53 protein-coding genes, 1 tRNA gene and 1 pseudogene (1 of these 55 cut by a window edge) are annotated in these 55402 nt (G+C 75.7%); 35 read left to right on the forward strand and 20 right to left on the reverse strand.

Annotated elements, in window-relative coordinates:
• The 11 genes and pseudogenes from ABWU78_RS01070 to ABWU78_RS01120 all read left to right on the forward strand — a co-directional run.
• Positions 1 to 706: segregation and condensation protein A (locus ABWU78_RS01070; protein ID WP_439157296.1), on the forward strand; the 706-nt coding region annotated here is incomplete at its 5' end.
• A pseudogene (gene scpB / locus ABWU78_RS01075) lies at positions 703 to 1311 on the forward strand (SMC-Scp complex subunit ScpB); the annotation flags it as partial. The gene ABWU78_RS01070 and the pseudogene scpB, both read left to right, overlap by 4 nt.
• 164 nt (positions 1312 to 1475) lie before the next feature.
• Positions 1476 to 2510: a pseudouridine synthase gene (locus ABWU78_RS01080; RefSeq protein WP_439157297.1), complete on the forward strand. Its 1035-nt coding sequence runs from the start codon at positions 1476 to 1478 to the stop codon at positions 2508 to 2510.
• A gap of 75 nt (positions 2511 to 2585) precedes the next feature.
• Entirely contained in the window at positions 2586 to 2948 is a 363-nt protein-coding gene (aroH, locus tag ABWU78_RS01085; protein ID WP_087472142.1) for a chorismate mutase, read from the forward strand.
• Positions 2945 to 3715 carry a (d)CMP kinase gene (gene cmk / locus ABWU78_RS01090; protein ID WP_439157298.1) on the forward strand — a complete coding sequence of 257 codons (771 nt, stop codon included), beginning with the start codon at positions 2945 to 2947 and terminating at the stop codon, positions 3713 to 3715. Before aroH ends, cmk begins: the two co-directional genes overlap by 4 nt.
• Positions 3712 to 4416 carry a lysophospholipid acyltransferase family protein gene (locus tag ABWU78_RS01095; RefSeq protein WP_439157299.1) on the forward strand — a complete coding sequence of 235 codons (705 nt, stop codon included), beginning with the start codon at positions 3712 to 3714 and terminating at the stop codon, positions 4414 to 4416. The genes cmk and ABWU78_RS01095 overlap by 4 nt, the downstream gene beginning before the upstream one ends.
• Before the next feature lie 56 nt (positions 4417 to 4472).
• On the forward strand, positions 4473 to 5381 hold the full coding sequence (locus tag ABWU78_RS01100; protein ID WP_439157300.1) for an EamA family transporter: 909 nt from the start codon (positions 4473 to 4475) through the stop codon (positions 5379 to 5381).
• A 76-nt stretch (positions 5382 to 5457) separates the two neighbouring features.
• The gene (locus tag ABWU78_RS01105; protein ID WP_439157301.1) at positions 5458 to 5829 is read left to right on the forward strand and encodes an iron chaperone; all 372 of its coding nucleotides are present in this window, start codon (positions 5458 to 5460) and stop codon (positions 5827 to 5829) included.
• A gap of 83 nt (positions 5830 to 5912) precedes the next feature.
• A complete protein-coding gene (gene der, locus ABWU78_RS01110) occupies positions 5913 to 7448 on the forward strand; it encodes a ribosome biogenesis GTPase Der (protein ID WP_353709220.1) in 1536 nt (511 codons plus the stop codon).
• Complete coding sequence (locus ABWU78_RS01115; RefSeq protein ID WP_439157302.1) at positions 7445 to 8545, forward strand: hypothetical protein; 1101 nt, start codon at positions 7445 to 7447, stop codon at positions 8543 to 8545. Before der ends, ABWU78_RS01115 begins: the two co-directional genes overlap by 4 nt.
• A gap of 120 nt (positions 8546 to 8665) precedes the next feature.
• Positions 8666 to 9214: a hypothetical protein gene (locus ABWU78_RS01120; RefSeq protein ID WP_439157303.1), complete on the forward strand. Its 549-nt coding sequence runs from the start codon at positions 8666 to 8668 to the stop codon at positions 9212 to 9214.
• Between the two features lie 74 nt (positions 9215 to 9288).
• On the opposite strand, the gene ABWU78_RS01125 is transcribed toward ABWU78_RS01120, so the two are convergent.
• The 4 genes from ABWU78_RS01125 to ABWU78_RS01140 all read right to left on the reverse strand — a co-directional run bounded on the left by ABWU78_RS01125 (position 9289) and on the right by ABWU78_RS01140 (position 15392).
• Positions 9289 to 10857, reverse strand: coding sequence for a GDSL-type esterase/lipase family protein (locus tag ABWU78_RS01125; RefSeq protein ID WP_439157304.1), 1569 nt, complete (start codon positions 10855 to 10857; stop codon positions 9289 to 9291).
• Between the two features lie 135 nt (positions 10858 to 10992).
• Positions 10993 to 12843 (reverse strand): amidase family protein, encoded by a 1851-nt coding sequence (locus tag ABWU78_RS01130; protein WP_439157305.1) that lies wholly within the window; start codon positions 12841 to 12843, stop codon positions 10993 to 10995.
• 86 nt (positions 12844 to 12929) lie between these two features.
• Entirely contained in the window at positions 12930 to 13676 is a 747-nt protein-coding gene (locus ABWU78_RS01135; RefSeq protein WP_439157306.1) for a cohesin domain-containing protein, read from the reverse strand.
• Positions 13677 to 13874: 198 nt separating this feature from the next.
• A complete protein-coding gene (locus ABWU78_RS01140; protein ID WP_439157413.1) occupies positions 13875 to 15392 on the reverse strand; it encodes an MFS transporter in 1518 nt (505 codons plus the stop codon).
• Positions 15393 to 15583: 191 nt separating this feature from the next.
• On the opposite strand from ABWU78_RS01140, the gene ABWU78_RS01145 reads away from it, so the two are divergent.
• From ABWU78_RS01145 to ABWU78_RS01195, 11 genes are all read left to right on the forward strand, one after another.
• Positions 15584 to 16420, forward strand: a complete 837-nt coding sequence (locus tag ABWU78_RS01145) for an alpha/beta fold hydrolase (RefSeq protein WP_253049619.1) — start codon at positions 15584 to 15586, stop codon at positions 16418 to 16420.
• Between the two features lie 224 nt (positions 16421 to 16644).
• On the forward strand, positions 16645 to 17427 hold the full coding sequence (locus ABWU78_RS01150; protein WP_439157307.1) for a DUF899 family protein: 783 nt from the start codon (positions 16645 to 16647) through the stop codon (positions 17425 to 17427).
• A 143-nt stretch (positions 17428 to 17570) separates the two neighbouring features.
• Positions 17571 to 18215, forward strand: coding sequence for a GntR family transcriptional regulator (locus ABWU78_RS01155; RefSeq protein WP_290444584.1), 645 nt, complete (start codon positions 17571 to 17573; stop codon positions 18213 to 18215).
• A gap of 14 nt (positions 18216 to 18229) precedes the next feature.
• Positions 18230 to 19588: an MFS transporter gene (locus tag ABWU78_RS01160; RefSeq protein ID WP_439157308.1), complete on the forward strand. Its 1359-nt coding sequence runs from the start codon at positions 18230 to 18232 to the stop codon at positions 19586 to 19588.
• Between the two features lie 69 nt (positions 19589 to 19657).
• Positions 19658 to 19731 (forward strand) — tRNA-Pro (locus ABWU78_RS01165).
• An 85-nt stretch (positions 19732 to 19816) separates the two neighbouring features.
• Positions 19817 to 20446, forward strand: coding sequence for an ATP-binding protein (locus tag ABWU78_RS01170; protein WP_439157309.1), 630 nt, complete (start codon positions 19817 to 19819; stop codon positions 20444 to 20446).
• Positions 20447 to 20556: 110 nt separating this feature from the next.
• Positions 20557 to 21180: a TetR/AcrR family transcriptional regulator gene (locus tag ABWU78_RS01175; protein WP_439157310.1), complete on the forward strand. Its 624-nt coding sequence runs from the start codon at positions 20557 to 20559 to the stop codon at positions 21178 to 21180.
• Positions 21177 to 21770 (forward strand): hypothetical protein, encoded by a 594-nt coding sequence (locus ABWU78_RS01180; RefSeq protein WP_439157311.1) that lies wholly within the window; start codon positions 21177 to 21179, stop codon positions 21768 to 21770. Before ABWU78_RS01175 ends, ABWU78_RS01180 begins: the two co-directional genes overlap by 4 nt.
• Before the next feature lie 58 nt (positions 21771 to 21828).
• Positions 21829 to 22548 (forward strand): histidine phosphatase family protein, encoded by a 720-nt coding sequence (locus ABWU78_RS01185; RefSeq protein ID WP_439157312.1) that lies wholly within the window; start codon positions 21829 to 21831, stop codon positions 22546 to 22548.
• A 55-nt stretch (positions 22549 to 22603) separates the two neighbouring features.
• Complete coding sequence (locus tag ABWU78_RS01190) at positions 22604 to 23152, forward strand: DUF3090 domain-containing protein (RefSeq protein ID WP_439157313.1); 549 nt, start codon at positions 22604 to 22606, stop codon at positions 23150 to 23152.
• A gap of 41 nt (positions 23153 to 23193) precedes the next feature.
• Entirely contained in the window at positions 23194 to 23991 is a 798-nt protein-coding gene (locus ABWU78_RS01195; protein WP_439157414.1) for an SCO1664 family protein, read from the forward strand.
• A 33-nt stretch (positions 23992 to 24024) separates the two neighbouring features.
• Here ABWU78_RS01195 and ABWU78_RS01200 read toward each other — a convergent pair whose 3' ends face one another.
• Positions 24025 to 24789, reverse strand: coding sequence for an SDR family oxidoreductase (locus tag ABWU78_RS01200; RefSeq protein ID WP_439157314.1), 765 nt, complete (start codon positions 24787 to 24789; stop codon positions 24025 to 24027).
• Positions 24790 to 24890: 101 nt separating this feature from the next.
• Here ABWU78_RS01200 and ABWU78_RS01205 point away from each other — a divergent pair, with 101 nt between their 5' ends.
• Positions 24891 to 25748, forward strand: a complete 858-nt coding sequence (locus tag ABWU78_RS01205) for a helix-turn-helix transcriptional regulator (protein WP_439157315.1) — start codon at positions 24891 to 24893, stop codon at positions 25746 to 25748.
• A gap of 64 nt (positions 25749 to 25812) precedes the next feature.
• Here ABWU78_RS01205 and ABWU78_RS01210 read toward each other — a convergent pair whose 3' ends face one another.
• The gene (locus ABWU78_RS01210; RefSeq protein ID WP_353709233.1) at positions 25813 to 26832 is read right to left on the reverse strand and encodes a helix-turn-helix transcriptional regulator; all 1020 of its coding nucleotides are present in this window, start codon (positions 26830 to 26832) and stop codon (positions 25813 to 25815) included.
• A gap of 137 nt (positions 26833 to 26969) precedes the next feature.
• Between ABWU78_RS01210 and ABWU78_RS01215 the strand changes: the two genes are divergently transcribed.
• Entirely contained in the window at positions 26970 to 27386 is a 417-nt protein-coding gene (locus ABWU78_RS01215) for a VOC family protein (protein WP_253049561.1), read from the forward strand.
• 112 nt (positions 27387 to 27498) lie between these two features.
• On the opposite strand, the gene ABWU78_RS01220 is transcribed toward ABWU78_RS01215, so the two are convergent.
• From ABWU78_RS01220 to ABWU78_RS01230, 3 genes are read right to left on the reverse strand one after another with little or no spacing between them, the layout of a single operon-like run.
• The gene (locus ABWU78_RS01220; protein WP_439157316.1) at positions 27499 to 28314 is read right to left on the reverse strand and encodes a MerR family transcriptional regulator; all 816 of its coding nucleotides are present in this window, start codon (positions 28312 to 28314) and stop codon (positions 27499 to 27501) included.
• Between the two features lie 20 nt (positions 28315 to 28334).
• Positions 28335 to 28841 (reverse strand): VOC family protein, encoded by a 507-nt coding sequence (locus tag ABWU78_RS01225; protein WP_253049556.1) that lies wholly within the window; start codon positions 28839 to 28841, stop codon positions 28335 to 28337.
• A 33-nt stretch (positions 28842 to 28874) separates the two neighbouring features.
• Positions 28875 to 29471: a GNAT family N-acetyltransferase gene (locus ABWU78_RS01230; protein ID WP_439157317.1), complete on the reverse strand. Its 597-nt coding sequence runs from the start codon at positions 29469 to 29471 to the stop codon at positions 28875 to 28877.
• A gap of 133 nt (positions 29472 to 29604) precedes the next feature.
• On the opposite strand from ABWU78_RS01230, the gene ABWU78_RS01235 reads away from it, so the two are divergent.
• From ABWU78_RS01235 to ABWU78_RS01250, 4 genes are read left to right on the forward strand one after another with little or no spacing between them, the layout of a single operon-like run.
• The gene (locus ABWU78_RS01235) at positions 29605 to 30363 is read left to right on the forward strand and encodes an SDR family oxidoreductase (protein WP_439157318.1); all 759 of its coding nucleotides are present in this window, start codon (positions 29605 to 29607) and stop codon (positions 30361 to 30363) included.
• Between the two features lie 57 nt (positions 30364 to 30420).
• Positions 30421 to 31299, forward strand: coding sequence for an RNA polymerase sigma-70 factor (locus tag ABWU78_RS01240; RefSeq protein WP_353709236.1), 879 nt, complete (start codon positions 30421 to 30423; stop codon positions 31297 to 31299).
• A gap of 7 nt (positions 31300 to 31306) precedes the next feature.
• Positions 31307 to 31717 carry a hypothetical protein gene (locus tag ABWU78_RS01245; protein ID WP_439157319.1) on the forward strand — a complete coding sequence of 137 codons (411 nt, stop codon included), beginning with the start codon at positions 31307 to 31309 and terminating at the stop codon, positions 31715 to 31717.
• Positions 31718 to 31742: 25 nt separating this feature from the next.
• The gene (locus ABWU78_RS01250) at positions 31743 to 32282 is read left to right on the forward strand and encodes a hypothetical protein (RefSeq protein ID WP_353709238.1); all 540 of its coding nucleotides are present in this window, start codon (positions 31743 to 31745) and stop codon (positions 32280 to 32282) included.
• A gap of 7 nt (positions 32283 to 32289) precedes the next feature.
• Here the strand turns inward: ABWU78_RS01250 and ABWU78_RS01255 are convergent, their stop codons facing one another.
• Positions 32290 to 33081: a hypothetical protein gene (locus ABWU78_RS01255; protein WP_439157320.1), complete on the reverse strand. Its 792-nt coding sequence runs from the start codon at positions 33079 to 33081 to the stop codon at positions 32290 to 32292.
• Positions 33082 to 33171: 90 nt separating this feature from the next.
• The gene (locus ABWU78_RS01260; RefSeq protein WP_439157321.1) at positions 33172 to 34785 is read right to left on the reverse strand and encodes an ABC-F family ATP-binding cassette domain-containing protein; all 1614 of its coding nucleotides are present in this window, start codon (positions 34783 to 34785) and stop codon (positions 33172 to 33174) included.
• A gap of 440 nt (positions 34786 to 35225) precedes the next feature.
• On the opposite strand from ABWU78_RS01260, the gene ABWU78_RS01265 reads away from it, so the two are divergent.
• Positions 35226 to 35726, forward strand: coding sequence for a hypothetical protein (locus ABWU78_RS01265; protein ID WP_439157322.1), 501 nt, complete (start codon positions 35226 to 35228; stop codon positions 35724 to 35726).
• A 13-nt stretch (positions 35727 to 35739) separates the two neighbouring features.
• On the opposite strand, the gene ABWU78_RS01270 is transcribed toward ABWU78_RS01265, so the two are convergent.
• The 3 genes from ABWU78_RS01270 to ABWU78_RS01280 are packed head-to-tail and all read right to left on the reverse strand — an operon-like array spanning position 35740 to position 38831.
• Positions 35740 to 35958, reverse strand: a complete 219-nt coding sequence (locus ABWU78_RS01270; protein WP_439157323.1) for a DUF4440 domain-containing protein — start codon at positions 35956 to 35958, stop codon at positions 35740 to 35742.
• A 57-nt stretch (positions 35959 to 36015) separates the two neighbouring features.
• Positions 36016 to 37791: a siderophore-interacting protein gene (locus ABWU78_RS01275; protein WP_439157324.1), complete on the reverse strand. Its 1776-nt coding sequence runs from the start codon at positions 37789 to 37791 to the stop codon at positions 36016 to 36018.
• Positions 37791 to 38831 carry an ABC transporter substrate-binding protein gene (locus ABWU78_RS01280; protein WP_439157325.1) on the reverse strand — a complete coding sequence of 347 codons (1041 nt, stop codon included), beginning with the start codon at positions 38829 to 38831 and terminating at the stop codon, positions 37791 to 37793. The genes ABWU78_RS01275 and ABWU78_RS01280 overlap by 1 nt, the downstream gene beginning before the upstream one ends.
• Before the next feature lie 172 nt (positions 38832 to 39003).
• On the opposite strand from ABWU78_RS01280, the gene ABWU78_RS01285 reads away from it, so the two are divergent.
• Entirely contained in the window at positions 39004 to 39789 is a 786-nt protein-coding gene (locus tag ABWU78_RS01285; RefSeq protein ID WP_439157326.1) for a helix-turn-helix domain-containing protein, read from the forward strand.
• Positions 39790 to 39807: 18 nt separating this feature from the next.
• On the opposite strand, the gene ABWU78_RS01290 is transcribed toward ABWU78_RS01285, so the two are convergent.
• Complete coding sequence (locus ABWU78_RS01290; protein ID WP_439157327.1) at positions 39808 to 40380, reverse strand: dihydrofolate reductase family protein; 573 nt, start codon at positions 40378 to 40380, stop codon at positions 39808 to 39810.
• A 139-nt stretch (positions 40381 to 40519) separates the two neighbouring features.
• On the opposite strand from ABWU78_RS01290, the gene ABWU78_RS01295 reads away from it, so the two are divergent.
• On the forward strand, positions 40520 to 41230 hold the full coding sequence (locus tag ABWU78_RS01295; RefSeq protein WP_439157328.1) for a nucleoside/nucleotide kinase family protein: 711 nt from the start codon (positions 40520 to 40522) through the stop codon (positions 41228 to 41230).
• On the opposite strand, the gene ABWU78_RS01300 is transcribed toward ABWU78_RS01295, so the two are convergent.
• The 5 genes from ABWU78_RS01300 to ABWU78_RS01320 form a co-directional block, all read right to left on the reverse strand.
• Positions 41206 to 42345: an endonuclease/exonuclease/phosphatase family protein gene (locus ABWU78_RS01300; RefSeq protein WP_439157329.1), complete on the reverse strand. Its 1140-nt coding sequence runs from the start codon at positions 42343 to 42345 to the stop codon at positions 41206 to 41208. The genes ABWU78_RS01295 and ABWU78_RS01300 overlap by 25 nt on opposite strands.
• A 196-nt stretch (positions 42346 to 42541) precedes the next feature.
• Positions 42542 to 43015: an HNH endonuclease gene (locus ABWU78_RS01305; protein WP_154798684.1), complete on the reverse strand. Its 474-nt coding sequence runs from the start codon at positions 43013 to 43015 to the stop codon at positions 42542 to 42544.
• 302 nt (positions 43016 to 43317) lie between these two features.
• Positions 43318 to 44631: a low temperature requirement protein A gene (locus ABWU78_RS01310; protein WP_439157330.1), complete on the reverse strand. Its 1314-nt coding sequence runs from the start codon at positions 44629 to 44631 to the stop codon at positions 43318 to 43320.
• Positions 44628 to 46163: an ATP-binding protein gene (locus ABWU78_RS01315; protein ID WP_353709249.1), complete on the reverse strand. Its 1536-nt coding sequence runs from the start codon at positions 46161 to 46163 to the stop codon at positions 44628 to 44630. The genes ABWU78_RS01310 and ABWU78_RS01315 overlap by 4 nt, the downstream gene beginning before the upstream one ends.
• 49 nt (positions 46164 to 46212) lie before the next feature.
• A complete protein-coding gene (locus ABWU78_RS01320) occupies positions 46213 to 47889 on the reverse strand; it encodes an FAD-dependent oxidoreductase (RefSeq protein ID WP_439157331.1) in 1677 nt (558 codons plus the stop codon).
• A 184-nt stretch (positions 47890 to 48073) separates the two neighbouring features.
• Here ABWU78_RS01320 and ABWU78_RS01325 point away from each other — a divergent pair, with 184 nt between their 5' ends.
• The 4 genes in view from ABWU78_RS01325 to ABWU78_RS01340 are tightly spaced (at most 1 nt apart) and all read left to right on the forward strand, a layout consistent with a single transcriptional unit that may run on beyond the window.
• Positions 48074 to 49642: a pyridoxal phosphate-dependent decarboxylase family protein gene (locus tag ABWU78_RS01325; RefSeq protein ID WP_439157332.1), complete on the forward strand. Its 1569-nt coding sequence runs from the start codon at positions 48074 to 48076 to the stop codon at positions 49640 to 49642.
• Positions 49639 to 51204, forward strand: coding sequence for a lysine N(6)-hydroxylase/L-ornithine N(5)-oxygenase family protein (locus ABWU78_RS01330; protein WP_439157333.1), 1566 nt, complete (start codon positions 49639 to 49641; stop codon positions 51202 to 51204). The genes ABWU78_RS01325 and ABWU78_RS01330 overlap by 4 nt, the downstream gene beginning before the upstream one ends.
• The gene (locus ABWU78_RS01335) at positions 51201 to 53735 is read left to right on the forward strand and encodes a GNAT family N-acetyltransferase (RefSeq protein WP_439157334.1); all 2535 of its coding nucleotides are present in this window, start codon (positions 51201 to 51203) and stop codon (positions 53733 to 53735) included. Before ABWU78_RS01330 ends, ABWU78_RS01335 begins: the two co-directional genes overlap by 4 nt.
• A gap of 1 nt (position 53736) precedes the next feature.
• Positions 53737 to 55402: the 5' portion of a penicillin acylase family protein gene (locus ABWU78_RS01340; RefSeq protein ID WP_439157335.1), read on the forward strand. The gene runs 653 nt beyond the window's last position; the window shows 1666 of its 2319 coding nt (coding positions 1–1666); its start codon is at positions 53737 to 53739; the stop codon falls past the right edge of the window.

Here is a 55402-nt window from a genome sequence, read left to right on the forward strand (position 1 = left end):
CGAGGACCACCCCGGGTGGGACCTCGGGACCGCGAGCGAGTTCCTCGTCGTCGCCGCGACGCTGCTCGACCTCAAGGCCGCGCGCCTGCTGCCCACGGGCAGCGTCGAGGACGACGAGGACCTCGCCCTCCTCGAGGCGCGCGACCTCCTGTTCGCCCGGCTCCTGCAGTACCGCGCGTACAAGGACGTCTCGGGCGTCCTCGCGGAGCGGTTCGAGAGCGCGGGTCGGCGCTTCCCGCGCGTCGTGCAGCTCGAGCCGCACCTCGCCGCGCTCCTGCCCGAGCTCGTGTGGACCATGGGGCCCGAGCAGCTCGCCGCGCTCGCGGCCCGCGCGCTCGCGCCCAAGGCGCCGCCGCCCGGCGTCTCGCTCGACCACCTGCACGCACCCGCGGTGAGCGTGCGCGAGCAGGCGGGCATCGTCGTGGACCGCGTGCGCAGCCACGGCACGACGACGTTCCGGGCCCTGGTCGCGGACGCGGGGGAGACGGCCGTCGTGGTGGCCCGCTTCCTCGCGCTGCTCGAGCTGTTCCGCCAGGCGCTCGTCGCGTTCGACCAGGTTACGCCGCTCGGCGAGCTCACCGTGCGGTGGTCGGGCGACGACGCTCCGGAGCCTGCCCTCGTCGACGTGGGCAGCGAGTTCGACGAGGGGGACGACCCCGAGCCGGTCGGCGCCCCCGCACCCACCGACCAGGAGGTCCCCGCGTGACGCAGCCCGACGGCGCCCCCGCTCTCGACGAGGTCCTCGCGCCCGCCGTGCACGACCTCCCGGGTGGCCTGCCCGCCGCCCTGGAGGCCGTGCTCATGGTCGCGGACGAGCCGATCCCGGTCGTCGAGCTCGCCGCGGCGCTCGCGGTCCCCGTCGACGAGGTGCTGAGCACGCTGCACGACCTCGCCGCCGAGTACCGCGGCGACGACGGCGCCCGGCCGCGCGGGTTCGAGCTGCGCGAGGCGGGCGGCGGCTGGCGCGTGTACTCCGCGCCCGCGCACGCGGAGGTCGTGGGCCGGTTCGTGCAGGGCGGCCAGACGGCGCGGCTCACGCAGGCGGCGTTGGAGACTCTGGCCGTGATCGCGTACCGTCAACCGGTCAGCCGCGGCCAGGTGTCGGCGGTGCGAGGGGTCAACGTGGACGGCGTGGTGCGCACTCTCGTGGCGCGCGGGCTCGTGGCCGAGGTCGGCCAGGACCCGCACACCGGCGCCGGCCTGTTCGGCACCACGGGCTACTTCCTCGAGCGCATGGGCTTCACGTCGCTCGACGAGCTGCCCCCGCTCGCGCCGCACCTGCCGGACATGGACGACCTCGAGGGCCTGGACGGGCTCGCCGACCTGCGTGGCAGCGCGCGGGCGGGCGCGGTCGCGTCCTCGTCGGGCCTCTCCGACGGCGCGGCTGACGACGGGGACGACGCACCGGCGTCGGCCCCGACGCTGCACGACGTGGCGCTCGACGCCGCGCAGGACACGACGGACGAAGGACACGCATGAGCTCGAAGGACGGGCGCCAGCCCGGTGACGGGGGGCGCGGGCGCGCTCCGCGCGACGGGGACGGCGACGCGCGGCGGGGCGGCCCGCGACGCGGCGACGCCGGACGCTCGGGCGGTGCCCCGCGAGGGGCGGGCTCCGGGTCGGCGGGCACGTCCACGGGCCGTGGCGCGAGCGCCCGCCGCGGTGGCCAGGGCGCGGGTCGCGGCGCGGCGCCGTCGCGCGGGGGACAGCAGCCCGGGCGGCAGCAGCCCGGGCGGCCGCGCCGTGGGCAGCGGCCTGCGGCGCCGCAGCGGGACGTGCACGTCGAGGACGGCGTGCGCCTGCAGAAGGTGCTCGCCTCGGCGGGGCTCGGCTCGCGCCGCGCGTGCGAGGAGCTCATCTCCCAGGGGCGGGTGGAGGTCGACGGCGTCCGCGTCACCGAGCTGGGCGTGCGGATCGACCCGGCGCGCGCCGTCGTGCACGTGGACGGGATGCGGCTCCAGCTCGACTCGTCGCGCGTGACGCTCGCCCTCAACAAGCCGCGCGGCGTCGTGTCGACCATGCACGACCCGGAGGGCCGACCCTCGATCGCGGAGCTCGTCGCGGACCGTCCCGAGCGGCTCTTCCACGTCGGGCGGCTCGACGCCGACAGCGAGGGCCTGCTCCTGCTGACGAACGACGGCGAGCTCGCGAACCACCTCGCCCACCCGTCGCACGAGGTCGCCAAGACGTACCTCGTCACGGTGCGCGGCAAGGTGCCGGGCAACGTCGCCAACAAGTTCCTGCACGGCATCGAGCTCGAGGACGGCGTCGTGCGCGCGGACGCGTACCGCGTCGTCGACCAGGTCGCGGACCAGACGATGATCGAGGTCGTGCTGCACTCGGGGCGCAACCGCGTCGTGCGGCGCATGTTCGAGGAGGTCGGCTTCCCCGTGACGCGCCTCGTGCGCACACGCATCGGACCCGTCGCGCTCGGCAACCTGCGTCCGGGGACGACGCGCGTCCTCGGCCGCACCGAGCTCGGCAGCCTCATGGCGGGCGTCGGGCTCTAGCGCCCGGACCACGCCCGTACGACCACCCGACGGACCGCCGTGAGGCGGGCCGTCCCGCGAGAAGGAGCACCACCCATGCCGGTCCGGGCGATCCGGGGCGCGACCCAGCTCGACGTGGACGAGCGCGAGCACCTCTTCGAGCGCACGCGCGAGCTCGTCCAGGAGGTGCTCGACGCGAACGCCGTCGACACCGACGCGCTGATCTCCATCCTCTTCACCTGCACGCCCGACCTCGTCGCCGACTTCCCGGCCGCCGCGGCGCGCGAGATGGGGCTCGGCGACGTGCCGCTCATGTGCGCGACGGAGATCGCCGTGCCGGGCGCGCTGCCGCGCGTCGTGCGGCTCATGGCGCACGCCGACCTCGACGTCGAGCGGTCCGCCGTCCAGCACGTGTACCTGCACGGCGCCACGTCGCTGCGCAAGGACCTGGCCCAGTGAGCGCGGGGGAGGCGGGCGCCTCGGGCATCGGGGGCACCGGGGGCGCCGCGCTGACGATCGCCGTCGACGGTCCCTCCGGGTCGGGCAAGTCGAGCGTGTCCAAGGGCGTCGCGCGCCGGCTCGGGCTCGCGTACCTCGACACCGGCGCGATGTACCGCGCCGCGACCTGGTGGTGCCTGCACCGGGGCGAGGACCTCACCGACCAGGCGGCGGTCGCGCACGCGGTGCGCGTCATGCCGCTCGTCATGGGGCTGGACCCGGCCGGGCCGACGGTGCACGTCGACGGGACCGACGTGGGCGAGGCCATCCGCTCCACGGAGATCTCGACGGCCGTGAGCGCGGTGGCGACCAACCTCGACGTCCGCGCGGAGCTGCGGCGCCTGCAGCGCGCGGTGATCGAGGCCGAGCGCACGCCGTCCGGGTTCGCCGGGGGGCGCGGGGTCGTGGCCGAGGGCCGGGACATCACGACGGTCGTCGCGCCCGACGCGGACGCGCGCGTCCTGCTCACCGCGAGCGAGGAGGCGCGCCTGGCGCGCCGCTCCCTCGACGTGCACGGGACGGCGGACGCCGCCGCGGTCGAGGCGACCAAGGACCAGGTGCTGCGTCGGGACCGGGACGACGCGACCGTCTCGCAGTTCCAGGTCGCGGCCGACGGGGTCGTGACGGTCGACTCGTCGGAGCTGGACCTGGAGCAGACGATCGACGCCGTGCTTGCCGTCGTCGAGCAGGTCACCGGGCGGGTGGTCGGCCCGCGCCAGGGCTCGTGAGCGCGGGCTCGCCCGGCGTGCGGGTGCCCTCGCCCGCGGGGCCGGCCTGGTCGCGCTGGGTCGGACGCTTCCTGGCCCGCGTGGTCTGGTCGACCCGGGTCCTGGGAGCGGAGAACGTGCCGACCGAGGGACCGGTCGTGCTCGCGGCGAACCACACGGGGGTGGTCGACGGGCCGATCGTGCTGGGGGTCGCGCCGCGCCCGCTGCACGTGCTCGTGAAGGAGGAGATGTTCGTCGGTCCGGTGGGGTGGGTCCTGCGGGCCGCGGGCCAGATCCCCGTCGACCGCAGCGGCGGCCGGCGCGCGCTGGCGACCGGGCTGGGCGTGCTGCGCGGGGGCGGGGCCGTCGGCGTGTTCCCGGAGGGCAACCGTGGGCGCGGCGACGCGACGTCCGCGCGTGCGGGCGTCGCGTGGCTCGCGCTCAACGGGGGCGCGCGCGTCGTCCCCGTCGCCGTGCTCGGCACGCGCCGCACGGGCGAGGGCGTCAACCGGATCCCGGGCCTGCGTCGCCGCCTCGTCGTCCGGTTCGGCGAGCCGTTCGCCGTCGAGCGGGCGCCCGGCGTGAGCGGCAAGCAGGCGCTCGAGGACGCGAACGAGCGCATCCGCACCGCCCTCGCGGAGCTCGTCGCGGACACCGTCGCCCGCACCGGCGTGGCGCTGCCCACGGACGACCCGAACCGGGAGCGGCGGGCGACGCCGTGACCGCGTCGCCGCAGGGGCGCCTCGACGGGCCGGCGGGGCCTACGACGGCGCACGTCGTGGGTGATCGGCCGGGCACGGGCATCCTCGTCGGCCTCGCGTCCGCGCTCGCGTTCGGCGCGAGCGGCCCGTTCGTCAAGCCGCTGCTCGAGGCCGGGTGGACGCCGGGCGCGGCCGTCTTCGCGCGGGCGCTGTGCTCGGCGCTCGTCCTCGCCCCGGTCGCGGCGGTCGCGCTGCGGGGCAGCCACCGGCTGCTGCGCGAGGAGTGGCGCCTCGTCCTCGGGTTCGGCCTCGTCGCGGTCGCCGGCACGCAGCTCTGCTACTTCGCGGCCGTCGCGCGCATGCCGGTCGGCATCGCGCTGCTCGTCGAGTACCTCGCACCCGTGCTGCTCGTGGGCCTCGCGTGGCTGCGCACGCGGCACGTCCCGCCGCGGCTCACGCTCGCGGGCTGCGTCGTCGCGGTCGCCGGGCTCGTGCTCGTCGTCGACCCCGCGGGTGCGCGCCCCGACCTCGTCGGGGTCCTCTTCGCCCTCGGCGCGGCCGTGGGCCTCGGCGCCTACTTCGTCCTCTCCGCGCGTCCCACCCGGCTGCCGGCCGTCGCGCTCGCCGCGTCGGGGCTGGGCGTCGGGGCGCTCGCACTCGGCGCCGCCGGCCTCGTCGGCGTGCTGCCCTTCGCCGCGCCGTTCGTCGACGTCGCGCTCCTCGGCGCGTCGACCCCCTGGTACGTGCCGCTCGCGGTCGTCGTCCTCGTGGCGACGGCGTTCGCCTACGTCTCCGGCGTGGCCGCGACCGTGCGCATGGGGGAGCGCCTCGCGTCGTTCGTCGGGCTGTCCGAGGTGCTGTTCGCCGTCGTCATCGCGTGGCTGCTCCTCGGCGAGGTGCCGACGCTCGTGCAGGCGGCGGGCGGAGTCCTCGTCGTCGCGGGCGTGGTGCTCGTGCGCCTCGCGGGGTCGCCCGTCGCGCGGTAGGTTCGCGCGTAGCCGGTCGTGCGGCGCGCCGCCGCGAGGCCGCGGACGCGAGCCAGCACACGGAGGGGGAGTGCCGATGACCGACGCTCCGGGCAAGCCCACGACCGTGGACGAGTACCTCGCGACGCTGGCACCGCCGGCGCGGGACGTCGTCGCCCACCTGCGCGCCGTCGTGCACGACACCGTGCCCGGCCTCGGGGAGCGCATCAGCTACGGCATCCCGACGTTCACGCTCGACGACCGCTACGTCGTCTACCTCGCGGGGTGGGCGCACCACGTCTCGCTGTACCCCGTCCCGGAGGTCGACGACGCGCTCGCGCGCCGCATCGTGCGCTACCAGGACGGCAAGGGCACGCTGCGGTTCCCGCTCGCGGAGCCCGTGCCCGACGACGTCGTGCGGGCCGTCGTCGAGCGCCTGGCCGCGCGCCGCGACGGCTCCGCGGGCTGACGCGGGCCGCTCGGAGAGGACGCGCGCGCCGCGCCGGGGCGGGCGGTTCGGAGCCCGGCCCGCGGCCTGGGAGAATGGATGCCATGACCACACCCGACCCCGCCCAGCCCGGCACGCCCGGACAGATCGACGCCGCCGGGCAGGCCGAGGAGCCCCTGGCGCCCGCGGACCTCGCGGACTCGGCGGACGACGCGGCGCGCGAGCGCGCGCTGCGCGCCGGCCTCGAGGACTACGAGCTCGAGGACACCGACCTCGTCCTCCTGGACGCGGACGGCGAGGTGATCGAGGGCTACGAGCCCGAGGCGCCGCTGCCCGTGCTCGCCGTGGTCGGCCGGCCGAACGTCGGCAAGTCGACGCTCGTCAACCGCATCATCGGGCGCCGCGAGGCCGTCGTCGAGGACAAGCCCGGCGTCACGCGCGACCGCGTCAGCTACCCCGCCGAGTGGGCGGGGCGGCGTTTCACGCTCGTCGACACCGGCGGGTGGGAGGTCGACGTCGCGGGCATCGAGTCCAAGGTCGCCGAGCAGGCGGAGGTCGCGATCTCGCTCGCCGACGCCGTGCTGTTCGTCGTGGACGCCACGGTCGGCGCCACCGCGACCGACGAGCGCGTGGTCCGCCTGCTGCGCGAGTCCGGCAAGCCGGTCGTGCTGTGCGCCAACAAGGTCGACGGACAGTCGGGCGAGGCGGACGCGGCCTACCTCTGGAGCCTCGGCCTCGGCGAGCCCTACCCCGTGTCCGCCCTCCACGGGCGCGGGACCGGGGACCTGCTCGACGCCGCGATGGCCGCGCTGCCGACCGAGTCCGCCCACGGCGAGGTGCGTCCGACCGGGCCGCGCCGCGTCGCGCTCGTCGGGCGGCCGAACGTCGGCAAGTCGTCGCTGCTCAACAAGATCGCCGGCGCCGACCGCGTCGTCGTCGACGAGACCGCGGGGACGACCCGCGACCCCGTCGACGAGCTCGTGACGATCAAGGACGTCCCGTACGTCCTCGTCGACACCGCGGGCATCCGCCGCCGCGTGCACCAGACGAAGGGGGCCGACTTCTACGCGTCGCTGCGCACGCAGGCCGCGATCGAGAAGGCGGAGCTGGCCGTCGTGCTGGTGGACGCGTCCGTCCCGCTCACCGAGCAGGACACGCGCGTCATCTCCCAGGTCGTCGACGCCGGGCGCGCCCTCGTCATCGCCTACAACAAGTGGGACCTCATGGACGAGGACCGTCGTCCCTTCCTCGAGCGCGAGATCGAGAAGGACCTGGTCCAGGTGCAGTGGGCGCCGCGCGTCAACGTCTCCGCGCGCACCGGCTGGCACACCGACCGGCTCGTCCCCGCGATCCAGCGCTCGCTCGACTCGTGGGACACGCGCATCCCGACCGGGCGCCTCAACGCGTTCCTCGGCGAGCTCGTCGCCGCCCACCCGCACCCGCTGCGCGGCGGCAAGCAGCCCCGCATCCTCTTCGCGACCCAGGCCTCCACGCGCCCGCCGCGCTTCGTCATCTTCGCGACCGGCTTCCTCGAGGCCGGGTACCGGCGCTTCATCGAGCGCCGCCTGCGCGAGACGTTCGGGTTCGAGGGCACGCCCATCGAGATCAGCGTCCGCGTGCGGGAGAAGCGCAAGCGGTGAGCGACGGCGCGGCACGCGTCCCCGCCGGGGTCACCCGGCGGAGGCGTGCGCTGCGCCTCGGCGTCGCGCGCGACACCGCCGCGACGCGCCACCTCGTGACGTTCCTCGTCGTGACCGTCGCGACCGTGCTCGTCACGCGGTTCCTGCTCGCCGCCTCCGGGTACCCGCAGGTCGGCGGGGGAGACCTGCACGTCGCGCACGTGCTCTGGGGCGGGCTCGGGATGGCGCTCGCGGTCGTCGTGCTGCTGTCGTTCGTCGGGCCCGCGCTGCGCTCGCTCGGTGCGGTCGTCGGCGGCGTCGGGTTCGGGCTGTTCGTCGACGAGATCGGCAAGTTCGTCACCGCGGACAACGACTACTTCTACCAGCCGACGGCGGCGCTGATCTATGCGACCGTCGTGGTCCTCGTGCTCGTGGTCGAGGCGCTGCACGGGCGGCGCCGCCATCATCCGGCGGAGTACCTGGCCGTCGCGACCGATCGCGCGGTCGCGGGCGTCGCGGGCGGGTTCACCGACGACGCGCGGGAGGAGGCGCGGGCGCTCGCGGCGCGGGGCCGGGGCGAGCCCGCCGCGGCGGAGGTGTCCGCGCTCGTCGAGGCGGTGCCGCGCGACGACGTCGACGTGCCCGACCCCGTGCGCGCGCTCGTCCGCCGTGCGTCCGCGTGGTTCGCGGCTGCCCTGGGGCGGCCCTGGGCGGCCGCCGTGGTCGTGGTCCTCGTGCTGGGGACCGCGCTCGGGTCGCTGCTCGCCGGCGTCCGCGTGCTCACCGGCGGGATCGACGTGCCGACGTGGGTGGGCGCGGGGATCGTCGTCGGGGTCGCGGGGACGGTCGCGTGCGTCGTGGCGGGCGTCGTCGTGGCCCGCGGCGGGAGTCCGGAGGACCACCGCGCGGGCGCGGTCTGGGTGCGCCGTGGCGTGCTCGTGTCGCTGCTGCTCACCCAGCTCCTCGTGTTCCGCGCGCTCCAGTGGGTCGGCGTCGCGGGCCTGGTCGTCGACCTGCTGGTCCTCTCCGCTCTCGGCGCCGCCCTGGGCGGCGACGACGAGCGCCGTCGGGCACGGTCCCGGACCACCCCGAGGGCCGGACGTGCTGCCGCGAGATAGCGGCGTGCCGCCGAGAGAGCGACGCCCGGCCGCTCGGGCCCCGGGTCGAGCGCCGTACATCGCTATCTCGGGGGGCGTCGGACGGCGAGCCTGCGGCCCGCCGCCCTAGGATCGGTGACCATGTCCGACCTCCCGCTCGCTCCGAGCCACGACGCCTTCCCGAACCACGTCTTCGACGCGTTCGGCGTGCCGCCGGCACTGCTCGACGAACGCATCGGCGGCTCCGTCATGGTCGTGGCCAAGCAGCCGACGGACGGGCCGCTCACGCTCCTCACCGCGGGCGTCTCCCGGCTGCCGGTCGACGCCGGGCCTCCCGTCGAGCTGGCGGTCGAGGTGCCCGAGGGCCAGGAGGGCGCCGCGCTCGTCGCCCTGCGGATCGTGTGCGACGACATCGCGGTCAACCGCCGCACCCCGCCGTTCGAGACGCCGTGGCGCAACGGGGACCCGTTCCTGACCGGGACGCAGATCTCCGCGATCATGGCGACGGGCTCGCGGTGGGGAGCCGCGCTGGACGACGTGGTCGACCCCGCGGGGAACGTGGTCGGCCACGTCCGCACGCTGCGGCTGCTCACCGACGCGGAGGCGGAGACCGCCTCGCGCGTCGGGTGGTCGGGGCTCGTCGAGGAGGCCGGGTCGATCGACGCCCTCCTCGACGTCACGCGCCCCTGACGTCACGAGGAGCGTCGGCCGGGCGCCGCCGCCGGTGGCGCAGGCGCTCGTCGGACGTGAAGCCCGCGCGCCCGTCAGCAGGCCGGCGCGGCGTGCTCGACCCGCTCGACCCGCTCGGCGCCGCCGCCTCCCGCCGTGCGCGCCGTGACCGTCACGACGCCGGCGCTCGGCGCGGTCCGCACGGCGAACGACTGGTACGCGCTCGACCCGGGCGCGACGCCGGTGAACGACCTCGACCCGTAGGCGGTCTCCACGTCGACGTCGAGCGCGACGTCGTCCGTGTTGGCGACGCGGACCGCGACGTACGGCGTCCCGGCGAGGCAGCGCAGGCGCACGTCCGTCGCGACCGACGGCCGGTCGCCGACGAGGAGGTCGAGCGGGACCGAGTCGGCGATGGCCTGCTGCCCGGCGACGTTGGCGTGGACGCCGTCGCCGGTGTCGTAGGGCGGGTAGATCGAGTCGGGGTTCGCCGGGTCCCGCAGGACCGCGTCGAAGTCGAGGACGCCGTCGCACGTGCCGCTGCAGTCGCCGCCCGCCCGCACGACGTCGTTGACGGCGCGGCGGTACTGGTTCTGCAGCGCGGTGTACCCGGGGCGCGGGGTGACGGGGGTGACGAAGACCTTGATGCCCTCGGCGCGCAGCCGCTCGAAGATCTGCTCGTAGCTGGCCAGGATCGTCGCGTCCGTGCAGCCGTTCGCCAGGTCGTTGGTGCCGTAGTAGAAGATCAGGCCGGTCACCCCGTGCAAGGCGAGCACGTCGCGCTCGAGGCGCGAGACGCCGTCGTTCCCGCCGCCCCCGCACGCGGGCGAGGAGGTCGTGCCGCTGATCCCCTCGTTGACGATCGCGACCTGCCGCGACGGCGGCAGCTCGGCCGCGACGCGCCGCGCGAGGTCGTCGGTCCAACGTCGGTCCTGGCCGAACGCGTCGCAGCCCGGCCCGCAGTTCTCGCTGCCCACGCCGTCGACGACGGAGCTCCCGTAGGCGACGATCGTGCCCGCGACGTCCGCGTCGTACACGTCGACCGCGCTGACGAAGTAGGTCCACGGCAGGTTCTCGGTGAACGACGCGCCGGAGACCTCGGCGTTGCGGTTCCCCGACCCGATCGGCGCCCCGTAGTTGTTGCGGCCCGCGCGGTCGTGCAGGCTCGTCACGGTCGGCCGGGCGAGGTAGAAGGTCACGGCGACCTCGTCGAGGTCGTCGGTGGCGATGCTCGTCGGGTCGCTCCAGACCTCCCCGCCCACGGGGATCGTGACGCTCTCGGCCCCGCCGAAGGTGAGCACGCGGTCGGTGCCCGCGACGATCGCCGGTCCTCCGGCGCTCAGGGCGAGCGACGTCTGGTCGATGACGACCGGCCCGACCCCGAACTGGTTCTGCAGCCGGATCCGCACGGCGTCCCCGCCCTGGCTCAGGCGGGTGACCATCCGCATCGACTGGTTCGCGAAGTTCTTGGTGGAGACGCGCTGCTGGGACTGGGCCCAGCTCGTGAACCAGCCGGCGTCGTCGGGCGCGGGCACGTCGGTGGCGGACGCCGTCCCGAGGCCGGTCAGGAGGAGCCCGACGGTGGTCAGGGCGGCGAGCAGCGTGCGCAGCCTGCGCCGCAGAGGACGCGCGGTGCGGGTAGCTGGGGTGTGAGCGAGTGGCATCCGGGCGTCCCTCGGCGTTGAGGTTGATAGCGGTGTCAGGAGGAACCTAGCACTCTTCGACCGGTCCGACGCGAGGGCGGCGGCCGGACCCGCGAGGGGACCGGCCGCCGTCGGGCAGGAGGGCAGTACCCGGGCTCAGCCGAGCGGACCGTAGAGCGCCGGCGACGTGCGCGCGTGCGTCGCCTGCTCGAGCGCGAACGCCAGGCCGAGGAGCGGGCCCTCCTCGAAGTCGCGGCCCAGGAGCTCGAGGTTGACGCCGCCGCCCGTGACGGTCGCGTCGGCCTCGGTCGCCTGTCCGATGGGCACCGTCACGGCGGGAAGGCCCGTGTTGGGGCTGAGCCGCAGGTTGGTGCCGATGGTCCCGTACGGGTTCGCGCTGGGGTAGACGAGCGCGTCGAGGTCGGCGTCGTCGAGCATGGCGGTGACGAGCTGCTTGCCCTCGGCGAGGACCTTCGTGTGCGTGCCCGCGGGCCCGGCCCACGCCTGGTACGTCTCCGGGGTGACGGCGTCGCGCGACACGTAGGTGCTGCGCCGCGACGGGACGTACCGCCCGGACTCGACGATGCCCGCCAGCGACCGCGCCGTGACGTCGGGCGAGAGGTGGTGCGCGACGTACTCCTCCAGGTCGTGCTTGAACTCGTTCGTCGAGCCCGAGCCCTCGCTGAGCACGCTCGCGAACCCGTTCGGGAGGACCGGCGACCAGGTCGTGGGCGGCGTCACCTCGACGACGGTGGCGCCGAGCGACTCCAGCGTGGCTCGCGTCTGCGCCCAGAGGCGCAGGGTCGTGGCGTTGCTCCCCAGCATGGACGGGACGTACCCGATGCGGGCGCCGTCGAGCGCGTCCGCGTCCAGGTACTGCGTGTACGAGGCGGGGACCGCTCCCTCCTGGCGCGAGGTCACGGGGTCCGCCGGGTCGACGCCCACGACCGCGTCGAGCGCGACGGCCGCGTCGAGGACGCTGCGCGCCATGGGGCCGCCCGTGTCCTGGCTCAGTGCGAGCGGGATGATGCCGTCGCGGCTCGCGAGCCCGACCGTCGGCCGCACGCCCACGAGCTGGTTGTACGACGACGGCACCCGGATCGAGCCGCCCGTGTCCGTGCCGAACCCGATCCCGGCGAGGTTGGCGGCGATCGCCGCGCCCGTGCCGCCGCTCGACCCGCCGGCCGTGCGGCTCGTGACGTACGGGCTCGCGACGAGCGTGCTCGTCCCCGCGTCCTGGTACGAGGAGAACTCGGACACGAAGCCGAACGCGAACTCGTCGAGGCTCGCCTTGGCCAGGACGACGGCCCCGTCGGCGCGCAGCCCGTCGACCATCGTCGCGTCGGTCGCGGTCCGGTTGCCGTCCCAGCAGCCGCAGCCGCCCGTCGTCGGCATGTCCTTCGTGTCGTAGTTGTCCTTGAGCGCGACGGGCACGCCGAGCAGCAGGCTCGTCATGCCGTCCGCGGCGCGGGCCGCGTCCGCGCGCGCGGCGGCCTCGAGCGCCACGTCGCTCGTCGTGATGATCGAGTGCAGGGGCCGCCCGCCCGCGCCCGTGTCGACGAGCGTCGCGTCGTAGGCCGCGATGCGGTCCAGGTACTCCTGGGTGATCGCGACGGACGACGTGACCCCCGCGTTCATCGCGGCCTGCATGTCGAGCACCGAGGCCTCGACGAGCTCGAACGGCCCGTCGTCGTAGATCATCCGCTGGGACACGGCGGCGAGGTCCGCGACGGTGATCGTGCCGTCACGGTCCGTGTCGGCGGCTGCGGCGTCGGCCCACGCGGCGTCGTCGGTCGTCGCGCCGAGCGCCGCGGCGACGACGGCGAGGTCGTCCGAGGTGACCTGGTCGTCGCCCGTGAGGTCGAGCTCCGTCCAGTACGGGGCGAGGAGCGGGGTCGCGGCGGGAGCCGCGGTCGCGACGGGAGCCGCGGCGACGGCGAGCACGAGCCCTGTCGCCGTGAGCGCGGCGAGCCCGCCCGCCGCGGCGCGTCGGTGGATGGTGGGCACGGGCTGCTCCTTCGAGGTGTGACGGACCCGGGGCGCGGGCGCGGCGGTCGGGCGGGTGCTCGTCAGGTCGGGGGTCGTCTCGAGAGTCATCGCGAGGCCACCGCCCGACGGCGTGCCCAGAGGATCCCGACGCCCGCCGCGACGGCGAGCAGGGCTGCCCCCACGAACCACGCGACGCTCGCGCCCGTCGAGGCGAGCGAGCCCGATCCGACCGAGGTCGACGGCGAGTCGGACGCGCCGTCGGCCCCGGGAGCCGCCGAGCCGTCACCGGTCGGAGACGGAGAGGTCGTGCCGTCCGTCGGGTCGTCCGTGGGCGGTGTCGTCACGACGGTCGTGACGGTCGTCGAGGCGGCCGCGGCGTCCGTCAGCGACGCCGTCGTGGCGTCGGCGCCGACGAGGGTGGCCTTGGGGACGGCGAACCGGGCGTCCCCGTCGGCCACGGCGGTGAACGTGAGCGTCGCGAGCGTGACGTCGCCCGCGAGTCCGGGGGACGTGCCGAGCCGCGTGTGCGTGACGGAGACGGTCCCGGCCGCGTCGTCGACGACGTCGGAGAACCCGCCGTCGGGCGTGACCGCGGAGTCCTCGACGAGCTCGACGAGGTCCGGGTCGTAGGAGACCGCCAGGTCGTACGCGTAGAGGTCGACGGCACCGGCCGCAGCGACGGTCACCGTGATCGGGGCGCCGACCTCGACGCTCGACGGTGCGTCGAGGGTCACGTCGGAGACCGACGGCGCGGCGTGAGCCGGGGCGGTGAGAGCGGTCGCGGCGACCGCCAGGCCGCCGACGAGCGCGGCGCGCCGGCCGAGCCGTCGGCGTGAAGGGGAGCGGGTCATGGGGGAGCTGGTCCTTCCTCGGCGCGCGCCGGACTGCGCGCACGACCGCGGTGGTGGTGGAGCCCCCTGCCGGGACCGATGCTCACAAGTCGCTGTTACCCGGGAGTTTCGCGGCGGTTAGCGCGAGCGACGAGGGGAGTCTCGGTCCGGTCACGGACCGTGCGCAGCAACCCGACCTGCGGTGCAGGTCGTCGGGCGTCAGCCGAGGGCCGGGGGCGCGTCCTCGCGCACCTCGGGATCGGGGATCCGTCGCATGCGCAGCGCGGCGACCACGCCGAGCAGTCCCGCGACGAGCGGCACGAGGAGCGCGACCTGGAGCGCGCGGGCCCGGACGTCGTCGTTGATGCGCAGGATCTCGTCCTGCACCTCGGGCGGCTCGTCGGCGAGCAGCTCGACGAGCTGGGCGTCGCTCATGATCTCGGCGTCGTCCTCGAGCACCGCGGCGACCTGCTGCTTGTCGTCCGGGGGCAGGACGGTGCTCGACTCGGCCTGTGCCGTGAACCCGGCGGCGAGCGACGCGAGCATCACCGCACCGGCGACGGCGAGACCGAGCGAGAGCCCGAACGACCCCGCCGCCGAGCTGACGCCCGCGGCCTCGCTCGCGCGCTCCTCGGGGACGGGGGAGAGCGTGTACGCGTTGAGCTGCGACACGAGCAGCCCGAGCCCGGCGCCTGCGACGACGAGGGGCAGCGCCAGCCACCAGCCCGACGTCGCGCGCGGCACCACGAGGACGGCCGCCGCGATCCCGAGGACGAGCAGCGCGAACCCGGCCAGCACGCGCGTGGCCGGGCGGCGTCGGCCGGGACGCTTGCCCGCGACGAGCGCGGCGGCGAACATCGTCAGCGACAGCGGGGCGAGCGAGAGGCCCGCCAGGAGCGCGTCGTAGCCGAGCGCCATCTGGAGGAAGATCGGCAGCGCGATCATCGCGCCACCGAGCGCGACCTGTTGCAAGAGCTGCTGGGAGACGCCGACGCGGAACGCGGAGGAGCGGAACAGGCCCGGGTCGACGAGCGTCGTCCGCCCCGCCCGCGCGCGCCGCACGAGCCAGGCCGCCAGCCCCACGAGGCCCGCGGCACCGACGACCACGAACGCCCCGACCGCCTCGCCGCCCTCCTGCCAGACGAGGACGCCGAGGACGATGCCGCCCATCCCGACGACCGACAGGACGGTCCCCACGACGTCGACCGTGCGGTCCCCGGTGTACGGGACGTCGCGCACCAGCCGCACCCCCAGGAGCACCACCACGATGACCACGGCCTCGAGACCGAAGGCCACGCGCCACGACAGGGTCGTCGTGATGACGCCGCCCAGCAGCGGCCCGACGGCCGCCGCGATCGACGCCGCGGCCCCCACGAGCGCGTAGGCGGACTTGCGCGCGGCGCCGTCGAAGTTCCCGTGCACGAGCGACTGCATGGCCGGGAGCAGCAGCGCGGCGCCCAGGCCGCCGACGACCGACCAGAAGACCACGACGGCCACGAGGCTCTGGGCCATGGTCATCGCGACGGCGCCCGCCCCGTACGCGAGCAGCCCGACGACGTACGCGCGGCGGCGCCCGACGAGGTCGCCGACCTTGCTGCCCACGAGGATGAACGACGCGGAGACGAGCGCCTCGAGCGCGATCGCCGTCTGCACCCCGCTCACGGTCGTGTCCAGGTCGCGGACCACGGCCGAGATCGACACGTTCATGAACGACGTGTCGACGACCAGGACGAACATCGCCGCGGCGAGGAGCAGCGCGAGACGCCGGGCGGCCGCGGTCGGCCGGCCGGCGGTGTTCTCGGTGCTCTGCTCCACGTCGACCCCCGTCCGCCGTCCATGCTCACCGGCCGCGCCCGGCGCACGCCTCACCCGCCGCGGGTGCTCCCGCTGCCCGGGCGCCGCGGCGTCCGCTCTGCCACCATCGGCCTATGGCTGCTGACGGGTGGCGCTCGCGCCACGTCGAGGTGGAGGGGCACGACGTGTTCGTGCGGATCGGTCCGGACGTGCCGGGCGCCGTCCCGATCGTCCACGTGCACGGGTTCGCCGTCTCGGGCACGTACCTGCTCCCGACCGCGGAGCGCCTCGCGCACCGGGCGACCGCCGTCGTGCCGGACCTGCCCGGCTACGGGCGCAGCGAGCGCTGGGGTCACACCCTCGGGATCCCGTCGCTCGCGTGGGCGCTGCTCTCGCTGCTCGACGCGCTCGAGCTCGAGCGGGTGATCCTCGTCGGCAACTCCATGGGCGGCCCGATCAGCCTGGAGGTCGCGCACTCCGCACCGGAGCGCGTCGCGGGGATCGTCCTCGCCTCGCCCGCCGGCGGCGTGCACAACCAGCCGTTCGCCCGCGCGCTCACCCAGCTCGCCCGGGACGCCGGCCGGGAGAGCCCGCGGATGGCGCGCATCGCCGTGCCCGACTACGCGCGCTTCGGTGCCGTCAACGCGCTGCACCTGTTCTCCGAGCTCGTCCGGTTCCCGTCGCTCGAACGCGTGATCCGCGTCCCGGTCCCCACCCTCGCGGTGATCGGCACGCGCGACCCGCTCATGCCGCCGCCTCGGCGCGTGCACGAGGTCGGCACGCTCGCGCCCCCGCACGTGACGATCGTGGCGATCGACGGCGCCGCCCACGCCATGAACTTCAGCCACCCCGGCGAGCTCGCCCACGTCGTCGAGAGCTGGCTCGACGGCCGTGAGATCACCGACGACCCCGACCAGCCGGGGGTCTCCCGCGTGCTCCAGATCGCCCAGGGCTCCGGCCCCGTGGTCTGACGGGAGCGTCTCGGGCGGCTGCGGACGCGGCGACCACCTGGGCGCACACGCGCGCCCGGCGCGGACGAGCCGCGCGGGCGGTGGTCGTCGGCCGAGGGAGCGGAGTCGCGGACCGGAAGGGCGAGCCGGCACGGGCCGATGAGTTCCGGTCGCCCGCCGGGTCGTTGCGGGTGACCTCGCCGGGCGGCCTGCGCCGACCGGCACCGACATCCGTGGAGGACACCATGACGACCACGACCAGCGGCCCCACCGTCTCCCTGCCCGGCCGACCACCCGTCGTCGACCTCGCCACCTGGCAGACCGCCCGGGACGAGCTCCTGGTCCGGGAGAAGGCGCACACCCGTGAGGGCGACGCCATCGCGGCGGCACGCCGGCGGCTCCCCATGGTGGAGATCGACGGCGCGGTGGAGGTCGTCGGCCCGGACGGGGCGGTCCCGTTCGTCGACCTGTTCCAGGGACGCGACGAGCTCGTGGTCTACCAGCACATGTGGCACGATGGCACCCCGCACCAGGGACAGTGCGAGGGGTGCACGTGGACGGCGTGGGCCCTGCGGGACGCCGTCTACCTCAACGCGCGCGGCGTCTCGTTCGCGATCCTCACCGTCGGCCGCTGGGAGGAGGTCGAGCCGTACGTCGAGTTCATGGGCTACACGCAGCCGTGGTACTCGGTGCGCGGGCTGGACGAGCCGGTCGGCGGCGAGATGGGCTACGTGAGCTGCTTCCTGCGCGACGGCGACCGCGTGTTCCTCACGTACCGCACGACGGGTCGCGGCAACGAGCCGACCAGCCCGCACTTCGCTCTCCTCGACATGACGCCCTACGGGCGCAGGGAGTCGTGGGAGGACACCCCCGACGGCTGGCCCGAGGGCGAGGGCGCGTGCTGGTACTGGCGCGCGGACGCCGACGGCGTCGCGGGCTGGGGCCCGACCACGCGCCCCGTGCCCCAGTGGACCCGTCCCAGTGCGACGCCGGAGGCCACGCTCGGCCGGAGCGGGCACCACCACTGAGGCGCGCAAGGGCGTGCTCGGCGGCGCTGGATCCCTCGTCCTGGAGCATCACGTGAAGGTTGGTGCGCGGGTGTGGCGAGCGCCACGGGCGTGCGGTGCGACTTCGGTCGATGTCGCGCACCAGATAGATGCATCATGTATCTATGCCTCGAACGACCAGCGGTTCTGCTACCGAGCAGGCCTATCGGCACGTGAAGTCCCTCGTCCTCGACGGGAGCCTGCCCGGCGGGTCCATGACGAGCGAGGGCGAGATCGCCGAGCAGCTCGGCGTGAGCCGGACGCCCGTGCGCGAGGCGTTCCTGCGGCTGGAGACGGAGGGGCTGCTGCGCCTCTACCCGAAGCGGGGCGCGCTCGTCGTCCCGGTCGCGCCCGGGGAGGCGGACGACGTCCTCGACGCGCGCCTGCTCGTCGAGACGCACGCGGCGCAGAACGTCGTCCGGCTCCCCGACACCGAGCTCGCCACGCTCGTCGCGCTGCTGCGCGACCTCGTCACCGCGCAGGAGGCGGCGGTCGCCGACGGCGACGTCGCCGAGTACGCGACGCTCGACGCGCGCTTCCACCAGGAGATCGTCGCCGCGGGCGGCAACGCGCTCCTCACGACGTTCTCCGTGAGCCTGCGCGAGCGCCAGCAGCGCATGGTCGCGCACAGCGTCCGGTGGGACCCGCGTCGCGCCGCGACCTTCGTCGCCGGGCACCGCGCCCTCGTCGACGCGCTCGAGGTGCGCGACACCCGCACCTACAAGCGCCGCATCCAGCGCCACCTCGAGGACGCGAGGGCCGGTCTGTGAGCGCAGCGACCTCCGTGCCTGGGTCTGAGCGGGCCGAGAACGAGACCGCCCCGTCCGGGCACGGGGTGGGGACCGTCGTCGGGCCGCGGGCCTGGGTGGCGGTCGCCGCCGTCATGTTCGCCGTCGCCTGGGGCGGCAACGAGTTCACGCCGCTGCTCGTCATGTACCGGGAGGTGGGGCACTTCTCGGCCGTGACGGTCGACGCGCTGCTCGCCGCCTACGTGCTGGGCATCATCCCGGCGCTCCTGCTCGGGGGACCGCTGTCCGACCGGTACGGGCGCCGGCCCCTGCTGCTGCCCGCGGCGCCGATCGCGCTCGTCGGGTCGCTCGTGCTCGCTGCGGGGGAGTCCTCCGCGGCGCTGCTCGCCACCGGCCGCGTGCTGTGCGGCGTCGCGCTCGGGCTCGTCATGGCGGTCGGGACCACGTGGGTCAAGGAGCTCACCGACGCGGCGGCGGTCGCGTCCGGGGTGCCCGACGGCGGGTCCGGAGCCCGGCGCGCCGGCCTCGCCCTCACGCTGGGGTTCCTCGTCGGCGCCGGCGTCGCGGCGGTGCTCGCCCAGTGGGCGCCCTGGCCCACGCACACGGCCTACCTGCTGCACGCCGTGCTCGCCGTCGCCTCCGGCGTGTGGGTGCTCGGCGTGCCGGAGACGCGGGCAGCGCCCGACGGTGCGTCCCGGGGCCGGCTGCGGGACGACCTGCGCGTACCGGCCGTCGCGCACCGGCGGTTCCTGCGCGTCGTCGTGCCCGTGGCGCCCTGGGTGTTCGGGTGCGCGGGCAGCGCCTACGCCGTGCTGCCCGGGCTCGTGTCCGCGAGCGCGGGGAGCGCGCCCATCGCGTTCTCCGGCCTCATGACCGTGCTCGGCCTCGGCTGCGGCGTCGGGATCCAGGTGCTCGGGCGCCTCATCGACACCCGCCACAGCGCGCGGTCGTCCGTCGTCGCGATGTCGATCGTCGTCGTCGGCATGGGCTTCGGCGCCTACGCCGCGGCCCGGCTCGACCTCCCGACGGCGCTCGTCGCCGCCGCCGTGCTCGGCGCCGGGTACGGGCTCGCGCTCGTCGCCGGGCTCAGCGAGGTCCAGCGCATCGCGACACCCGACGACCTCGCCGGCCTCACGGCGGTCTACTACTCGATCACCTACGTCGGGTTCTGCGTGCCCGTGGCGCTCGCGGCGCTGTCCGTGCGGTGGACGTACACGCAGATGTTCCTCGGCGGACTGGTCATCGCCGCCGTCTGCCTGGCGATCGTCGCCAGCGCGTGGCGCGCCCACCTGCCGACGGGGGAGCGGGACGTCACCCCGGGTGCTGCCGACGAGACCGACCGCACAGCCCCGACCGGGGCAAACGGTGCGCTGGCGGCGTCGCGGATGGGGTAGAGTATCCGAGGCTTCACGGGGTCCGGTCGATGTGTAAGTGTCGCGCTGGACGGCCCAGTGATCCAGCCACGGGCTGTGGCGCAGCTTGGTAGCGCACCTGACTGGGGGTCAGGGGGTCGCAGGTTCAAATCCTGTCAGCCCGACATCGAGAGGGATCGGCTTCGGCCGGTCCCTCTCCGTGTTTGCGCACCGTCGCGCATCCCCTCCAGTCGTGAGAGATTCGCATCCGTGGCGTCAACGAGGGGCAAGGCCGTGACGGGTTGGACGAGCACGACGCACGACTGGTCGGCGTCGGTCGACCACGAGCACCTCGGAGACGTGCGGCGTCGCGCGCACGAGCTGGCACCGGGCGGTGTGGAGCACCTGGTGCTGGAGGTGCTGGCGTATGCCGCGGAGGAGGCCGAGGACCGTGGCGGGGGCTCCGCCGTCGTGACCCTGCACGCCTCGGGTGCCACCGTCGCGGACGACGGTCGTGGCACCGCGACGCTGTCGGACGACGCGGGCAGGTTCGTCAAGAAGCCGGTGATGGCGACGCGGGACCTGCGGTTCTTCGACGCGACGCAGCCGCCGGTGCTTCCGGACGGGCGTGCGCGACGCGGGATGTCCGTCGTGAGCGCGCTGAGTGTTGAACTGGCGCACACCAACCGCCGGCTGAACGGTTCGTGGACCCAGCGCTACGCGCGGGGCGTCCCGGTCACGGACCTGGTCCCGGTCGCCGACGACGGAACGACGGGGACGACGGTGCGCTTCGCGGTCGACCCCGCGCTGGGACTGGCGACGCACGTCGACGTCGAGCGGCTGCGCGAGCGCGTCACGGCGTTCGCGTCGCAGGGTCTGTCGGTCCGCGTGATCGGCTGACGCGCTCGGCCGCGCTCAGGAATCCGCTGCCGAACCCTTGACTCTGCCCCGAACTTCGGGTGGAGTCGGTCCTGTAACTCGTACAGCGGTGTTCGACTACGGAGGGCGACATGCCCGGAGAACCCACTCAGCAGCAGAACCGGCGCGCCGACGCGCGCCGGAACGTCGAGGCGATCCTCGACGCGGCGGCCGTGTGCCTGAGCCGTGACCCCGACGCAAGCGTCGCCGAGATCGCACGGTCCGCGGGAGTCGGCAGGGTCACGCTCTACGGCCACTTCGCGAACCGGGCGGTGCTCGTCGACGCGGTCGTGGCGCGCGCGATCGAGGAGGGTGACGCGGCGCTCGACGCCGTCGACCTGACCGGCGACCCGCGCGACGCACTGGTGCGCCTCGTCCGGCAGAGCTGGCTGACGATCGTGCAGGTCGGCTCGCTCCTGACCGCGGCGACGGAGGCGCTCGGGCCTGAGCGGGTGCTCGCGCTGCACGCGCGGCCGGCGTCCCGGGTCGAGCGGCTCGTCGCGCGGGGTCGTGTAGAGGGGGTGTTCCGGTCCGACCTGTCGGCGTCCTGGTTGGTCGGCACCCTGCACCGGGTGATGCACGGCGCCGCGGAGGAGATCGACGCGGGCCGGCTCGCGCCCGACGACGCGGCGACGACCATCACCGCGACGGTCCTCGCCGCGTTCACCCCGCCCGGCACGCCGGTGCCCGCGGTTCCGGACGAGGTGGCGCGATGACCGCCGCGGACCGTACCCCCGCGCGCACCGCGGGGCGCGCTCTCGCCCGGCCCGCCGCGTGGTGGCCCGTCGTCACGGGTGCGCTCTTCGGCGGCGCGCTCGCCGTGGCCGCATGGGTCGGTTTCTCCGACACCGCGCAGTCCTCGCTCGTCCTGACCGCCGCCGCGTTCGTCTACCTCGGCGCGGCCGCGCTCGGTCGCCGCGACGCCGCGTGGCCGTTGTTCGGGCTCACGTTCGTGCTCATCGGTGTCGGCTTCGCGCTCCCCGGCTTCGACCCGTTCTGGGCGATGCTCGGCGTCGTCGTCGTGCTGGCGGTCTACGGCCTCGCGCGCGGGGCGGCCCGCCCGGCGTGGGGGCTGCCGTTGCAGGCCGCGGCGATGGCCGTCGTCGTGGGCGTCGCGGTCGCCGTCGCCCTCCTCGGTCAGCCGTGGGCCGGGCTGCTCGTCGGCGCGGGGCTCCTCGCCCATGCGGCATGGGACGTGCACCACCTGCGCGCGGGCCGCGTCGTCTCCGCGTCCCTCGCGGCGTTCTGCTGCGCGCTCGACGCCGTCCTCGGGGCGGCGGTCGTCGTGCTCGCCCTCGCCGCCTGAGGCCGGGACGCCGCCCGCGCCGTCCGCACGGGTCGGCGGTCCCGCCTACGCTCAGGGCATGCCGACCGTCCTCCTCGTCCGTCATGGCCGCACCACCGCGAACGCCGGGGGGATCCTCGCCGGGCGGTCTGCCGGGGTCCGGCTGGACGCGGTCGGTCGCGACCAGGCGGCCCGCACGGCCGAGCGCGTCGCGGGAGTGCCGCTCGCGCGCGTCGTGACGAGCCCGCTGGAGCGGTGCCGGCAGACGGCGCAGGCCCTGCTCGACCGCCAGGTGGCCACGCCGGAGTCCGTCACCGAGCAGGGCATCACCGAGTGCGACTACGGCCAGTGGCAGGGTCGCGCGCTGAAGGACCTGGCCACGGAGCCGCTGTGGTCCGTCGTGCAGACGCAGCCGTCGGCGGCCGTGTTCCCGGGCGGGGAGTCGCTCGCGGCGATGCAGGCGCGAGGCGTCGAGGCCGTCCGCCGGCACGACGCCGAGGTCGCCGCGCGTCACGGGGCGGACGCGGTGTGGGCCGCGGTGTCGCACGGGGACGTCATCAAGTCCGTGCTCGCCGACGCGCTCGGGACGCACCTGGACCTGTTCCAGCGGATCGTCGTCGGGCCGGCGTCGATCTCGATCGTCCGGTACGGGCCGCACCGCCCGGAGGTGGTGGCCGTGAACACCGACTCCGGCGACCTCTCGTGGCTCGCCACGGCGGCGCCGGTCGGCGACGCGCCGGTCGGGGGCGGCGCGGGCCCGGCACAGCACGACGGCGCGAGCGAGCCGCAGCCGTCCTGACATCCGACCCGCGGCCACCCGGCGGGTCGCGCGCGGGCGCTCGTAGAGTGGGGTCATGCCCACTCTCGTCCACGAGCACGACTGGCCCGACCGCGTCGTCGTGGGAACCGTCGGGATGCCCGGCTCCCGCACCTTCTACCTCCAGGCCCGGACGGGCACCCGCACGACGAGCGTCGCCCTGGAGAAGGAGCAGTCCGCGGTCCTCGCGGACACCATCCAGCGCCTGCTCGACGAGCTGATGGAGGCGCCCGACAACCGGTACAGCGTCCCCGTCGACGTGGCGGCCGAGCTCGTCGACGACGACCCGCTGGACCTCCCCGTCGAGGAGGAGTTCCGCACCGGGTCGATGCGGCTGAGCTGGGACCCCCGGACGGCGCAGGTCGTCGTCGAGGCGTTCCCGCTCGTCGACGACGACGAGCTCGATCCCGACGCGGACGAGCCCGAGCCCGCCGAGTCGTTCCTCATCCGCATGCCCGTCGGGACGGCGCGCGCCTTCGCCCAGCGCACGCGCGCCGTCGTGCAGGCCGGGCGACCGGCGTGCCCGCGCTGCGGTCGGCCCGTCGACCCGGACGGGCACGAGTGCGCGCTGCCCGACGAGGCGTGACGTCCCCGCACGACGGCGTCGACACGACGCCGTTCGACGCGATGCCGCCCGACACGACGCCGCTCGACACCGCGCCGCTCGAGGTCGTCGGACGCATCCGTGCCGCGTCGAACGCGACCTTCCTCGCCCGGGTCGGCGAGGTCTCGGTCGTGTACAAGCCGGTGGCGGGGGAGAAGCCGCTGTGGGACTTCCCGGACGGCACCCTCGCGGCCCGGGAGGTGGCCGCGTACCTCGTCTCGGAGTCGCTCGGCTGGGGGATCGTGCCGCGTACGTGGCTGCGCGACGGCCCGCTGGGTCCGGGCATGGTCCAGCTCTGGCAGGAGGTCGACGCGACGCAGTCGCCGGTCGACGTCGTCCCGACGGGCGACGTCCCGCCGGACGGCGTGCGGACGGTGCTCGAGGGCGTCGACGAGGAGGACCGCCCGGTGAGCGTGGTCCACGAGGACACACCCGCGCTGCGGCGCATGGCCGTGTTCGACGCGGTCGTGAACAACGCGGACCGCAAGGGCGGGCACGTGCTGCCGCTGCCCGACGGGCGGCGCCTCGGCGTCGACCACGGCGTCACCTTCCACGTCGAGCCCAAGCTGCGGACGGTGCTCTGGGGCTGGCTCGGCGAGCGCCTCGACGCCGACGAGCTCGCGGGCGTGGAGCGCGTGCGCGCGAGCCTCGGCACGGGCGGCGGCGCCGACCCCGACGGTGCTCTCGGCCGCCGGCTCGCGGAGCTCCTCGCGCCCGACGAGGTGACCGCGCTCGCCGAGCGCTGCGACCGCCTGCTCGGGGCGGCACGGTTCCCGGCGCCGTCGGGCGGCATGCCCGCCGTCCCGTGGCCGCTCTTCTGACCTCCCGATCGCACGCGCCCGACGTCCCGCGGCTCAGCGGCCGTGCGGGTCCGAGGCGTTGAGCACGCGCACGACCTCGTCGTAGTCGCCGCGGGCCTCTCCGTACCGGAGGAACTTCACGCGCTCCACGAGGATCTCGTGCGCGTCGGGCTGCGTGCGCAGCAGCTCGACGACCTCGGTGACGAACTCGTCGAGCGGCATGGCGAACGCGCTCTCGCGCTGGCCGGGCATGAGGTCGGTCGCCACCGACGGGGGGACGAGCTCGACGACGTCGACGCTCGTGTCCGCGAGCTGGAGCCGCAGCGCCTCGCTGAGCATGTGGATCGCGGCCTTGGACGCGTCGTACGTCGGGGTGACCGCGAGCGGGGCGAACGCCAGCCCGGACGACACGGTGACGATGGTCGCGCGCGGCCGGGTCTGCAGGTGCTCGACGAACGCGCCGACGAGTCGGATCGGCCCGAGCACGTTCGTCGTGACGATCTCCTCGGCGGTGTCGAGGAACCCCTCGGGGTGGTGCCAGTCCTCGGCGCGCATGATGCCCGCCATGGCGACGAGCGTGTCGAGGTCGGGGTGGCGCTCGAGCACCTCCTTCGCGGCGGAGGCGATGCTCTCCGGGTCGGTCGTGTCGACGCGCACGGTGTCGATGCCGGGGTGCTCGGCCGCGATCTGCTCCAGCAGCGCGGTGCGGCGGCCGCCGACGACGACGGTGCTGCCCTGCTCGTGGAGCGCGACGGCGAGCGCCAGGCCGATGCCGCTCGTCGCGCCGGGGATGAAGACGGTGCTGTTCGTGAGGTCCATGCCTCGATCCTGGGCGCGCGGCGACGCGCGCGGCAGAGTCCGGTGAACGGGGGACCGGCGATCCCTGGCACGCGCGCCGCGCGCCCCGGACGATGGGACGCATGGACCGCGCCGCGCTCGCCGACTTCCTCCGCCGCCACCGGGAGGCTCTGCAGCCGGGGGACGTCGGCCTCCCGCCGGGGCTGCGCCGTCGGGCACCGGGGCTGCGCCGCGAGGAGGTCGCGCAGCTCGCGCTCATGTCGACGGACTACTACACGCGCCTGGAGCAGCAGCGCGGCCCGCAGCCCAGCACCCAGATGCTCGCGTCGATCGCGCGGGCGCTGCGCCTGTCCGACGACGAGCGCGACTACCTCTTCCGGGTCGGCGGGCACGGGGTCCCCGACCGGGCGACCGACCCCGGCCACGTGGCGCCCGCGCTGCAGCGCGTGCTCGACCGGCTGGGCGACACCCCGGCGCTGATCCTGAACCCCCTCGGCGAGACGCTCGCGCAGAACGACCTGGCCCGTGCGCTGTACGGCGACGCGACGGCGTACACGGGGTGGGACCGCAGCGAGATCTACCGGTGGTTCGCTCACCCGGAGACGGCGCGCACGATCTATCCCGAGGACGACAGGGAACGCCAGGGGCGCGCGCTCGTGGCGAGCCTGCGCTCGGCGGTCGCGGTGCTCGGCCGGGACTCGCGTGCCGGGCGGCTGGTGCGCGAGCTGCGGCGCACGAGCCCCGAGTTCGCCGAGCTCTGGGAGCGGCAGGAGGTCGCGCGACGCTTCGTCGACCACAAGGTCCTCGTGCACCCGGTCGTGGGGGAGATCGAGGTCGACTGCCAGGCGCTGCTGACGGAGGACCAGCAGCAGGTGCTGCTCGTGCTGACGGCGGCACCGGGCACGGAGGCGGAGGACAGGATCCGCCTGCTCGCGGTCGTGGGGACGCAGGGCCTGGCCGTCGAGGGTCGCGCCCGCTGACGCGTCGACCAGGACGGACGCGCGCGTCGGCGACTCGGCGGCGTCCTGGGGAGCGGATCGCACCCTACGACGCGGGTGCGGTCATGTCGTGCGGCGCCAGCCGCTCGGCGACGGTCGCGCACGCCGCGACGAGCTCGTCCGGGCCGGCGGCGAGGACGTCGGCGTCGAACGCCGCGACGCGGGCGGCGAGCGCGACCCACGACCACGAGCCCAGGACGACCCGGCACCGGTCCGGGCCGAGCGCCTCGACCGTGCCGTCCTCGACGAACGGCGCGACGGCGGGCGCGGGCGCGGCGAGCTCGACCCACCCCGTGCACGACCAGCCCGGGGCGGGCGCCCGCCCGGAGCCGGCGAACCGGGCCGCGACGAACGCGCCGGCGTCCCCGCCCGGCACCTCGCGGGGCGTGAAGCGCGGCCCGGTCGGGACGCGCGGCGTCGTCCGGTCGAGGCGGAACGTGCGCCAGTCGTCACGGTCGAGGTCCCACGCGAGGAGGTACCAGCGCCCGTCGCGCACGACGACGTGGTGCGGCTCCACGCGGCGCGGCGCCGCGGGCGCAGCAGCCCGGCCGTCGTGCTCACCCGTAGGGCCCGGCGCCGCGTAGTCGAGGCGCAGCACCTCGCGTCGGCGCACCGCGGCGCTCACCGCGAGCAGCACGTCGAGGTCGACGGCGGGCGTGGAGCGGCCGGGACCCGCGGGCACCGGCACGACGTCGACCGCGTCGGCCCGGTGGCGCAGCCGCGCGGGCAGCACCTGGCGCACGGTCGCGAGCGCCCGCACCGACGCCTCCGCGATCGCGTCCCCGGACCCGCTCGTCGCGACGGTCCGCAGCGCCACCGCCAGCGCGACGACCTGCGCGTCGTCGAACAGCAGGGGCGGGAGCTCGGCGCCCGCGTCGAGGCGGTACCCGCCGTCGCGCCCGCGGGTCGCGACGACGCGGTAACCGAGGTCGCGGAGGCGCTCGACGTCGCGGCGCACGGTCCGAGGGTCGACGCCGAGCCGGTGCGCGAGCTCGGGGCCCGTCCGGTCCGGGTGCGCCTGGAGGAGCGAGAGCAGGAGGAGGGTCCGGCGCGACGTCTCGGTCATGCCCCCATGCTCGCGCACCATGCGGGCGCTATCCGCCCGCATTGGCCGGAAGAGTCGTCGTCATGAGCCCGGGCGGCGAGCCCGGGAGCTCGGGCGCCGCGACCCGCGGCCCCGACGACCGACCCGAAGGAGACACCATGTCCGTCCAGACGACCCCGCACCTCAACTTCCGCGGCGACGCCCGCGCCGCGCTCGAGCACTACCGCTCGGTGTTCGGCGGCGACCTCGTCCTCACCACGTACGGCGACCTGGGCCAGGCCCCGGACCCGGGCGAGGCCGACCTCGTCGTCTGGGGCCAGGTCAGCGCGCCGAGCGGGTTCCGCGTCATGGCGTACGACGTCCCGGCGGGACGCCCCTGGAGCCCGGGCGAGGCACCGTTCTTCGTCTCCGTGCGTGGCGACGACGTCGAGGAGGTCCGCGGCTACTGGGACGCGCTCGTGGACGGGGCGACCGTCGTCGCGCCCCTGGCGTCGTCCGACTGGGCGCCCGCGTACGGGATGCTCACCGACCGGTTCGGCGTGACCTGGGTGCTCGACGTCGCGGCGAGCCGCTGACCCGGAGCCGGGGCGCCCCTCGCCCGGGGCGCTCCGGCCGCAGCCGCGGCGTGGCGCGCGGCGTGCACGCGTCGTGGCGGACGGCGGCGGGTCGTGTCCGGTGCCGCCGTCGTCAGTCCCAGGTGGCCGTCGCGGGGTCCACGCCGCAGGAGCGTGCGTTCGCCTCGACCGCGGCGCGGAGCCACGTGGCCAGGCCGGGCGCCAGACCGTCGTAGTGCGCCCGGAACCCCTCGTCCTCGACGAACCGCCGGGCCAGGCACACGTGCCGGGCCGGGGTGCAGTCGAAGTGCGCGCCGATCGAGGCGCGATGGCGCTCGGCCAGCGCCAGACCCTGCGCGGACGTCGGCTCGACGCCGTCCCGGCACGCGGCGGCGAGGTCGGCCTCGAGCGTGGCGACGGTGTCGGCGAGGTCCTGCCAGTCGTCGAGCGACCGCTCGGCGGACCGCTCCGCGTACTGCGCCCACTGCGGGGTGTCTCCCCAGCGCTCGCGCGCCTCGGCGGGCCACGCCGGGTCCCACGTCTCGCCGAACAGCGCGACCTGCTCCGCCGGGGTCAGGAGCAGGCCGCGCTCCCGGGCGTCGAGGAGCCGGTCGAGCGCGTGTGCCGTCCGCTCCATGCGCGCGATGCGCTCGCCGAGCAGCGCGCGGTGGCGGCGCAGGGCATCGACAGCGTCGTCCCCGGGCGCGTCGAGCAGCTCGGGGATGTCCTCGAGCGCGACGTCGAGCTCGCGGTACGCCGCGACCCGGCGCAGGCGCGCGACGTCGGTCGGCGCGTACAGCCGGTAGCCCGCCGAGGTGCGCGCCGACGGGCGGACGAGCCCGACGGCGTCCCAGTGGTGCAGCGTCCGCACGGTGACACCGACCGCGGCCGCCGCGTCGCCGACGGTGAGCGCGTCGCCGACGCGACGAGGCCGGGGATCCGAGGTCACGCGTCCCAGTGTCTCAGCGGTCACGACCGGGGAGCCTCGATCCCGATGCCGTCGAGGAACCGCGCGGCGTCGCTGTCGGGGTCGTACGGTCGCGCCGCGGTCATGACGACCCGCGTGTTCTCGGGCGTGCGGACCTCGACCTCGACGGAGCCCCACGGCATCTCGCGGGGACCGGTCGTGCTCCCGGGCGAGACGTCCTCGCACGCGGCGACGATCCCGTCGAGCTGCGACAGCACGCACGAGAAGCTGACGGTGAGCGCGCTCGGCCCGGGCGCGGGCGTCCCCGGGACGAGCAGGACGTCCTGGAACGCCCAGCGCCGCAGGTGCACGACGCCGCCCGGGACGGAGAAGAGGTCGAAGAACCCGAGGCCGCGGGTCCACAGGTCGACGGACGCGGCGAGGTCCGCCGTCGGGACGGTGACGAACTGCGGCATGCCGTAGATGCCGCGGAACGGCTCGGGGGCGACGGCGTCGGGCCCGGGGGCGGGGACGGGGGACAGGTCGAAGGCGGGGTACGTGTCGGTCATGCGGCGAGCGTGCGCCCTGACGCCGCGTGAGGGTCAAGCGCCGTCGCGCGGCTCGTCGGCCAGCAGCGCGTACGTCACGCCGTCGACCCAGCCGAGGTCGCGGTGCAGCGAGTCCCGCACGCCCACGCCCTCGCGCCGCATGCCCACGCGCTCCATGAGGCGCCACGAGGGCTCGTTGTCCGCGAACGCGTTCGCGACGACCCGCCGCAGGCCGAGGTCCTCGAAGCACACCTGCAGCAGGGCGCGGACGGCCTCCGTCGCGTAGCCGCGTCCCTGGTGCGACGGCGAGAACGCCCAGCCGATCTCCGCCTCGTCCGGTCGGGGGCGGTCGACGACGTCCTGCTGCGCCCAGCCGTCGCGCACCGCGAGGTAGAGGTCGCCCACGACCTCGCCGTCGTGCTCCACGACGAGCGTCGTCGCGAGCCGGTCGGGCTCGCCGTGGTGGACGCGCCACTCCTCGACGCTCACGAACCGCCGGGAGAGCCATCGGTCCACCGCGGGCAGGCTGCGGTAGGCGAAGAGCGCGTCGGCGTCGTCGGGCCGGGCGCGGCGCAGCGAGAGGCGCGGGGTCGCCACGGGCCACGCGACCCGGTCGAGGGCGTCCGGACGGACGTCGGTGGTGTCGGCCATGGGCACCACCCTGGCACGCCTCCCGGACGGGGATCGAGCAGATTGCCGCCGGGACGTGTCACGCGCGGCGCGGGCGTCCGGTCGACAGGGGTGACAGGGCGGCACGTGCCGCACCCAGCGACAGGAGGACACCATGAAGATCGTCGTGATCGGCGGTACGGGGCTCATCGGCTCGAAGCTCGTCACCGTGCTGCGGGACCGCGGCCACGAGGCCGTCCCCGCCTCGCCCGGATCGGGCGTCGACACCCTCACCGGGGAGGGCGTCGCCGAGGTGCTCGAGGGCGCCGACGTCGTCGTCGACGTCTCGAACTCGCCCTCGTTCGAGGACCAGGCGGTCCTCGACTTCTTCCGCACCTCGACGGGCAACCTCCTGGCGGCCGAGGCGACGGCGGGCGTCGGGCACCATGTCGCGCTCTCCGTCGTGGGCACCCAGGGCCTGGCCGAGAGCGGGTACTTCCGCGCGAAGATCGCGCAGGAGGAGTTGATCACGGGCTCGCAGGTGCCGTACTCGATCGTCCACGCGACGCAGTTCTTCGAGTTCCTCCAGGCCATCACCGACGGCGCCACGCAGGACGGCGTCGTGCACCTCGCACCGGTGCGGTTCCGGCCGGTCGCCGCCGCCGACGTCGCCGTCGCGGTGGCGGACGTGGCCACGGGGACGCCGGTGCGCGGCATCGTGGAGGTCGCGGGTCCTGAGGAGTTCCGCCTCGACGAGCTCGTGCGGACCACGCTCGCGTCGCTCGACGACCCGCGCGAGGTCGTCGCCGACCCGGACGCGCGCTACTTCGGCGCACCGCTCGCCGAGGACTCGCTCGTCCCGGGAGCCGGCGCGGTGGTCGGCGGCACCCGGCTCGCCGACTGGCGCCGGCAGCGGTCGGTGACGGCGCGGTAGCGCCGGGCGGACGGGCCGGTGGTGCCGACGATGCGGGGGACGACGAGGATGGCGGGCGTGGACGACCGAGCGACGGACCTGGCGCAGGCGGAGCAGCAGTTCAGCGCGGCGCGGCGACGGCTCTTCGGGATCGCGTACCGGATCCTCGGGAGCGCGGCCGAGGCCGACGACGTGCTCCAGGACGCATGGGTGCGCTGGCAGACGTACGACCGCTCCACGGTGCGGAACCCCGACGCGTTCCTCACGACGACGGTGACGCGGCTCGCGATCAACGTCGCGCAGTCCGCGCGCGTGCGTCGCGAGACGTACATCGGACCGTGGCTCCCCGAGCCCGTCGACACGAGCGCCGACCCGACCCTCGGGGCCGAGCGGGGCGAGGCGCTCGAGGTCGCGCTCCTCATGCTGCTGGAGAAGCTCACCCCGACCGAGCGCGCGGCGTACGTGCTGCGCGAGGCGTTCGACTACCCGTACGAGCAGATCGCGGAGATCGTCGGGCACTCGCAGGCGAGCGTGCGCCAGCTCGTGAGCCGCGCTCGCCGGCACCTGGGGGAGGAGCGCCGCGCGCCGGTCGCCCCGGAGGCCCAGCGCCGCCTGCTCACCGCGTTCGTCGCCGCCGCGAAGGCGGGTGACGTCGCGCTCCTGGAGCAGCTCTTCGCCGAGGACGTCGTCTCCTACTCCGACGGCGGGGGAGCGGTCCGCGCCTCGAAGTTCCCGGTCGTGGGCCGGCCGCGCGTCGCGAAGTACCACCACGCGTTCGCCGAGCGCTTCTGGGCGGGCGTCGACGTCGAACCGGCCGACGTCAACGGCCGCCCGGCCGTCACGCTCTCGCGCGACGGGGAGCTCTTCGCCGTGCTCACGGTCCGCGCCACCGCCGACGGCATCGACCGCGTGCTGTGGATGATGAACCCGCACAAGCTCGCGGCCGTCTCCGCGTAGGCGCGGCATGTCGCAGCGAGACGGGTCGAGGGGGCCGGACGGGGCCGGGGCGCAGCACGCTCGCGTCGTCGCCGCGCTCCGCCGTGCGACGGGCGAGGGTGACCGCGACGCCGTGCGCGCCCTCGTCGCGCCCGCCGCGACCCTGTGGGTCGACGCCGCCGGCAGCGACGACGCGACCCCCGGTGCCGCCGAGGGCGGCGACGAGACGGCGCGGGCGCTGTGCCGGGTCCTGGGACCGGGGCCGGGGGTAGAGGTCGCGGTGTGCTCGGTGAACGGCGCGGACGGCCTCGTCGTGCGCCACGACGGCGTCGTGACGGGGGTCGTGAGCGTGGCGGTGCGGTCGGACCGGGTCTCCGAGGCCTGGGTCGTGCTCAGCCCGCCCAAGCTCGAACGGTGGAACCGCGACCGACGCGCCTGAGCCGGCAGAGGTCTAGTGTCGCTCCATGACGCTCTACCTCGACGACCGTGACGAGGGCCTGTCACCCGCGACGAGCCACCCGGCGTTCGTGTCCCTCGCGCCCGAGCCGTTCTACGACGAGGGCGAGGACTTCTCGCCGTTCGGCAACGACTCCGGGCACGACGCGCTGCGGGACCTCGAGGAGTGGTACGCGGCCGACGGGCGCGACGACGCGCTGCCCGCGTTCGTCGACGGCCTCCTCGCGGCCTGGGACCTCGGGGTGCCGGAGGACGTCTGGGCTGCCGGGCGCGAGGCCGCGTCCGACGGGCTCCGCTCCGGCGCGCTCGACGAGGCGGCGCTCGCGGCGGAGGCGCGGGCGCAGGTGGCGATCGTGCTCGGCCAGCTCAAGATCCGGGGCGGCCTCACGCCGCACGCCCGCGCCGTGGGCACCCGGGCGCTCGACGTGCTGGGCGCGCTCAACGACCACGCGCGCGCCACGAGCCCGGACTGGCCGTACGCGGACGACGACGCCGCCGCCACGGCCGCGATGGCCGCCGTCGTGCGGGACGCGCCCGGCCTGGCCTGAGGCCGCGCTACGTCGTCTGCGGCGGGTCGTCGTCGGCGCGACCGCCCACGAGGGTGCGCACCCGCTCCCACCGCGCCCGGTACCGCGCACCGAACCGTGCCTGCGCGCGGGCGCGCCGGTGGGGCCGGTGCGCGTACCGCCGTCGGGCCCAGGGCGAGGTCGGCTTGGCGAGGCGGACCGCCCCGACGAACGCCACGACCGGGACGACGATCCCGACGAGGCCCGTCGCGAGCTTGCCCTTGAGGATGCACACGAACGCGAGCGCGAGGTGGACCACGACGGTCACCGTGTACGCGAGCCAGCCACCCCGCGAGCCGTCGGCCGTGACGCCGATCGGTGAGGCGGACAGGAGCAGCGCACCGCCGAGCGCGCCGCCCACGAGGATCGCGTCGATCGAGCGCTGGCCCTCCTGCGACCAGTAGACGTCGTCGACGTACAGCCAGAGCGCGAACTCGTCGAGCGCGAGCGCGGCGCCCGCCCCGAACAGGAGGGCGAGCACCTCCGACCACGGGTGACCGGGGGAGTACCGGAACTCGAGCATCCCCGTGAGCAGCACGAGGAGGATGCCCCACACCTGGTGGTGCACGTGGACGCCCCCGACGGACACGTCGCCCAGCAGGGCACGCCGGGGCCGTGCGGCCGGGCCGGGCCCTGGAGGGGGAGGCGGGCCCGCCTCGCGACGCGCACGGATGCGGCGCGTGATCGACCGCACGACGACGAACGTCACGACGAACCCCGCGAGCGCGAACAGGGCCGGCGCGCGCCCGGTGTCGACGACGTGCTCGGTGTACCAGTCCACGGGTGCACCTCCCGGGCGCGGCCGACGCTCTGTCGGCCCATCGTCGCCGGTCCCGGGGCGCCCCGGCGAGCGGGACGCCCCGGCCGGGTCTCAGCGCCCGGGTCCGGGGACGCGGTGGAGCGTCCCGTCCGCGCCCAGCTCGAGCACGACGTCGACGCCGAGCCGGGCGAGGAAGCCGTCGTCGTGGCTGACGACGAGCAGCGCGCCCGCGTAGCCGGACAGGGCCTCGACGAGCCGGTCGACGCTGCGCACGTCGAGGTTGTTCGTCGGCTCGTCGAGCACGAGGAGCTGGGCGGGCGGCTCGGCGAGCAGGAGCCGGGCGAGCGAGACGCGGAACCGTTCGCCGCCCGACAGCGTCGACACCGGGCGGTCCACGCTCGACCCCCGCAGCAGCAGGCGCGCGAGCTGGTTGCGGATCGTCCCCGGCGCCGCGTCGGGTGCGCCGTCGCGCACGTTCTCGAGCGCGCTGCGGGCGTCGTCGAGCCCGTCCAGGCGCTGGGGCAGGTAGCCGGCGCGGTCCGTGAGCAGCGTGCCGCCCGCGCGTCCCGGCTCCGGTGCCCGCCCGGCGAGGAGGTTCTCCAGCAGCGTCGTCTTGCCCGTCCCGTTGGCGCCGACGAGCGCGACCCGCTCCGGCCCCTGCACGACGACCGTCCCGTTCGTCCCGTGCAGCTCCGCGAGGCGGCGCCCGCGCGGCACGTCCGGGTCGGGGAGCACGAGGTGCACGTGCTCGTCGTCGCGCACGCGGGCCGCGGCGGCGTCGAGCGCGTCCTGCGCGGCCTGGACCTTCGCGTCCAGGCCCTGGCGCATCGAGCCCGCGGACACCTGCGCGGCGGACGCGCGCAGCCCCATGGAGATGCGCGACCCCGTGCGGTTCGCCTGCGCGGTGCGCGCGGTCCGCTCGCGGCGCGCGAGCTTGGTCTCCGCCTCCACACGCTGGCGCTTCTCGGCCCGCAGCGTCTGCTCGGCCGTCCGCGCGGCCTGGGCCGCGGCGGCCTGGTCCGCCTCGAGCCGGTCGCGCCAGGCGCTGTACGGTCCGCCGAAGGTGGTGAGGCGGCCGGCGTGCAGCTCCGCCGTCTCGTCCATGTGCTCGAGCAGGTCGAGGTCGTGGCTCACGACGACGAGCGTCCCGGGCCAGTCGTCGACGAGCGCCGCGAGCCGCGCGCGGGTGCCGCGGTCGAGGTTGTTCGTCGGCTCGTCGAGCAGCGTGATCGCGCTGCGTCGCACGCGCAGCCCGCTGATCGCGACGAGCATCGACTCTCCGCCGGACAGCTCGCCCACGCGCCGGTCGAGGCCCACGCCGTCGAGCCCGATCTCGGCGAGCGCCTGCGTGGCGCGCGCCTCGACGTCCCAGTCGTCGCCGACCGCGTCGAAGTGCCGCTCGTCGACGTCGCCGGACTCGATCGCGCGCAGCGCGGCGAGCGTGCCGTCGACGCCGAGGAGGCGCGCGACGCTCGCGTCCCGGCCGAGCGTCAGGGTCTGGGGGAGGTAGGCGACGTCTCCGGTCGTCGTGACGCGCCCCGCGGTCGGTCGAAGCAGGCCCGCGACCAGGCGCAGGAGGGTGGACTTGCCGGCGCCGTTGTCGCCGACGAGGCCCGTACGGCCGACGCCGAACGTGCCGGTGAGGTGCGAGAGCGCGACGGTGCCGTCGGGCCACTCGAACGTGAGGTCGGTGAGGGTCACCGCGGAGCGGTGCAGGGTGGACATGAGGAGCTCCTCGGACCCGCGTGGCGCGGGCAGGGTCGTGCCGGGGGAGGACAGGGCGGCGCGGAGCGGTGCGGCAGGTCCAGGCACGACGAGGCCTCGGCGAGAGCCAGGAGGGGTCGCCCGCGGAGACTCCGTCACGGAGCCGGGGCGAGAGGGTGCGCTGGGACGGGCCGCCGACGGCTCGGCGGCTAGAGTCTGTCGACCTCGATGAGCACGTGCCGATGCTATCAGCGCCGCCTGTCGGCGAGGCGTGGGCACGATCCCGAGCGCGCACGAGCCCGGGCTTCCTCCTCACCCGCGACGTCCGGCGGGGAGCGATCCCGGGTTCGGCGGCGGGGGTCCTGCTCGCGCGTGTCACCCTCGCGTCGAGGGGGGAACGGCGGCAGACTCTCGGCCGTACGTCGGACCTAGCAGACTTCGAGATCGGGGAGCAGGCACGGATGCGAGCACGACGGTGGGCAGCGCTCTCGGCGGTGGTGTTGAGCGCTGCGGCGATGGGCGGCTGCAGCGCCGGCGGCGGGGCTTCGGCAGGGGAGATCGAGGCGGCCCCGTCCGGTGCCGCGGCCCAGGCGGACTCGCCGGGTGTCGCGCCGGAGGGCGACGCCCCGGTCGACGCGGACCTCTGCACCGCGTTCGGCGACGTGCTGACGATCGTGGAGAACGCCGACGTCGCCCTCGCCGACGGCCGCATGGACGCGCAGGAGCACGACGGCTGGTACCGGCTGGCGACCCGCGTGCTCGACCGCGTGCCCTCCGGCGGGGACAGCGCCGTGCAGACGGCGATCGGCGAGCTGCAGGCGGCCGCTCCGGTCGCCTCCGGGGCCTCCGCGGAGCCGACCGGCGTGCGCTCCGCGGAGTGGGACGCCGCCGCGAGCGACCTCGGCGACGCGTGCGACGCGGTCGGCGCGCCGCTCACCATCGCCATGTTCACCGGCGGGTGACGCGAGGGCCCGTTCAGGCAGGGTCGGCCGCGGGAGCGAGCGTGGCGGCCAGGACGCGCCAGCCCTCGCCCGTGCGCACCCAGACGCGCGTGCAGGTCGACCGCGCGGCTGCTGCGGTGCCGTCCTGGAGCGCCTCCACGGCGGCGACCAACCGGGTTACCCCGCTCGCGGCGTCCTCCTGGACGTCGAGCGACTCCTCCTCCAGGCGGGTGATCCGTCCGGAGGCGGGCACGCCTCGGTGCCTCGGCGCCGTTCGTGCTGGTCACGCGCCCGACGAGGACGACCGACCTCAGGCGTCGCGGGCCGTGAGCTCGACCCGCTCGACGCCCCAGCCGAGCGCCTCGTGGTGGACGACGCCCCAGCCCGCGCGCCCGGCGAGGCGTGCGACGTCGTCGGGCGTGCGCGGCGCGGCCCCGGTCGTGGCCAGGGCGAGCAGCGCGTGCTCGCGCGCGTGGGGGCTGAGCCCGTCGGGCGTGAAGTCCTCGACGAGGACGGCGCGCGGGGCGGCGGCGCGCATCGCGGCGAGGAGGTCGACGACCTCGTCGTCGGTGCGGTGGCCGGCCCCGAGCACGCACACGGCGACGTCGGCGACCGGCCAGGCCACGGCCGCGGCGTGCGCTGTGCCGGACCCCGCCTGCTCGCGCAGGACCTCGAGCGGGACGGCGTCCTCGACGAGCGTCGTCGTGCGCTCGCCGGGAACCTCGACGAGCAGGTCGGCGACGACGAGCGCGCCGGGTCCGCCGAGCGCGACGGTCCGCGCGTCCGCCCACACCGGCCAGGTCGCGAGTCCCGTGAGCACGTACGGGAGCACGTCCGCGCCCTCGACGACCTCCGTGGCGCGCGCGGCGTCGGTCTCGACCTCGGCGCGCAGCGTCCGGCCGCGCGAGCGCGACCACGCCGGGACGCCGTCGCGGAGCGCGGGGGCGAGCGCCGCGAGCGCCAGGATCGCGTCCGCCTCCAGCCCCACGTACTCCTCGCGCTCGTGCTCGTCGTCGAGGAGGTCCTCGCCCGCGTCGCCCAGGGCGACCGTGTCGCCGTCGAGCCTCACCACGCCCGACGCCGCGAGCACGTCCGCGAGGGCGCGTACCGCGCCCGGCGCGATGTGCGCCGCCCCGGCGAGGGCCGCGAGGTCGCGCGGCCCCGCGCCGAGCTCGTCGAGCAGGCCGAGCTGCAGCGCGGCGCGGGTCGCGAACCACGGCACGGGAGACGGGACCCCCGTGGGCTGCGGCTCCGCCTCGGCCGCCGGCCCCTGAGCGGGTACGGGGGAGGGCGCCGGCTCGGCGTGCCAGTAGCCCGTGACGTCGACGTGGGTGCGCGGCACGGCGCGCTCGCGCGTCAGGTAGCGCCGCACCGGCAGGAGCGCGCGGCTCTCGCTCGCCGCCCACGCGTAGACCTGGCCGGGCCACCACTCCAGGGCGCGCACAGCCTCGTCGAGCGCGGCGCGGTCGCCCTCCGGCGCGACGACCCACCGCACGGTGTCGCCCTCGCGCAGCGCGAGGTCCTGCCGTGCGGACTCGGCACCGATGGTCACGACGACCTGGACGGGGACGTCGACCGGCCGCTCGTCGAGGAAGCGCCCGATCGCCGGCAGCGCCGTCTCGTCGCCGGCGAGCAGCGCCCAGTCGACGTCGTCGGGCCAGACGGTCGACGCCTTGGGCCCGACGAACCACAGCTCGCTGCCCGGGCGCGCCGTCTGCGCCCACGCCGCGGCCGGACCGTCGCCGTGCAGCACGAGGTCGAGGTCGAGCTCGCCCGCCGCCGCGTCCCAGCGGCGCGGCGTGTAGTCGCGACCCTGCCGGTTCGGCGCGGGCGGCCAGTCGATCCCGTGCGCGCGCTGCACGGGCAGCGCGGACGCGACGTCGCCGTCGGACGCGAGGACGATCTTCACGTGGTCGTCGAACCACGGCGCGTCGAACGCGGGCATCGGCAGGCCGTCGCGCTCGAACGCCCCGAGCTCGGGCCCGGCGAGAGTCACGCGGCGCATGCGGGGCGTCACGTCGACGACGCGCGCCACCTCGACGCGTCGCAGCACCAGCGGGTGCGTGCGCAGGCGGTGCTGGGCCATCAGGAGAACTGCTCCTCGACGACGTCGAGGAGCCCCATGGCCTCGTGGTAGTCGCCGCGGATGGTCCACGTCGGCAGCTCGTGCGCGTGGCCCGCGGAGAACGACGGCAGGACCGCGTACACCGGGTCGGCGGCGAGCGCGTCGACGTCGATCTCCGCGCCGTTGAAGCCGATGACGAACACGTTCGGCGCCGTGACCACGGACGTCACCTGCTCGGCCGACACCTCGAACATGTCGCCGCCCGGCGTGTACGGCTCGGCGCCCGTCTGCGCCTGGATCGGCTGGACCGCGAACCCGAGCCGCTCGAAGATCGCGGGCAGGCCCTCGCCCTCGTTGAGCGCGAACGTCTTGCCCTCGGACGTGAGCGCGAGGAACGCCGTCTCGCCCGCGGGGACGGTGATGGACTCGCCCACCTGGGCGAGGCGCTCGTCGTACCCCGTGGTCAGCTCGTCGAACCGCTCGGCGTCGTCGAACACGTCGACGGCGAGGAACTCGAACTGCTCCTGCCACGTCGTGTAGGTGCCGCTCACGAGCACCGTCGGGGCGATCTGGCTCAGGCCGTCGTAGACGTCGGTGGCCTGCTTGAGCGGGAAGCCCCACCCGCCGCCCACGATGAGGTCGGGCTCCAGGGCGAGGATCGCCTCGAGGTTGAAGCCGTCGGCGCTCCACTCGATGAGCTCGGTGCCGTCCGCCTCGGCCTGGTCCTCCCAGAACGGCGAGAACTTCGGGTCCGGGTCGTCCGTCACCTCGGGCACCGTCGCGAGCACGGGGACGTCGAGCTCGTACAGGTAGCCCGCCAGGGCGTGATTGAGCACGACGACGCGCTGCGGGTCGGTCGGGACGGCGACGTCGCCCTGGTCGGTCGCCACGACCCGCTCGGCGGCGGTCTCGGACGCGGCCGAGCCGGGACCGCCGGACGGCTCGGCACCGGAGCCGGACGGCGTCGTCCCGGCGGAGCAGCCCGCCAGGGCGAGCGACGCGGCGGCGAGCGCGGCCAGCGCGGCGATCGGACGGCGGGCGGGACGGCGTGACGACAGCATGGAACCTCACACTCGGCAGCAGGGACGCGGGGCCCGCACGGCGTACCGGGGCGCTCCTCGCGAGGTTAGGCTAACCACACCTGAGCGACGAACCGCGTCCGAACGTGACACGGCCCGTCCCGGACACGACACACCGACCCGGACCAGCCGGGCCCGGGGGAGAGGAGCGCGCATGACGCCGACCGCGCTGGGCGCCGTCGTCCCCGAGCACTCCGTCCGCTTCCTCGGGCACGACACCCACGCCCACGACGAGCCGCACCTCGTGCACGTCGTCACCGGCACCGCGGAGCTCGTCGTGGACGGCACGCCCCTGACCCTGCGCACGCACGAGAACCTCTGGCTCGCCCCGCACGTCCCGCACGCGATGCGCCTTCCCGGCGACTCGATGGCGCTCGGTCCCGTGCTCTCCCCGGGGGTCGAGCCGCCCGCGCGCGTCCACCGTCTCGGCGTCGTGCCCGCGCTGACCACCGTCCTCACGGCGGTGCTGTGCGCGGCCCCGGCGACGCCCGCGCAGGTCGCTCCCTTCCGCGCCGCCCTCGAGGACGTCCTGCGCGGCCTCGCGGGCGACTACTTCGTCCTGCGGCTGCCGGTGCACCCGGTCGCGCGGGCCGTCGCCCAGGACGCGCGCCGCGGCGTCGCGACGCTCGACGAGCTCGCCGAACGGCGGCGCGCGAGCGCGCGGCACGTCCAGCGCCTCTTCGTCGAGGAGACCGGGCTCGCGTTCGGCCGCTGGCGCACGCGGGCGCACCTCAACGTCGCGATCGCGCGGCTGCGCGGCGGCTCGCACCTCGACGCCGCCGCGCGTGCCGCCGGGTACGCCTCCCGGGCCGGACTGCTGCGTGCCCTGAGCCGGGAGACGGGGCTGCCCGTCGCCGACCTCGCGCGCGACCCGGTCGCGGCGCTCGCGGCCCCGCACGGTGAGGCCGCGGGCGCGCGGGTCGTGGCGGCGAGCGCCTGACGGCGCCCCGCGCCCGGCCTACTCCCGCCCGGTCGGGGCCGTCCGGACGATCCGGTAGCGCAGCGCGGTGCGCGCGCCGACCTCGTCGACGCGCACCTTCTCCAGCACTGCCGGCGCGTCGCCGTCGAACAGGCGCACGCCGCCCCCGAGCAGGACCGGCATGACCTCGACCGCGAGCTCGTCGACGAGCCCCGCGGCCAGGAGCTGGTGGAACAGGTCCGCGCCCCCGATGAACGTCACGTCGCGGTCGCCCGCGGCCGCGGCGGCCTGCCGAACCGCCGACTCGACGCCGTCCGTGACGAACGTGACCCACAGCCGCTCGTTGCGCTGGGGGGCGACGGCCGGGGGCGTGTGCGTGACGACGAAGATCGGCACCTGGAACTCGTAGCCGTCCGCGTAGCCGTCGGGGTCCGGAGCCATGTCGTACGTGCGCCGGCCCATGAGGACGGCGCCGGTCTGCTCCTGGAGCGCCCGCAGGTACGCGCTGCGCCGCAGCTCCTCGAAGTCCGCGTAGAGCGCCTCGATGCTCCCGTCGGCGTCCTGGACGTACCCGTCGAGCGAGACCGCCGCTCCTGCGACCACCGTGGCCATGTCGTCTCCTTCGTGCTCCGTGCTCCGTGTTCCGTCGGTCGAGGGTGAGACCCGACCGGGACGCGCGACTCATCGACCGCGCGGGGACCGTCGCACGGACGCGGCGCGGCGACGTCGTCGACCACGGGACACTGGTTCCATGACCGCCGAGTACGACGCCTCGCCCGACCTGCCCTGCACCCCCGCCGGGCTCGCCGACCTGGCCGCGCTCTTCGCGCGGGTGCGCGCGCTGGCGGAACGGTCGGGGGACGGTCGGGTCGTCGTCGGGATCACCGGCAGCCCCGGTGCGGGCAAGACGACGCTCGCGCTCCGACTCGTCGAGGCGCTCGGTCCGGAGGCGGTGCACCTGCCGATGGACGGCTTCCACCTCGCGAACGCGACGCTCGACCGGCTCGGCCGCCACGACCGCAAGGGCGCGCTCGACACGTTCGACGGCGACGGCTTCGTCGCCCTGCTGCGCCGGGTGCGCGACGAGTGCGACCGCACCGTGTACGCGCCGTCGTTCCACCGCGAGGTCGACGAGCCCGTGGCCGGGGAGGTCGCCGTCGACCCGGGGCACCGCGTCGTCGTGGTCGAGGGGAACTACCTCCTCGTGGGCGAGGAGCCCTGGGGGCGCGTGCGCGACCTGCTCGACGAGGCGTGGTTCTGCAGCACCGGCGACGCCGAGCGCGAGCGTCGTCTCGTCGACCGGCACACCCGCCACGGCCGCACGGTCGAGGCCGCGACCGCCTGGGCCACCGAGGTCGACGGGCGCAACGCGCTCCTCGTCGAGTCGACGCGGTCGCGCGCCGACCTCGTCGTGTCCGGGGCGATCGCCTTCTCCCCTCAGGCGAGGTCCACGTCCGCGTAGAGGGCGGCGTGGTCGGACGCCGCGTGCGTCGCCGACGTCATCGTGTCGTAGTGGGGGAACAGGGTCCCGTTCGTGCCGCCCCACACGCCCTTGCGGAACACGGACCCGCCGACGGTGCGCTCGAACAGCGCAGGGGACAGCAGCACGTAGTCGATCTTCTGGCTCGCGGTCCCGTTGCCGTACGTGCCCGGCCGGCCGTCGCCGCGGAACGCGGGGTGCTCGCTCACGTCGCGCAGGCCGGTCCGCTCCAGCAGGGGGCGCAGCGGGGTCGACGACGGCGTGTCGTTGAGGTCGCCCACGACCACGACGTTCTCCTCGCCGCGGGCGCGCAGGCCCGCGTAGATCGCGGCCGTGCGGGTCGCCTGGCGGCGGCGGGTCGCGTCGGACTCGGCCTGCGTGCCGTAGCCCTTGGACTTGAAGTGGTTGACGAGCACGGTGAGCGTGCCGCCGTCGGGCAGCTCGACGACGTACTCCGGGCAGTCGCGGCCGAACACCAGGCGCCCGCGCGAGTCGCGGTCGTCGACGTGCGAGCGGACGGACCCGATCCGGTACGGCCGTGTGGTGAGCAGCCCGACGTCGATGCCGCGGTCGTCGTTGCCGTCGATGACCATGACGTGCGGGTAGACGGGACGCCCGGACGGCGTGACGACGCCCGCGTCCGTGAAGTGCTTGAGCGCGACCCGGCTCTCGGCCTCGACGACGGCCATCACGTCGGCGTCGACGTCGGCGACGACCCGGGCGGTGTGCGTCATGGCGAGCTCGTCGACCCGGTCCTTGACGAGGTCGACCCAGCCGACCCAGTCGCCGCGCCCGGTCGCGACGACCTCGGTGCGCGCCGTGCCCGCAGCCTGAGAGCCCGTGCGGCGCACGAGCCGGCCGCGCACCTGGCGCAGCACCGCGAGTGCCGCGGAGTCGGAGCGCAGCAGGCCGAGGGTCTCCAGGTGCTGCAGGATCTCGGCCCGCACGTCCGGGCCGTACCGCTCCTCGGCGATCAGCGCGTTGACGCGGGCGTGGGCCGCGAGGACCGCGTTGCCGCCGGTGAGCGGGCCTGCCATCGCGCGCGGGCGCTCGAACAGGTTCTCGACGTTGAACGTCCCGATCCGGAACCTCGCCATCGTGGTCTCCCTCGCGCGGTCCGGGACCCGGGGTGGGTGCGAGACGCGGACCGGCTCTACGAGGAGGGAGGGAGACGACGCCCGGTCCGGGACCTCGGGACGCGGCGATCGTGAGGGGGAGGGGGAAGCCCGGCCGGTGTCACCGCCACCGGCCGGGCGGCCTGGGGAGCCGACCGGGGACCGGTCGGTGGACCCGTCAGCGTCTGCGCGGGGCGGGCGCCGACGGGTAGATGTCGCGGAACGCGGGCTCGAACGGGCGTCTGAGCATCCGCAGGCCCGCCTGCTCGGGCGTGCGTCCGCCCTTGGCGGCGTTGCACGGCTCGCACGCCGCGACGGCGTTGAGCCACGTCGTGGTCCCGCCCTGGCACCGCGGGACCACGTGGTCCATGGTCGTCGCGGTCCCGCCGCAGTACGCGCAGCGGTACCGGTCGCGGCGCAGCAGCGCCGCGCGCGAGTACGGCACGCGGCCCTGGCGCTCGTACACCCAGCGCGCGTGGACGTACCGCACCAGCGCGACCGACCGGGGCCGCTGGTAGGGGCCGAACGTCTCGCCCTCGACCGCCTCGAGGACCTCGGCGACCCGCCGGTGCAGCATGCGGATGGCGTGGCGCAACGACACGCGGCCGAGCTCCTGGCTGCCGCCGAGGTTGTAGATGACCACCTCGCTCATCGTCGCGCCTCCTGTCGTGTCGGTGGCCGTGGCGGCCGTGGCGGCCGTGACCTGGGGCGGTGACGACGAGAGCCGCCCCAGGACGGTGCCCCAGGACGGCTCTGCAGGTGGACGACGTGCGTCGTCTACCTGAGGAGCGCCCTTCGGGACGAGTCGGTGGACCACTGGTGCAGCACGCGGGTCCACCTCCCCTTCACCGGTCGTCATGATCGTGCGTCCGGGCGGGTTCGACCGGACGCCACGAGGCTATGCCCGCGACCGCCCGACGTCCACGGTTTTGACCCGGCAGGTCGTCGCCGGCGTCAGGCGTCGGCCCCGGCCGGGGCGCTCGCCGCGCGGGGCCGCCCGGCGAGGGCGAGCTGGACGAGCAGCGCGCCCGACAGCACCCAGACCAGCCCCGCGGCCGAGATCGTGCCGCCGGCGAGCCACGCGACCGCCCCGGCGACGACGACGGGCACGGCGAGCACGACGGCGGTGCGTACGTCGCGCAGCACGGCGTGCACCCCGGCGGACACGAGCCCGTGCACGGCGAACGCGCCGACGAGCAGCGCGAGCTCGCCCGGGTCGAGCGCCCGCGCGGGCTCGTCCAGGACGCCTCCGAGCGCGCCCGCGAGGGTGGCCAGGGCGCCGGTCGTCACGAGGTGCAGGAACCACGCCGACCGTGGCGGCACCCCCGCGGGGCGCAGCAGCGTGACGCCCGCGTAGCCCGACCGCACCGTGAGCGCCCACAGGGCGACGAGCAGCGTGAACGCCCCCGCGCCTGCCACGAGCAGCGTCCGGTCCCACTCGGCCCCGCTCGCGGCGTCGATCGCCTGGATGAGGCCCTCGCCGAGCACGATGATGACGAAGAGTCCCAGCCGCTCCCCGAGGTGCGGGACGTCGGTCACGGCCGCGTCGACCGTCGTCGGCACCTCGACGGCGTCCGCGCCCCGCCGTCCGCCCCGTCCGGTCCGCCCGGCCGTGCGCCGCGCGGAACTCTCCAGCGGGCGTTCCCGGTCGCCGCGCCCCGGACGGTCGCGCCGGGCACCCGGTCCGCGACCCCGGCGCTCGCGGACCTCGTCGAGGCGCTCCTGCGCGCGTCGCACGAGGCGCTCGCCCGAGAGGGTGAGGAGCAGGAGGAGGTCGATCGCGAGGCCGACCGCCCAGAGCGTGTACCGCGTCTGCCCGTCGAACCACCACGACACGATCCACGGCACGACCCCCGTCAGCGCCTGCACCACCGGCAGGTCGACGACGACGGTCGTGCGGCGCCACGGTCGCGCGGCGACGAGCCGGCCCACGACGTACGCGACCGCGAAGGCCTGCGCGTGCTCGTCGTGGATGCCCGGTACCGCGGCGATCATCACGCTGAGCGCCGCCATCCCGGCGAGGATCGGCAGCGCCCGGGCGCCCTCGCCCGCGACGTTGCCGTACGTGGTGAAGCACGCCCACACGAGCCAGAACGCGGTGTAGGCGATGACGTAGAGCGCGAGCCCGCCGCGGTCGTGGTCCTCCTGCAGCAGGTGGGCGAGCATCCCGATGCCCGCGACGACGACGAGGTCGAAGAAGAGCTCGAGCCACGACGCGTGGCGCTCCTCGCCGACGGGCGACGTCCCCGCGGGGGCGGGGGCGGTCACGGCTGCGGAGTCTGCGCGGGCTGAGCGGGCTCCAGCGGGAGTCGCACGACGAACCGCGTGTCGCCGGGCACGGACGTCACCGTGAGGTCCCCGTGGTGCTTGTTGACGACGATCCGCCACGAGATGTCGAGGCCGAGCCCCGTGCCCTGCCCGACCGGCTTGGTCGTGAAGAACGGCTCGAAGATGCGGGGCCGCACGTCGTCGGGGATGCCGGGCCCGGTGTCGGCGATCTCGACCTCGGCGCGGTCGTCGACGCGCCGCGTCGTGACCGTCAGCGTGCCGGACCCGCCCATCGCCTGCGCGGCGTTCTCGACGAGGTTGGTCCACACCTGGTTGAGCTCGGCCGCGTAGACGGGCACGGGCGGCAGGCCGGTGTCGTAACGGCGCACGACCTCGACGCCCGCGAGCGCGTGGTCGAGCATCGTCAGCGTGGAGTCGAGCAGCTCGTGCACGTCGACGGGCCGGAACGGCGCCCGGTCGAGCTGGGAGTACTGGCGCGCCGCGCCGACGAGGGTGGAGATGCGCACGGTCGCGTCCTCGATCTCGGCCATGAGCTGCTCGGTCTCGATCGTGTACGCGAGCCAGCTCACGGCCCCGGTGAGCGCGCCGGCGTCCACGCGCTCGGCGACGCGGTCGAGCCAGGGCTCGTCGATCCCGGCCTGGACGAGCGCGGGGGAGACGCGCCAGCCCTCGGGCAGGCCGTGGTCGTCGAGCCAGTCGGTGAGGCGGTCCTCGAGGTCGGAGGTCTCCAGCGCCCCGACGGCGTCCGCGGTCCGGGTGTCCGCGTACCGTTCGAGCGCCTCCTCCTGGAGCCGGATGAGCTCGGCGAGGGTGGCGCGGTCGTAGGGGCCGTCGGCGATGAGCGCGAGCTTGTGCCGCATGGCGGCGACGCGCTCGCGGAGGGTCCCGGTCGCGCGCACCGCGGCGGCGGCGGGGTTGTTGAGCTCGTGCGTCAGACCTGCCGAGAGCGACCCGAGGGCGAGCAGCCGCTCGCGCTGCCCGACGAGCTGCTGCGCGTCCCGGGTCCCCCAGAACACGCCCTCCAGCAGGTGCACCGCCATGGGGAACCACTCGGTCATGAGCTTGGCGAAGTCGTGCGCCTCGAGCACGAAGAAGCGCGACGTCTCCAGGGCGCGCGCCGAGTGGAGGTACGTCTGGGGGAGGCGGTCGCCGAGGTAGGCGTTCCACGCGCCGAGGTAGACGCCGACCTGGTGGGTGCGCGAGACCTCGACCTCGTCCTCGCCGACGCGCCGGTAGAGCGCGACGCCGCCGTCGAGGAGGACGTAGAACGCCTCGGCGGGCGTGCCCTCGTGGAACAGCCAGCCCGCGTCGTGGCGCTCGACGTGCCCGGTCGCGCACAGCCACGCGAGCTGGTCGTCGGTGAGGTGCTCGAACAGGAACGTGGCGCGCAGCTCGTCGACGTCGCACGGCAGCCACCCGCGCGCGGCTGCCGGAGTGGTGCCCTCGGCGGGCGGGGTCGTGGTGGGGTCCTCGGCGGGCGGGGTCGTGGTGGGGTCCTCGGTGCTGGTCACGGTGTCGCCTCCGGGTGCGGGTCGGGGTCGTGTCGCGGGCCGGTGGTGGTCAGAGCTGTTCGAGGTAGCGGTGCACGAGCATGACGGCCATGGCGCCCTCGCCCACGGCGGACGCGACGCGCTTGGCGGACTCCGCGCGCACATCGCCGGCGGCGAACACGCCGGGCACGGACGTCTCGAGGTGGTAGGGCGGGCGGTCGAGCGTCCACCCGGCGGGCGGGGCGCCGTCGCGCAGCAGGTCGGGACCGGCCACCACGTACCCGCGCGGGTCGCGCGCGACGACGCCGTCGAGCCAGTCGGTGCGGGGCGCGGCGCCGATGAACACGAACGCCCAGCCGCACTCGACGCGCGCGGTCCGGCCGGTCTCGACGTCGCGCAGCTCGAGGTGCTCCAGGTGGTCGTCGCCCGACGCCGCGACGACCTCCGTGCGGGTCAGGACGCGCACGCGCGGGTGGGCCTCGACCTGCTCGACGAGGTAGGAGGACATGGACCGGGCGAGCGAGTCGCCCCGGACCACGAGGGTGACCTGCTTGGCCTCACGGGCCAGGTAGAGCGCCGCCTGCCCCGCGGAGTTGGCGCCGCCGACGACGTACACCTCCTGGTCGTGGCACGCCGTGGCCTCGGTGAGCGCCGACCCGTAGAACACGCCGCGCCCGACGAGGTCGCCGAGCCCCGGTCCGTCGAGCAGCCGGTAGGAGACGCCCGAGGCGAGGATGACCGTGTGGGCGTCGATCGACGTCCCGTCGGGGAAGCGGACGCTGCGCGCGGGTCCGTCGACGTCGAGCTCGATCGCGTCGCGCGTCGTCACGATCTCGGCACCGAACCGCACCGCCTGCCGCCGTGCGCGCTCGGCGAGCTGCGCGCCCGAGATCCCGTCGGGGAAGCCGAGGTAGTTGTCGATGCGCGAGCTCTGTCCGGCCTGGCCGCCGGTCGCGGTGCGCTCGACCAGCACCGTCCGCAGCCCCTCGGACGCCCCGTACAGGGCGGCGCTGAGCCCCGCAGGCCCGCCGCCCACGACGACGAGGTCGTAGAAGTCCGCCGCGGGGCGCGTGGCGAGCCCGACGCGCTCGGCGAGCGTGGCGTCGTCGGGCGCGACGAGCGCCTCGCCCTCGGGCGTGACGACCAGGGGGAGGGTGTCGCCGTCGGTCTGGGCGGCGGTGAGGAGGCGCGCGCCCTCGGCGGACTCCGACGGGTACCACCGGTAGGGGACGCGGTTGCGCGCGAGGAACTCGCGCACCTGCGACGAGCGCGCGGACCACCGGTGCCCGACGACGACGGTCTCGGCGGGTCGGCGCCGGTCGGTCGCGGACCACGCCTCGAGCTGGGCGTCGACGACGGGGTAGAGCTTCTCCTCGGGCGGGTCCCACGGCTTGAGCAGGTAGTAGTCGAGGTCGACGACGTTGATCGCCTCGATGGCGGCCTCGGTGTCCGCGTAGGCGGTGAGCAGGACGCGCCGCGCCGCGGGGAAGAGGTCCATGGCCTGCTCGAGCAGCTCGACGCCCGTCATGCCGGGCATGCGGTGGTCGGCGAGCACGACGGCGACGTCCTCGGCGCGCAGCGCGAGCTCGCGCAGCGCCTCGAGCGTCTCCGCACCGGACTCGGCGCGCACGATGCGGTACCGGTCGCCGTAGCGGCGGCGCAGGTCGCGCGCGACCGCGCGCGAGACCCCGGGGTCGTCGTCCACGGTGACGATCGCGGGGCGCGTCGTCGCGACGGTGGGTTCCACACGGCCTCCTCGGAGCCACGGACGGGCGAGTGCCATCCTCCCGCCGCCACGGTCCCGCGTCCACGGCGGCGTGGCGCAGGTCACTCTTGACGGGTCGTTCGCCTGCGCTAAGTTAGGCAAGGCAAACCTCAGGTTGCCTCGCCGCGATCCGCGGCGGTCCTCTCCCCGTACCTGGAGCCTCGCCATGCTCTCAGCACGATCCGTCGCGCCCGCGCACGGTACCTCGACCGCCCCGGCCCTGCTCACCGGCACGACCGCGGGCGACTACGCGAGCACCCTGCACGGCGTCGTCGACGACGTGGCGTCGCGGGTCGCGGCGGTGACGCAGCCCTGGTCGGGCGCGAGCCGCGCGCAGCTCGCGACGCTCGTGGACCGCGTCGACCTCGACGCTCCGGGCATCGGCACCGACGCGGCGCTGCGCGAGGCCGCCGACCTGTACGCGACGCACGCGGTGTGGTTCCACGACCCCGCGTACGCCGCCCACCTCAACTGCCCGGTCGCGCTGCCCGCCGTCGGCGCCGAGGCGATGCTCGCGGCGATCAACACGTCCGTCGACACGTTCGACCAGTCGACGGTGGCGACCCTCATGGAGCGGCGCGTCGTGGCGTGGACCGCGGGCCGGGTCGGGTACGCCGCGGGCGACGGCGTGCTCACGTCCGGGGGCACGCAGTCCAACCTGCACGCCCTCTTCCTGGCCCGCGAGCGCGCGGTCGCCCGTGCGGCCCGCGCGGGCGGTCCCGGCCGGTCCGCCGTGCTGCCGCGCCTGCGGGTCCTCGCGGCGGCGTCGAGCCACTTCAGCGTCGCCCGGTCGGCGCTCCTGCTGGGCCTGGCGGACGACGCCGTGGTCCGGGTCGGGGCCGACGCCGACGGCCGCCTCGACCCCGCGGCGCTCGCGGCCGCGATCGGCGCGGTACGGGCCGCGGGCGACGTGGTCATGGCGGTCGTCGCGACCGCCGGCACGACCGACCGCGGCTGCATCGACCCGCTCGCGGAGGTCGCGGACGTGTGCGACGCGACCGACGTGTGGCTGCACGTCGACGCCGCCTACGGCTGCGGGCTGCTCGTGTCGCCGACCCGCCGGCATCTGCTCGACGGGATCGAACGCTCGCGATCGGTGACGGTCGACTACCACAAGGCGTTCTTCCAGCCCGTGTCCGCGAGCGCGCTGCTCGTGCGCGAGCGCGCCGACCTGGAGCGCGTCGCGCACCACGCGGACTACCTCAACCCGCGCGAGAACCCCGAGCCGAACCAGGTCGACGTGTCGCTGCAGACGACCCGGCGCTTCGACGCGCTCAAGCTCTGGGCGACGCTGCGCGCCCTCGGCCCCGACGGGGTCGGCGCGATGGTCGACGCGGTGTGCGACCTCGCCGCCGCGGTGCACGCCGACCTCGCGGACGACCCCGACCTGCGCGTGCTGGGTCGTACCGACCTGTCCACGGTCCTGTTCCGCTACGAGCCGCCGGGGCTGGCCGCGGAGCACGCCGACCGGCTCGTGCCGCTCGTGCGGCGCGTGCTGTTCGAGTCCGGGCGCGCCGTCGTCGCCAGGACCGTGCTCGACGGCGTCCCGTGCCTCAAGCTCACGCTGCTCAACCCGACCGTGACGCTCGCGGACGTGCGCCACGTGCTCGACCTCGTCCGCACGACGGCTCAGGCGCTCGTCGAGCGCGACGCGCTGCTGCACGACGACGACGTCGCGACGCACGCCGCGGACCTCGTGGCGTCCCTCGCGACCGCCCGGGCGGTGACCCGATGACCACGACGACCCCGAGGACGACCTCGGCGACGAACCCCGTGCCGGCTCCCAGGACGAGCGGCCCCGCCCCGGCGCCCCACGACCCGGCGCGCGTGCGCGACGTCGTCGGCGTGGGGATCGGGCCGTTCAACCTCGGTCTCGCCGCGCTGTCCGCGCCCCTCGACGACGTGGACGCCGTGTTCCTCGACGCCGCGCCCGAGTTCCGCTGGCACCCCGGGATGATGATCGAGGGCGCGACGATCCAGGTCCCGTTCCTCGCCGACCTCGTCACGATGGCGGACCCCACGTCGCCGTACTCGTTCCTCGCGTTCCTCAAGGCGACGGGCCGGCTCTACCCGTTCTACATCCGCGAGTCCTTCTACCCGCTGCGCGCCGAGTACGACGCGTACTGCCGCTGGGTCGCGGCCCGCCTGGGCTCGCTGCGCTGGTCGCGGCGCGTCGTCGCCGTCGAGCACGACCCGGCCGCCGACGCGTTCGTCGTGCGGGCGGAGGTCCTCGACGACGACGGCGCCGTGACGGGCACCGAGGAGCACCGGGGCCGCCACCTCGTCCTCGGCGTCGGCACCGCGCCGGTGCTGCCGCCCGCGCTGCGGGCGCTCGCGGACGAGGTCGCGCGCGGCGAGCACCCGGGCGCCGGGCCGCTCGTGCACAGCGCGCAGTACCTGCCGCACCGCGACGCGCTCGCCGCCGCCGGCTCGGTCACGGTCGTGGGCAGCGGCCAGTCGGCCGCCGAGGTCTACCGCGACCTGCTCGACGGCGTGCACGGCGACGCGCGGCGCCCCGGCTACCGGCTGGACTGGGTGACGCGCTCGCCGCGCTTCTTCCCCATGGAGTACACGAAGCTCACGCTCGAGATGACCTCGCCGGAGTACACCGACCACTTCCACGCCCTGCCGCTCGAGCTGCGCCAGCTCCTCGGCCGCGAGCAGCGCGGCCTGTACAAGGGCATCAGCGGCGACCTCGTGGACGACATCTACGACGCGCTGTACCGCCTGAGCCTGGACCGCCCGGTGCCGACGACGCTCCTCACGGACACCGAGGTCGTGGCCGCGCGCTACGAGCCGGCCAGCCACGGGCGCGACGACGAGAGCGCGGCCGGGCATCCCGACGCGGCGGGGGAGTACGTGCTGCGCCTGCGGCACGCGCAGCTCGGGCGGGAGGTCGAGCGCCGCACGCGCGCGCTCGTCGCCGCGACGGGCTACGCCGCGGCGGTCCCCGCGTTCCTCGACCCGGTGCGCCACCTGCTGCGGTTCGACGAGCTCGGCCGGTTCGACGTCGCGCGCGACTACACGGTCGACGACGCGCGCCGCGTGCACGTGCTCAACGGCGAGGAGCACACGCACGGCATCACCGCGCCGGACCTCGGGTTCGCCGCGTGGCGCAACGCCGTCGTGCTGCGCACGGTCACGGGCCGTGAGGTGTACCCCGTCGAGGAGCGCATCGCGTTCCAGACGTTCGGGCTGCCCGACGCCGCCGCCGACCGGTCTCCGACCACGCCTCTCACCCCGTCGGACGCGGCCCGCGTCGTGGCGGGCGGGCGCCCGGGAGGGGAGGCCCGATGAGCGCCCCGGCCGTGACGACGGCGGCGTCGGCCGTGCCGTCGTCCGACCTCGCGTCGCCGGACGTCGCGGCGTCGGTCGCGCGCGTGGGCGCCGACTTCGCGGTGCGGGTCCGGCTCGGCAGCGGCCACGCGGACGTCTCGTTCGAGGCCGTCGACCCGGCGCGCGACGCCGCGCTCGTGCACGGTTGGCTCGCGCACCCACGGTCGGCGTTCTGGCAGCTCGGCCACCTCGACGTGGACGGGGCGCGCGCCTACCTGGAGGACGTGGCCGCCGACCCGCACCAGGACGCGTGGCTCGGGCGCGTCGACGGCGCGCCCGCGTTCCTCGTCGAGACCTACGACCCGGCGCGGGTCACGCTCGCCGACGCGCCGGCCGCCGTCGCGCTCCTGGAGCCGGGCGACGTCGGGATGCACCTGCTCGTCGCGCCGCCGGCGGGACCCGCGCGCAGCGGCTTCACGTCCGCGGTGATGGGTGCGGTCGTACGGTTCTGCCTCGACCCCGCCGGGCGCGGGGCGCGGCGCGTGGTCGTCGAGCCGGACGTGCGCAACGCCGCGATCGCGGCGAAGAACGCCGCGGCCGGGTTCCGCGTGCTGCGCGAGCTCGAGCTGCCCGGCAAGACGGCGCACCTCGCCGTCGCGACGGGCGCGGACCTGGACGCGAGCCCGCTCGGCGACGGCGTCGACCTCGCCCCCCACCTGCGCCCCGACCTGGCCGACCGCGCTCACCGGCACCTCGTCGCCAAGGCGATCGCGGAGCTCACGCACGAGCGCCTGCTCGCGCCGCGCGCGGTGGTCGGGCCGGACGCGGCGAACGGTCCGGGCGAGTACGTGCTGCCCGTCGCGGAGGGCTCGGTGGAGTACCGGTTCGTCGCGCGGCGGTACGCGCTCGAGCACTGGGTGCTCGACGAGGCGTCGATCCGGCGCACCGCGCGGGCCGGACACGGCGCGGCGAACCGGACGGCCGAGGCGGGCGACCCCGCGGGTGCGGGCGGCACGGGCGCGCGGCGTGAGCTGCCGGTCGACGCGCTCGACCTCGTCGTCGAGCTCCAGCCCGACCTGCGCATCCCGGACGACCTGCTCGCCACCTACCTCGAGGAGGTGTCGTCCACGCTCGCGAGCGCGACGGCGAAGCTCGAGCGGTACGAGCGCACCGGCGGGCCGAGCGCCACCGACCTCCTCGGCGCGTCGTTCCAGCAGGTCGAGGCGGCCATGACGGAGGGGCACCCGGGGTTCGTCGCGAACAACGGGCGCATCGGGTTCGGACTCGCGGAGTACCGCGCGTACGCGCCCGAGAACGGCGGGCGCGTGCGCCTCGTGTGGCTCGCGGCCCGGCGCGAGCACACGCACCTCGCGCTCGGCGCGGGGCTCGACGAGGCGTCGCACTACGCGGGTGAGCTGTCCGACGACGAGCGCGCCGCGTTCGCGGACCGGCTCGCCGCGCGCGGCCTCGACCCGGCCGACTACCTCTACCTGCCCGTGCACCCGTGGCAGTGGGAGCACCGCGTGCCCATCACGTTCGCCGCCGACGTCGCGCGCGGCGACCTCGTGCCGGTCGGCCAGGGTGCCGACGAGTACCAGCCGCAGCAGTCGATCCGCACGCTGTTCAACCTCACCCGGCCCGGCCGCCACTACGTCAAGGTCGCCCTCGCGATCCAGAACATGGGCTTCCTGCGGGGGCTCTCGCCCGCCTACATGCGCGACACCCCCGCCATCAACGACTGGGTCGCCGACCTCGTCGCCGCCGACCCCGAGCTCGGCGGGCGCGGCTTCACCGTCCTGCGCGAGCTCGCCTCGATCGGGTACACCGGCGACGTCTACCACCGCACCTCGACCCCGTCCGCGCACCGCAAGATGCTCGCCGCGCTGTGGCGCGAGAGCCCCGTGCCGCGCACCGCGCCCGGGGAGCGCCTGGCCACCATGGCCGCGCTCCTGCACCGCGACCCCGACGGCGCCGCGCACGCGACCGCGCTCGTGCGCGCCTCCGGGCTCGACCCCGCCGACTGGGTGCGCGCCTACCTCGACGCCTACCTGCGCCCGCTCGCCCACGCGCTCCTCGCGCACGACCTCGCGTTCATGCCGCACGGCGAGAACCTCATCCTCGTCCTCCGCGACCACGTCGTGGTCCGCGCGGTCATGAAGGACGTCGGCGAGGAGATCGCCGTCCTCGGCGACGCCCCGCTCCCGCCCGGCGTCGAGCGCGTGCGCGCCGTCGTCGACGGCGAGGAGAAGGCGCTCGCGATCTTCACCGACGTGTTCGACGGCGTGCTGCGCCACCTCGCCGCGATCCTCGCCGGCGACGGCGTGCTGCCCGAGGACCGGTTCTGGCGCCTCGTCGCGGAGTGCCTCGACGCGCACCGCGCCGACCACCCCGACCTGCGCTCCGGCGTCGACCTGCGCGCCCCGCGGTTCGCGCACTCGTGCCTCAACCGCCTCCAGCTGCGCAACACGCTCCAGATGGTCGACCTCGCGGACCAGTCCGCGTCCCTCCTGTACGCGGGCACGCTCGCCAACCCCGCCGCGCGGGACGCCTGACGTGGGGGCTTCTGGGGTACCGCGCGTCCCGCCCGGCGGGTTCGCCGTGCACCGCGACGCGTGGGGCGTGCCGCACGTGCGCGCCGCCGACGAGCTCGCGCTCGCCCGCGGCCAGGGGTACGTCACCGCGCTCGACCGCGGCTGGCAGATCGAGGTCGACCGGTGGCGCGCCGAGGGCCGCCTCGCCGAGCGCCTGGGCGAGCCCGGACTCGCGTGGGACCGGTTCGCCCACCGGGTCCGCCTCGCCGACACCGCGCGCCGCGCCTACGCGGCGCTCGCGGCCGACGACCGCGCCTGGGTCGACGCGTACACGGCGGGCGTCAACGAGGGCCTGGTCCGGGGCCGCGACGTGCCCGAGCTGCGCGCGCTCGCCGACCCGGCGTGGCCCGGCGGCGGCGACCTGCCGCCGCACGAGCCGTGGCCCGCGTGGGCGCCGCTCGGCGTCTTCCTCGTCGCGCACGTCCTGTTCTCCGGCTTCCCGCACGTGCTGTGGCGCGACCACGTCGCCCGGACCCTCGGTGCCGACCTCGCCCGCTCGCGTCCCGACGTGCCGCTCGACGCCGTGCTCGACCTGCTCGCCGTGGATGGCGGTCCCGGCTCGGGGTCGAACGCGTGGGCGCTCGCGGGCGGGCGGACGCGCAGCGGGGCGCCGCTGCTCGCGGGCGACCCGCACCGCCTGCTCGAGCTGCCGGGCGTGTACCAGCAGGTGCGGCTCGCGTGCGACGACTACGACGTCGTCGGTCTCGCCTTTCCCGGCGTGCCCGGCCTCCCGCACTTCGGCCACGCCGGCGCCGCGGCCTGGGGCGTGACGAACGCGATGGCGCACCACGTCGACGTGATCGCCGAGAGCTTGCGCCGGACGGACGACGGCCGGGTGGAGGCACGGGGCCCGGAGGGACCGGAGCTCGCGGACGTCGTGGTCGCCACGGTGCTCGTGCGCGCCGCAGGAGGACCCGCGGAGCACCGGGTGGAGACGGTCGAGACGGCGCGCGGCGTCGTGGTGACCGGCGGCCCGGAGGCACCGGGCCGCACGTTCGCGCTCCGCCTGCCCGCGCGCGTGGACGCCGACCTCGGCGTCGCGGCGTGGCGGCGGCTGCTGCGGGCGCGGTCGGCGCGCGACGTCACCGACGCGTTCGGCACGTGGGTCGACCCGGTGGACCGCGTGCTCGCGGCGGACCGCGACACGGTGCTGTCGGTCACCGCCGGCCGCGTGCCCCGCCGGGACCGTGCGGAACGGGCGCTGCCCCTGCTCGCGTGGTCCGACGCCGCGCGCGCCCGGCCGTGGCTCGTGCCGCCCGCTCCCGTGGTCGTCGAGGACGTCGCGGTCGACGCGAACGAACGCCCGGGACGACCGGGGCTCGACCTGGGCCACACCTACGCGCCGCCCCACCGCGCGCGGCGGATCCGCGCGCTGCTCGACGCCGCGGGCGACGACGGGACGGCAGCCGACCAGACCCGGGTGCACGCGGACACGCTGCTCGGCGGCGCGGACGACCTGCTGCGCTGGCTCGGCCGGTCCGCGGGCGGCGAGTCCGGGCGCGGCGGGGAGACGGGTGGCGAGGGCGCGTCCGGTACGACCGTCGGCGCGACGGACCCCGCATCGGCGCGGGCGGCCCGCCGCCTGCGCGCGTGGGACCGTCGCATGGACGCGGACAGCGCCGACGCAG

The organism is Cellulosimicrobium sp. CpK407, assembly GCF_051844275.1.
In the GTDB taxonomy this organism is placed as follows: domain Bacteria; phylum Actinomycetota; class Actinomycetes; order Actinomycetales; family Cellulomonadaceae; genus Cellulosimicrobium; species Cellulosimicrobium cellulans_G.

Bases quoted from the DNA above. Each gene is read 5' to 3' on its own strand.
- ABWU78_RS01080 (WP_439157297.1), top strand. From the start codon at position 1,476: ATGAGCTCGAAGGACGGGCGCCAGCCCGGTGACGGGGGGCGCGGGCGC.
- aroH (WP_087472142.1), top strand. From the start codon at position 2,586: ATGCCGGTCCGGGCGATCCGGGGCGCGACCCAGCTCGACGTGGACGAG.
- ABWU78_RS01105 (WP_439157301.1), top strand. From the start codon at position 5,458: ATGACCGACGCTCCGGGCAAGCCCACGACCGTGGACGAGTACCTCGCG.
- der (WP_353709220.1), top strand. From the start codon at position 5,913: ATGACCACACCCGACCCCGCCCAGCCCGGCACGCCCGGACAGATCGAC.
- ABWU78_RS01120 (WP_439157303.1), top strand. From the start codon at position 8,666: ATGTCCGACCTCCCGCTCGCTCCGAGCCACGACGCCTTCCCGAACCAC.
- ABWU78_RS01125 (WP_439157304.1), bottom strand. From the start codon at position 10,857: ATGCCACTCGCTCACACCCCAGCTACCCGCACCGCGCGTCCTCTGCGG.
- ABWU78_RS01135 (WP_439157306.1), bottom strand. From the start codon at position 13,676: ATGACCCGCTCCCCTTCACGCCGACGGCTCGGCCGGCGCGCCGCGCTC.
- ABWU78_RS01140 (WP_439157413.1), bottom strand. From the start codon at position 15,392: ATGTTCGTCCTGGTCGTCGACACGTCGTTCATGAACGTGTCGATCTCG.
- ABWU78_RS01145 (WP_253049619.1), top strand. From the start codon at position 15,584: ATGGCTGCTGACGGGTGGCGCTCGCGCCACGTCGAGGTGGAGGGGCAC.
- ABWU78_RS01150 (WP_439157307.1), top strand. From the start codon at position 16,645: ATGACGACCACGACCAGCGGCCCCACCGTCTCCCTGCCCGGCCGACCA.
- ABWU78_RS01155 (WP_290444584.1), top strand. From the start codon at position 17,571: ATGCCTCGAACGACCAGCGGTTCTGCTACCGAGCAGGCCTATCGGCAC.
- ABWU78_RS01175 (WP_439157310.1), top strand. From the start codon at position 20,557: ATGCCCGGAGAACCCACTCAGCAGCAGAACCGGCGCGCCGACGCGCGC.
- ABWU78_RS01180 (WP_439157311.1), top strand. From the start codon at position 21,177: ATGACCGCCGCGGACCGTACCCCCGCGCGCACCGCGGGGCGCGCTCTC.
- ABWU78_RS01185 (WP_439157312.1), top strand. From the start codon at position 21,829: ATGCCGACCGTCCTCCTCGTCCGTCATGGCCGCACCACCGCGAACGCC.
- ABWU78_RS01190 (WP_439157313.1), top strand. From the start codon at position 22,604: ATGCCCACTCTCGTCCACGAGCACGACTGGCCCGACCGCGTCGTCGTG.
- ABWU78_RS01195 (WP_439157414.1), top strand. From the start codon at position 23,194: ATGCCGCCCGACACGACGCCGCTCGACACCGCGCCGCTCGAGGTCGTC.
- ABWU78_RS01200 (WP_439157314.1), bottom strand. From the start codon at position 24,789: ATGGACCTCACGAACAGCACCGTCTTCATCCCCGGCGCGACGAGCGGC.
- ABWU78_RS01205 (WP_439157315.1), top strand. From the start codon at position 24,891: ATGGACCGCGCCGCGCTCGCCGACTTCCTCCGCCGCCACCGGGAGGCT.
- ABWU78_RS01210 (WP_353709233.1), bottom strand. From the start codon at position 26,832: ATGACCGAGACGTCGCGCCGGACCCTCCTCCTGCTCTCGCTCCTCCAG.
- ABWU78_RS01215 (WP_253049561.1), top strand. From the start codon at position 26,970: ATGTCCGTCCAGACGACCCCGCACCTCAACTTCCGCGGCGACGCCCGC.
- ABWU78_RS01225 (WP_253049556.1), bottom strand. From the start codon at position 28,841: ATGACCGACACGTACCCCGCCTTCGACCTGTCCCCCGTCCCCGCCCCC.
- ABWU78_RS01230 (WP_439157317.1), bottom strand. From the start codon at position 29,471: ATGGCCGACACCACCGACGTCCGTCCGGACGCCCTCGACCGGGTCGCG.
- ABWU78_RS01235 (WP_439157318.1), top strand. From the start codon at position 29,605: ATGAAGATCGTCGTGATCGGCGGTACGGGGCTCATCGGCTCGAAGCTC.
- ABWU78_RS01245 (WP_439157319.1), top strand. From the start codon at position 31,307: ATGTCGCAGCGAGACGGGTCGAGGGGGCCGGACGGGGCCGGGGCGCAG.
- ABWU78_RS01250 (WP_353709238.1), top strand. From the start codon at position 31,743: ATGACGCTCTACCTCGACGACCGTGACGAGGGCCTGTCACCCGCGACG.
- ABWU78_RS01260 (WP_439157321.1), bottom strand. From the start codon at position 34,785: ATGTCCACCCTGCACCGCTCCGCGGTGACCCTCACCGACCTCACGTTC.
- ABWU78_RS01265 (WP_439157322.1), top strand. From the start codon at position 35,226: ATGCGAGCACGACGGTGGGCAGCGCTCTCGGCGGTGGTGTTGAGCGCT.
- ABWU78_RS01275 (WP_439157324.1), bottom strand. From the start codon at position 37,791: ATGGCCCAGCACCGCCTGCGCACGCACCCGCTGGTGCTGCGACGCGTC.
- ABWU78_RS01280 (WP_439157325.1), bottom strand. From the start codon at position 38,831: ATGCTGTCGTCACGCCGTCCCGCCCGCCGTCCGATCGCCGCGCTGGCC.
- ABWU78_RS01285 (WP_439157326.1), top strand. From the start codon at position 39,004: ATGACGCCGACCGCGCTGGGCGCCGTCGTCCCCGAGCACTCCGTCCGC.
- ABWU78_RS01290 (WP_439157327.1), bottom strand. From the start codon at position 40,380: ATGGCCACGGTGGTCGCAGGAGCGGCGGTCTCGCTCGACGGGTACGTC.
- ABWU78_RS01295 (WP_439157328.1), top strand. From the start codon at position 40,520: ATGACCGCCGAGTACGACGCCTCGCCCGACCTGCCCTGCACCCCCGCC.
- ABWU78_RS01300 (WP_439157329.1), bottom strand. From the start codon at position 42,345: ATGGCGAGGTTCCGGATCGGGACGTTCAACGTCGAGAACCTGTTCGAG.
- ABWU78_RS01305 (WP_154798684.1), bottom strand. From the start codon at position 43,015: ATGAGCGAGGTGGTCATCTACAACCTCGGCGGCAGCCAGGAGCTCGGC.
- ABWU78_RS01325 (WP_439157332.1), top strand. From the start codon at position 48,074: ATGCTCTCAGCACGATCCGTCGCGCCCGCGCACGGTACCTCGACCGCC.
- ABWU78_RS01330 (WP_439157333.1), top strand. From the start codon at position 49,639: ATGACCACGACGACCCCGAGGACGACCTCGGCGACGAACCCCGTGCCG.
- ABWU78_RS01335 (WP_439157334.1), top strand. From the start codon at position 51,201: ATGAGCGCCCCGGCCGTGACGACGGCGGCGTCGGCCGTGCCGTCGTCC.